The organism is Curtobacterium sp. MCBA15_008 (genome assembly GCF_001865065.1).
Classification (GTDB): Bacteria; Actinomycetota; Actinomycetes; order Actinomycetales; family Microbacteriaceae; genus Curtobacterium.
On sequence record NZ_MJGN01000056.1, the window covers coordinates 196,904 to 252,491 of the forward strand.

At 71.3% G+C, this 55,588-nt stretch carries 60 protein-coding genes, 1 tRNA gene and 1 pseudogene (2 of these 62 cut by a window edge); 42 read left to right on the forward strand and 20 right to left on the reverse strand.

What is annotated here, in order from left to right:
• From BIU96_RS17225 to BIU96_RS17295, 15 genes are all read left to right on the forward strand, one after another.
• Window positions 1-324, forward strand: partial view of a histidinol-phosphate transaminase gene (locus BIU96_RS17225; protein WP_071293817.1) — the final stretch only. The gene continues 801 nt to the left of window position 1, outside the view; 324 of the gene's 1,125 nt are visible here — the last part of the coding sequence; its start codon lies off the left edge, out of view; its stop codon occupies window positions 322-324.
• The gene (gene hisB / locus BIU96_RS17230; protein WP_071293818.1) at window positions 321-923 is read left to right on the forward strand and encodes an imidazoleglycerol-phosphate dehydratase HisB; all 603 of its coding nucleotides are present in this window, start codon (window positions 321-323) and stop codon (window positions 921-923) included. The genes BIU96_RS17225 and hisB overlap by 4 nt, the downstream gene beginning before the upstream one ends.
• Before the next feature lie 35 nt (window positions 924-958).
• Window positions 959-1,633 carry an imidazole glycerol phosphate synthase subunit HisH gene (hisH, locus tag BIU96_RS17235; RefSeq protein ID WP_071293912.1) on the forward strand — a complete coding sequence of 225 codons (675 nt, stop codon included), beginning with the start codon at window positions 959-961 and terminating at the stop codon, window positions 1,631-1,633.
• Between the two features lie 262 nt (window positions 1,634-1,895).
• Entirely contained in the window at window positions 1,896-2,642 is a 747-nt protein-coding gene (priA, locus tag BIU96_RS17240) for a bifunctional 1-(5-phosphoribosyl)-5-((5-phosphoribosylamino)methylideneamino)imidazole-4-carboxamide isomerase/phosphoribosylanthranilate isomerase PriA (RefSeq protein WP_071293819.1), read from the forward strand.
• 70 nt (window positions 2,643-2,712) lie between these two features.
• On the forward strand, window positions 2,713-3,519 hold the full coding sequence (locus tag BIU96_RS17245; protein WP_071293913.1) for an SseB family protein: 807 nt from the start codon (window positions 2,713-2,715) through the stop codon (window positions 3,517-3,519).
• A gap of 198 nt (window positions 3,520-3,717) precedes the next feature.
• Window positions 3,718-4,596 (forward strand): ParA family protein, encoded by an 879-nt coding sequence (locus BIU96_RS17250; protein WP_071293820.1) that lies wholly within the window; start codon window positions 3,718-3,720, stop codon window positions 4,594-4,596.
• Window positions 4,597-4,651: 55 nt separating this feature from the next.
• Window positions 4,652-5,440: a ScpA family protein gene (locus BIU96_RS17255; RefSeq protein WP_254786233.1), complete on the forward strand. Its 789-nt coding sequence runs from the start codon at window positions 4,652-4,654 to the stop codon at window positions 5,438-5,440.
• Entirely contained in the window at window positions 5,430-6,188 is a 759-nt protein-coding gene (gene scpB / locus BIU96_RS17260) for an SMC-Scp complex subunit ScpB (protein WP_302847737.1), read from the forward strand. The genes BIU96_RS17255 and scpB overlap by 11 nt, the downstream gene beginning before the upstream one ends.
• Window positions 6,189-7,536: 1,348 nt before the next feature.
• The gene (locus tag BIU96_RS20335; RefSeq protein WP_071293915.1) at window positions 7,537-8,292 is read left to right on the forward strand and encodes a pseudouridine synthase; all 756 of its coding nucleotides are present in this window, start codon (window positions 7,537-7,539) and stop codon (window positions 8,290-8,292) included.
• A gap of 20 nt (window positions 8,293-8,312) precedes the next feature.
• Window positions 8,313-9,437 carry a prephenate dehydrogenase gene (locus BIU96_RS17270; protein WP_139200109.1) on the forward strand — a complete coding sequence of 375 codons (1,125 nt, stop codon included), beginning with the start codon at window positions 8,313-8,315 and terminating at the stop codon, window positions 9,435-9,437.
• Window positions 9,438-9,628: 191 nt separating this feature from the next.
• Window positions 9,629-10,324, forward strand: a complete 696-nt coding sequence (gene cmk / locus BIU96_RS17275; RefSeq protein ID WP_071293917.1) for a (d)CMP kinase — start codon at window positions 9,629-9,631, stop codon at window positions 10,322-10,324.
• 72 nt (window positions 10,325-10,396) lie between these two features.
• Window positions 10,397-11,914: a ribosome biogenesis GTPase Der gene (gene der / locus BIU96_RS17280; protein WP_071293822.1), complete on the forward strand. Its 1,518-nt coding sequence runs from the start codon at window positions 10,397-10,399 to the stop codon at window positions 11,912-11,914.
• Window positions 11,915-11,935: 21 nt separating this feature from the next.
• Entirely contained in the window at window positions 11,936-12,589 is a 654-nt protein-coding gene (locus tag BIU96_RS17285) for a hypothetical protein (protein ID WP_071293823.1), read from the forward strand.
• A 328-nt stretch (window positions 12,590-12,917) separates the two neighbouring features.
• Window positions 12,918-13,439, forward strand: coding sequence for a hypothetical protein (locus BIU96_RS17290; RefSeq protein WP_083403037.1), 522 nt, complete (start codon window positions 12,918-12,920; stop codon window positions 13,437-13,439).
• Between the two features lie 323 nt (window positions 13,440-13,762).
• A complete protein-coding gene (locus BIU96_RS17295; RefSeq protein ID WP_071293825.1) occupies window positions 13,763-14,638 on the forward strand; it encodes an oxidoreductase in 876 nt (291 codons plus the stop codon).
• A gap of 33 nt (window positions 14,639-14,671) precedes the next feature.
• Here the strand turns inward: BIU96_RS17295 and BIU96_RS17300 are convergent, their stop codons facing one another.
• Complete coding sequence (locus BIU96_RS17300; RefSeq protein WP_071293826.1) at window positions 14,672-16,819, reverse strand: ATP-dependent DNA helicase RecQ; 2,148 nt, start codon at window positions 16,817-16,819, stop codon at window positions 14,672-14,674.
• 62 nt (window positions 16,820-16,881) lie between these two features.
• On the reverse strand, window positions 16,882-18,354 hold the full coding sequence (locus BIU96_RS17305; RefSeq protein ID WP_071293827.1) for a hypothetical protein: 1,473 nt from the start codon (window positions 18,352-18,354) through the stop codon (window positions 16,882-16,884).
• 70 nt (window positions 18,355-18,424) lie between these two features.
• Between BIU96_RS17305 and BIU96_RS17310 the strand changes: the two genes are divergently transcribed.
• The 3 genes from BIU96_RS17310 (at window position 18,425) to BIU96_RS17320 (ending at window position 20,041) form a co-directional block, all read left to right on the forward strand.
• Window positions 18,425-19,252: an endonuclease/exonuclease/phosphatase family protein gene (locus tag BIU96_RS17310; protein WP_071293828.1), complete on the forward strand. Its 828-nt coding sequence runs from the start codon at window positions 18,425-18,427 to the stop codon at window positions 19,250-19,252.
• A complete protein-coding gene (locus tag BIU96_RS17315; protein ID WP_071293918.1) occupies window positions 19,249-19,830 on the forward strand; it encodes a hypothetical protein in 582 nt (193 codons plus the stop codon). The genes BIU96_RS17310 and BIU96_RS17315 overlap by 4 nt, the downstream gene beginning before the upstream one ends.
• A gap of 137 nt (window positions 19,831-19,967) precedes the next feature.
• Window positions 19,968-20,041: transfer RNA gene (locus BIU96_RS17320), tRNA-Pro, on the forward strand.
• Window positions 20,042-20,307: 266 nt separating this feature from the next.
• On the opposite strand, the gene BIU96_RS17325 is transcribed toward BIU96_RS17320, so the two are convergent.
• The 6 genes from BIU96_RS17325 to BIU96_RS19980 all read right to left on the reverse strand — a co-directional run bounded on the left by BIU96_RS17325 (window position 20,308) and on the right by BIU96_RS19980 (window position 24,637).
• The gene (locus BIU96_RS17325) at window positions 20,308-21,219 is read right to left on the reverse strand and encodes a phosphotransferase family protein (protein WP_071293829.1); all 912 of its coding nucleotides are present in this window, start codon (window positions 21,217-21,219) and stop codon (window positions 20,308-20,310) included.
• A 92-nt stretch (window positions 21,220-21,311) separates the two neighbouring features.
• A complete protein-coding gene (locus BIU96_RS17330) occupies window positions 21,312-22,220 on the reverse strand; it encodes an LD-carboxypeptidase (RefSeq protein ID WP_071293830.1) in 909 nt (302 codons plus the stop codon).
• 174 nt (window positions 22,221-22,394) lie between these two features.
• Window positions 22,395-22,922: a hypothetical protein gene (locus BIU96_RS19595; protein WP_139200111.1), complete on the reverse strand. Its 528-nt coding sequence runs from the start codon at window positions 22,920-22,922 to the stop codon at window positions 22,395-22,397.
• A gap of 28 nt (window positions 22,923-22,950) precedes the next feature.
• A complete protein-coding gene (locus BIU96_RS19205; RefSeq protein WP_083403039.1) occupies window positions 22,951-23,418 on the reverse strand; it encodes an NUDIX domain-containing protein in 468 nt (155 codons plus the stop codon).
• Window positions 23,419-23,490: 72 nt separating this feature from the next.
• Window positions 23,491-24,234 (reverse strand): DUF4184 family protein, encoded by a 744-nt coding sequence (locus BIU96_RS17345; RefSeq protein ID WP_071293833.1) that lies wholly within the window; start codon window positions 24,232-24,234, stop codon window positions 23,491-23,493.
• Window positions 24,235-24,475: 241 nt separating this feature from the next.
• On the reverse strand, window positions 24,476-24,637 hold the full coding sequence (locus BIU96_RS19980) for a hypothetical protein (protein WP_175477596.1): 162 nt from the start codon (window positions 24,635-24,637) through the stop codon (window positions 24,476-24,478).
• Window positions 24,638-24,787: 150 nt separating this feature from the next.
• Between BIU96_RS19980 and BIU96_RS17350 the strand changes: the two genes are divergently transcribed.
• The gene (locus BIU96_RS17350) at window positions 24,788-24,979 is read left to right on the forward strand and encodes a hypothetical protein (protein ID WP_139200112.1); all 192 of its coding nucleotides are present in this window, start codon (window positions 24,788-24,790) and stop codon (window positions 24,977-24,979) included.
• Window positions 24,980-25,033: 54 nt separating this feature from the next.
• Here BIU96_RS17350 and BIU96_RS17355 read toward each other — a convergent pair whose 3' ends face one another.
• Window positions 25,034-25,957 (reverse strand): hypothetical protein, encoded by a 924-nt coding sequence (locus BIU96_RS17355; RefSeq protein ID WP_071293835.1) that lies wholly within the window; start codon window positions 25,955-25,957, stop codon window positions 25,034-25,036.
• 307 nt (window positions 25,958-26,264) lie between these two features.
• Here BIU96_RS17355 and BIU96_RS17360 point away from each other — a divergent pair, with 307 nt between their 5' ends.
• The 6 genes and pseudogenes from BIU96_RS17360 (at window position 26,265) to BIU96_RS17380 (ending at window position 29,384) form a co-directional block, all read left to right on the forward strand.
• Window positions 26,265-26,501 (forward strand): hypothetical protein, encoded by a 237-nt coding sequence (locus BIU96_RS17360; RefSeq protein ID WP_139200113.1) that lies wholly within the window; start codon window positions 26,265-26,267, stop codon window positions 26,499-26,501.
• A gap of 60 nt (window positions 26,502-26,561) precedes the next feature.
• On the forward strand, window positions 26,562-26,855 hold the full coding sequence (locus tag BIU96_RS17365; protein WP_071293837.1) for a hypothetical protein: 294 nt from the start codon (window positions 26,562-26,564) through the stop codon (window positions 26,853-26,855).
• A 199-nt stretch (window positions 26,856-27,054) separates the two neighbouring features.
• Window positions 27,055-27,504 (forward strand): hypothetical protein, encoded by a 450-nt coding sequence (locus tag BIU96_RS17370; RefSeq protein ID WP_139200114.1) that lies wholly within the window; start codon window positions 27,055-27,057, stop codon window positions 27,502-27,504.
• 186 nt (window positions 27,505-27,690) lie between these two features.
• Complete coding sequence (locus tag BIU96_RS17375) at window positions 27,691-28,680, forward strand: carboxypeptidase-like regulatory domain-containing protein (protein WP_139200115.1); 990 nt, start codon at window positions 27,691-27,693, stop codon at window positions 28,678-28,680.
• Window positions 28,681-28,695: 15 nt separating this feature from the next.
• Window positions 28,696-28,857, forward strand: a pseudogene (locus BIU96_RS19985) (TetR/AcrR family transcriptional regulator); the annotation flags it as partial.
• 107 nt (window positions 28,858-28,964) lie between these two features.
• Window positions 28,965-29,384, forward strand: coding sequence for a VOC family protein (locus BIU96_RS17380; protein WP_071293919.1), 420 nt, complete (start codon window positions 28,965-28,967; stop codon window positions 29,382-29,384).
• 77 nt (window positions 29,385-29,461) lie between these two features.
• On the opposite strand, the gene BIU96_RS17385 is transcribed toward BIU96_RS17380, so the two are convergent.
• From BIU96_RS17385 to BIU96_RS17395, 3 genes are all read right to left on the reverse strand, one after another.
• The gene (locus tag BIU96_RS17385) at window positions 29,462-30,037 is read right to left on the reverse strand and encodes a DUF2510 domain-containing protein (protein ID WP_071293840.1); all 576 of its coding nucleotides are present in this window, start codon (window positions 30,035-30,037) and stop codon (window positions 29,462-29,464) included.
• Window positions 30,038-30,151: 114 nt separating this feature from the next.
• Entirely contained in the window at window positions 30,152-30,376 is a 225-nt protein-coding gene (locus BIU96_RS17390) for a cold-shock protein (protein WP_071293841.1), read from the reverse strand.
• A gap of 28 nt (window positions 30,377-30,404) precedes the next feature.
• A complete protein-coding gene (locus tag BIU96_RS17395) occupies window positions 30,405-31,946 on the reverse strand; it encodes a CehA/McbA family metallohydrolase (RefSeq protein WP_071293842.1) in 1,542 nt (513 codons plus the stop codon).
• Between the two features lie 143 nt (window positions 31,947-32,089).
• On the opposite strand from BIU96_RS17395, the gene BIU96_RS17400 reads away from it, so the two are divergent.
• The 6 genes from BIU96_RS17400 (at window position 32,090) to BIU96_RS17425 (ending at window position 35,029) form a co-directional block, all read left to right on the forward strand.
• Window positions 32,090-32,305: a hypothetical protein gene (locus BIU96_RS17400; RefSeq protein ID WP_071293843.1), complete on the forward strand. Its 216-nt coding sequence runs from the start codon at window positions 32,090-32,092 to the stop codon at window positions 32,303-32,305.
• Between the two features lie 7 nt (window positions 32,306-32,312).
• On the forward strand, window positions 32,313-32,618 hold the full coding sequence (locus tag BIU96_RS17405; protein WP_071293844.1) for a hypothetical protein: 306 nt from the start codon (window positions 32,313-32,315) through the stop codon (window positions 32,616-32,618).
• Between the two features lie 74 nt (window positions 32,619-32,692).
• The gene (locus BIU96_RS17410; RefSeq protein ID WP_071293845.1) at window positions 32,693-33,253 is read left to right on the forward strand and encodes a DUF402 domain-containing protein; all 561 of its coding nucleotides are present in this window, start codon (window positions 32,693-32,695) and stop codon (window positions 33,251-33,253) included.
• A 159-nt stretch (window positions 33,254-33,412) separates the two neighbouring features.
• Entirely contained in the window at window positions 33,413-33,811 is a 399-nt protein-coding gene (locus BIU96_RS17415; protein WP_139200116.1) for a hypothetical protein, read from the forward strand.
• A gap of 3 nt (window positions 33,812-33,814) precedes the next feature.
• Entirely contained in the window at window positions 33,815-34,453 is a 639-nt protein-coding gene (locus BIU96_RS17420) for a TetR/AcrR family transcriptional regulator (protein WP_071293847.1), read from the forward strand.
• Window positions 34,454-34,462: 9 nt separating this feature from the next.
• Window positions 34,463-35,029, forward strand: a complete 567-nt coding sequence (locus BIU96_RS17425) for a GNAT family N-acetyltransferase (protein ID WP_083403040.1) — start codon at window positions 34,463-34,465, stop codon at window positions 35,027-35,029.
• Window positions 35,030-35,032: 3 nt separating this feature from the next.
• Here the strand turns inward: BIU96_RS17425 and BIU96_RS17430 are convergent, their stop codons facing one another.
• Both BIU96_RS17430 and BIU96_RS17435 read right to left on the reverse strand, forming a co-directional pair.
• Window positions 35,033-35,566 carry an AAA family ATPase gene (locus BIU96_RS17430; RefSeq protein ID WP_083403041.1) on the reverse strand — a complete coding sequence of 178 codons (534 nt, stop codon included), beginning with the start codon at window positions 35,564-35,566 and terminating at the stop codon, window positions 35,033-35,035.
• 37 nt (window positions 35,567-35,603) lie between these two features.
• Entirely contained in the window at window positions 35,604-36,629 is a 1,026-nt protein-coding gene (locus BIU96_RS17435; protein WP_071293922.1) for an LLM class flavin-dependent oxidoreductase, read from the reverse strand.
• 282 nt (window positions 36,630-36,911) lie between these two features.
• On the opposite strand from BIU96_RS17435, the gene BIU96_RS17440 reads away from it, so the two are divergent.
• From BIU96_RS17440 to BIU96_RS17450, 3 genes are all read left to right on the forward strand, one after another.
• On the forward strand, window positions 36,912-38,021 hold the full coding sequence (locus BIU96_RS17440; RefSeq protein ID WP_071293848.1) for an acyl-CoA desaturase: 1,110 nt from the start codon (window positions 36,912-36,914) through the stop codon (window positions 38,019-38,021).
• A 16-nt stretch (window positions 38,022-38,037) separates the two neighbouring features.
• Window positions 38,038-38,247: a cold-shock protein gene (locus tag BIU96_RS17445; protein WP_071293923.1), complete on the forward strand. Its 210-nt coding sequence runs from the start codon at window positions 38,038-38,040 to the stop codon at window positions 38,245-38,247.
• 188 nt (window positions 38,248-38,435) lie between these two features.
• Window positions 38,436-41,219: a non-ribosomal peptide synthetase gene (locus tag BIU96_RS17450; protein ID WP_071293849.1), complete on the forward strand. Its 2,784-nt coding sequence runs from the start codon at window positions 38,436-38,438 to the stop codon at window positions 41,217-41,219.
• A 113-nt stretch (window positions 41,220-41,332) separates the two neighbouring features.
• Here the strand turns inward: BIU96_RS17450 and BIU96_RS17455 are convergent, their stop codons facing one another.
• The 4 genes from BIU96_RS17455 to melA all read right to left on the reverse strand — a co-directional run bounded on the left by BIU96_RS17455 (window position 41,333) and on the right by melA (window position 45,984).
• The gene (locus BIU96_RS17455; protein ID WP_071293850.1) at window positions 41,333-42,193 is read right to left on the reverse strand and encodes a carbohydrate ABC transporter permease; all 861 of its coding nucleotides are present in this window, start codon (window positions 42,191-42,193) and stop codon (window positions 41,333-41,335) included.
• Entirely contained in the window at window positions 42,193-43,146 is a 954-nt protein-coding gene (locus BIU96_RS17460; RefSeq protein WP_083403042.1) for a carbohydrate ABC transporter permease, read from the reverse strand. The genes BIU96_RS17455 and BIU96_RS17460 overlap by 1 nt, the downstream gene beginning before the upstream one ends.
• Window positions 43,130-44,434, reverse strand: a complete 1,305-nt coding sequence (locus BIU96_RS17465; protein ID WP_254786229.1) for an ABC transporter substrate-binding protein — start codon at window positions 44,432-44,434, stop codon at window positions 43,130-43,132. Before BIU96_RS17465 ends, BIU96_RS17460 begins: the two co-directional genes overlap by 17 nt.
• Before the next feature lie 125 nt (window positions 44,435-44,559).
• Window positions 44,560-45,984 carry an alpha-galactosidase gene (gene melA, locus BIU96_RS17470; RefSeq protein WP_071293852.1) on the reverse strand — a complete coding sequence of 475 codons (1,425 nt, stop codon included), beginning with the start codon at window positions 45,982-45,984 and terminating at the stop codon, window positions 44,560-44,562.
• A 124-nt stretch (window positions 45,985-46,108) separates the two neighbouring features.
• Here melA and BIU96_RS17475 point away from each other — a divergent pair, with 124 nt between their 5' ends.
• Window positions 46,109-46,933, forward strand: coding sequence for a helix-turn-helix domain-containing protein (locus tag BIU96_RS17475; protein WP_071293853.1), 825 nt, complete (start codon window positions 46,109-46,111; stop codon window positions 46,931-46,933).
• Between the two features lie 138 nt (window positions 46,934-47,071).
• On the opposite strand, the gene arr is transcribed toward BIU96_RS17475, so the two are convergent.
• Window positions 47,072-47,482, reverse strand: a complete 411-nt coding sequence (arr, locus tag BIU96_RS17480; RefSeq protein WP_071293925.1) for an NAD(+)--rifampin ADP-ribosyltransferase — start codon at window positions 47,480-47,482, stop codon at window positions 47,072-47,074.
• A gap of 123 nt (window positions 47,483-47,605) precedes the next feature.
• On the opposite strand from arr, the gene BIU96_RS17485 reads away from it, so the two are divergent.
• Together BIU96_RS17485 and BIU96_RS17490 are read left to right on the forward strand one after the other, a co-directional pair.
• Window positions 47,606-48,526 carry an ABC transporter ATP-binding protein gene (locus tag BIU96_RS17485; protein WP_071293854.1) on the forward strand — a complete coding sequence of 307 codons (921 nt, stop codon included), beginning with the start codon at window positions 47,606-47,608 and terminating at the stop codon, window positions 48,524-48,526.
• The gene (locus tag BIU96_RS17490; RefSeq protein ID WP_071293855.1) at window positions 48,523-49,383 is read left to right on the forward strand and encodes an ABC transporter permease; all 861 of its coding nucleotides are present in this window, start codon (window positions 48,523-48,525) and stop codon (window positions 49,381-49,383) included. The genes BIU96_RS17485 and BIU96_RS17490 overlap by 4 nt, the downstream gene beginning before the upstream one ends.
• A gap of 57 nt (window positions 49,384-49,440) precedes the next feature.
• On the opposite strand, the gene BIU96_RS17495 is transcribed toward BIU96_RS17490, so the two are convergent.
• Window positions 49,441-50,040, reverse strand: a complete 600-nt coding sequence (locus BIU96_RS17495; protein WP_083403044.1) for a dihydrofolate reductase family protein — start codon at window positions 50,038-50,040, stop codon at window positions 49,441-49,443.
• Window positions 50,041-50,342: 302 nt separating this feature from the next.
• Between BIU96_RS17495 and BIU96_RS17500 the strand changes: the two genes are divergently transcribed.
• The 5 genes from BIU96_RS17500 to phnC form a co-directional block, all read left to right on the forward strand.
• A complete protein-coding gene (locus tag BIU96_RS17500) occupies window positions 50,343-51,539 on the forward strand; it encodes a ScyD/ScyE family protein (protein ID WP_071293856.1) in 1,197 nt (398 codons plus the stop codon).
• A gap of 36 nt (window positions 51,540-51,575) precedes the next feature.
• On the forward strand, window positions 51,576-53,006 hold the full coding sequence (locus BIU96_RS17505; RefSeq protein ID WP_071293927.1) for an aminotransferase class V-fold PLP-dependent enzyme: 1,431 nt from the start codon (window positions 51,576-51,578) through the stop codon (window positions 53,004-53,006).
• Window positions 53,007-53,261: 255 nt separating this feature from the next.
• Complete coding sequence (locus BIU96_RS17510) at window positions 53,262-54,146, forward strand: EamA family transporter (RefSeq protein ID WP_071293857.1); 885 nt, start codon at window positions 53,262-53,264, stop codon at window positions 54,144-54,146.
• A gap of 175 nt (window positions 54,147-54,321) precedes the next feature.
• A complete protein-coding gene (locus BIU96_RS17515) occupies window positions 54,322-55,251 on the forward strand; it encodes a phosphate/phosphite/phosphonate ABC transporter substrate-binding protein (RefSeq protein ID WP_071293858.1) in 930 nt (309 codons plus the stop codon).
• Window positions 55,252-55,318: 67 nt separating this feature from the next.
• A protein-coding gene (gene phnC, locus BIU96_RS17520) for a phosphonate ABC transporter ATP-binding protein (protein ID WP_071293859.1) crosses the window boundary here: on the forward strand, window positions 55,319-55,588 show its beginning. 579 nt of this gene lie beyond the right edge of the window; the window shows 270 of its 849 coding nt (coding positions 1-270); it begins with the start codon at window positions 55,319-55,321; its stop codon lies off the right edge, out of view.

Sequence of the window (55,588 nt, forward strand, 5' to 3'; positions counted from 1 at the left end):
GCAGCGGTCGCGGCGCTCCGGCACGCTCCCGAGATGCTCGCGATGGTCGACGACATCAAGCGCCAGCGCGACCGGATGGTCACCGAGCTGCAGGCGATTGGGTACCGGACGTACGAGACCTGGTCGAACTTCGTGCTGTTCGGCGGCGTCGCCGACCCGCACGCCGCGTTCGAGGCACTGCTCGAGCAGGACGTCATCGTCCGCGACCTCGGCATCCCGAACCACCTCCGGGTGAGTGCTGGGACAGCGGAGGAGACCACGGCCTTCCTCGACGCCATGCGCCGCGTGGCCGCCGAACAGCCGCCCGTTAGGGTTGGGGCATGACCGCCCGCACCGCCTCGATCAGCAGGAGCACGAGCGAGTCGAGCATCGAACTCGCGCTCGACCTCGACGGCACCGGCTCGTCCGACATCTCGACGAGCGTGCCGTTCTTCGACCACATGCTCACGGCGTTCAGCAAGCACTCGCTCATCGACCTCCGCGTGCGGTCCACGGGCGACACCGACATCGACGTGCACCACACCGTCGAGGACACCGGCATCGTGCTCGGCCAGGCGCTCAAGCAGGCGCTGGGAGACCGGGCCGGCATCGGCCGGTACGGTGACGCCCTCGTTCCGCTCGACGAAGCACTCGCGCTGGCCGTCGTCGACGTCTCCGGGCGTCCGTTCCTCGTGCACACCGGCGAACCCGCAGGGTTCGAGTTCCACCGCATCGGCGGGCACTTCACGGGCTCGCTCGTCCGCCACGTGTTCGAGGCGATCACGTTCAACGCCGGCATCACGGTGCACGTCCGCGTCCTCGAGGGCCGCGATCCGCACCACATCGCCGAGGCCGAGTTCAAGGCGTTCGCCCGTGCGATGCGCAAGGCGGTCGAGCTCGACCCGCGTGTCGACGGCATCCCGTCCACGAAGGGCAAGCTGTGACCGACGCGCAGACCAACGACGACGGCGCCCGCGACGTGCAGACCACGAACGACGGCGACCGCGACACGAACCCGACCGGTGCACGGCCGAACGTCGTCGTCCTCGACTACGGCTCCGGCAACGTGCACTCGGCGGCGAAGGCCCTCGAGCGCGCCGGCGCGGACGTGACACTGACCTCGGACAAGCAGGCCGCACTGAACGCCGACGGCCTGCTCGTCCCCGGCGTCGGCGCGTTCGCCGCGGTGATCGACCAGCTCGAGGGCGTGCAGGGCGGCGAGATCGTCGACCGGCGGTTGGCGGGCGGCCGACCGGTGCTCGGCATCTGCGTCGGGATGCAGGTCCTCTTCACGCGGGGCATCGAGCGCGGTGCCGACGTCGAGGGTCTCGGGCAGTGGCCCGGCACGGTCGAACAGATCCAGGCCGAGGTGCTGCCGCACATGGGCTGGAACACGGTCCAGGCGCCGGAGGACTCGGTGCTCTTCGACGGTCTGCACGACGAGCGCTTCTACTTCGTGCACTCCTACGGCGTGACCGACTTCCCGCTCGAGGCCTACGGGCCGTTTCGTGCACCCCGCCTGACGTGGGCGGAACACGGGCAGCGGTTCGTCGCCGCGGTGGAGAACGGCCCCCTCACCGCCACGCAGTTCCACCCGGAGAAGTCGGGGGAGCCGGGCATCCGGCTGCTCCGGAACTGGGTGAACTCCCTCTGACCCGGCCGCGACCGGCGACCCGGATGCGACCGTCGACCCGGACGCGACCACCGACCCGGACGCGACCACCGACCCGGACGCGACCACTGACCCAGCAGTGACCACCGACCCGGCCGCGACCATCGGTCGCCCGCCACCCCGTCACGACCCGGCCGACCGGTCGGGGCGAGAGGCGGGGCGGACCGGCACCGCGCCTCCAGGCCGCAACCGCACCGCGGACCACCGCACCCGACCCGCCCGCCACCGCAACGAAGACAGGACCATGACCGACCTCATCGCCACCCCGCCCCTCGTCCTGCTGCCCGCCGTGGACGTCGTCGACGGCCAGGCGGTCCGTCTCACCCAGGGCGAGGCGGGGAGCGAGACCTCCTACGGCGACCCGGTGTCCGCCGCCCGCACCTGGCGCGACCAGGGCGCCGAGTGGATCCACCTCGTCGACCTCGACGCGGCGTTCGGTCGCGGCGACAACCGCAAGGTGATCGCGCACGCCGTGCGCGAGGTCGAGGGCGTCAACGTCGAGCTGTCGGGCGGCATCCGCGACGACGCGTCCCTCGAGGCGGCGCTCGCCACCGGCGCCGCGCGGGTCAATCTCGGCACCGCCGCGCTCGAGAACCCGGAGTGGGCCGCGCGCGTGATCGGGACGTACGGCGAGCAGATCGCGGTGGGGCTCGACGTGCGTGGGACGACGCTCGCGAGCCGCGGCTGGACGGAGGACGCGGGGGACCTGTGGGAGGTGCTCGACCGCCTCGAGGAAGCCGGCTGCGCCCGCTACGTCGTGACCGACGTCACGAAGGACGGCACGCTGCAGGGGCCGAACGTGGACCTGCTGCGCGAGGTCTGCGACCGGACCGACCAGCCCGTCGTGGCGTCCGGCGGGATCTCGACGCTCGACGACCTCCGGGCGCTGCGGGAACTCGTGCCGCACGGGCTGGAGGGCGCCATCATCGGCAAGGCGCTCTACTCGGGGGCGTTCACGCTCCCGGCCGCCCTCGACATCGCTTCGGAGTAGCCGCGTGGCGGGCATCTCGAACGGCCGCGGCACCGGACCGGACGCGCCCGAGCACGCCGGGCAGCCAGCCGTGCCCGGGCAGCCCGACGCGACCGGCCACCCCGACGACGCGCACACGCCGGGCGGCGCAGCCGACTCGGCGGGCTTCGCCTGGGCCGGCCGCGCCTTCGACCAGCACGACACGACCTTCGACGACGACGACGGTCTGGCGGACCCGGCCCTCGTCGCCGCGATCACGGCGCTGCCGGAGGGCGGTTCGCAACGCGCGATCGTCGACGCGCTCCGCACGGCGCGCCTGCTCATCCCGCTCATCGCCGAAGCGGGTGACGTCGGCCACACCGACACCGGCAAGCTCGTCGACAAGACGCAGGAGCTCTCGATCGTCACGGTCGCCGGCCCCGACGGGCGCAGCGTGATGCCCGCGTTCACCTCCGTTGAGGCGATGCGCGCGTGGGACGCCGACGCCCGCCCGGTGCCCGCGGAGTCGCGTCGGGTGGCGATGGCCGCGGCGAGCGAGGAGACCCAGCTCGTGGTGCTCGACCCCACGGCGCCGACCGAGTTCGTGCTCCGTCGACCGGCCGTGTGGGCGCTCGGCCAGGACCTGCCGTGGACGCCCTGCTTCGAGGACCCGGAGGTCGCGCAGGCCTTCGCCGACTCCGTCGTCGGGGAACGGGCGGTGGCACGGGTCGAGCTCTCGCCCGGGGACCCGCTCGGGCGCTTCGCGGGGGCGGAGCTGACGGTCGGGCTCGCGCTCCACCCGGGGCTCGACCAGGGGCAGGTGCAGGAGCTCGTCGGTCGCCTGCAGCAGCGGTGGACGGCGAACGCCGTCATCGCGGAGCGCGTGGACAGCATGCGGGTGGCGTTGCGCCCGGCGTGACGGCCTGGAGGCGCGGCTCGCCTCCGCCCGTCGGCGCGCTTCGGTCGTCGGTCGCCACCACGGCGGCCGTCGGTAGGGCGGTGCGGCCCGGATGTCGCGTGCGGCCGTCGGCACGGCGGTGCGGCCCGGATGTCGCGTGCGGCCGTCGGTACGGCGGTGCGGCCCGGTCCGGGTGGCCGTCGCCGGTACGATGGCCGGGTGAGCACGAACCCGACGACCACCCCCGGAACCGGCGAGACCGCCTACGGTCCGACCGGACGGCCCGTCCGGCAGTTCGCGGTGCCCGAGGAACTCGACGGTCACGGCCCCGCTCGCATCATCGCGCTCTGCAACCAGAAGGGCGGCGTCGGCAAGACCACGACGTCGATCAACCTCGGTGCGGCGCTCGCGGAGTACGGCCGCAAGGTGCTCGCGGTGGACTTCGACCCGCAGGGCGCCCTGTCCGCGGGCCTCGGTGTCCGCACGCACGACATCCCCACGGTCTACGACCTGCTGATGGGCTCGATCAAGGACCCGAACCAGGTCATCCAGCCGACGAACACGCCGTACCTCGACGTCATCCCGGCGAACATCGACCTGTCCGCGGCCGAGGTGCACCTGGTGAACGAGGTCGCCCGCGAGCAGATCCTCGCGAGCGTGCTCCGCAAGGTCGCCAAGGACTACGACGTGATCCTCGTCGACTGCCAGCCCTCGCTCGGGCTGTTGACGGTGAACGCCCTCACGGCGGCGCACGGCGTGCTCATCCCGCTCGAGTGCGAGTTCTTCGCCCTCCGCGGCGTGGCGCTCCTCATCGAGACGATCGACAAGGTGCGCGACCGCCTGAACCCGGCGCTGCAGCTCGACGGCATCCTCGCGACCATGTACGACTCGCGCACGCTGCACTCGCGCGAGGTGATGGAGCGCGTCGTCGACACGTTCGACGACCGCGTGCTCGACACGGTGATCGGGCGCACGGTGAAGTTCCCGGACGCGACCGTCTCGGCCCGGCCGATCACGCAGACCGCTCCGGACCACGCCGCCGCGCACTCGTACCGGCAGCTCGCACGGGAGCTCGTCGAGCGTGGCGCCGTCGCCTGACGACGCCGCCGTCCCGCAGCCAGCCGACGCGCCCGCGCCCGCGGGCACCACGACCGTGCCCGGGTTCCGGGTGCGCCTGCGGAACTTCGACGGGCCGTTCGACCTGCTCCTCTCGCTCATCACGAAGCACGAGCTCGACATCACCGAGGTCTCGCTCGGCGCGGTGACGGGGGAGTTCATCCAGTACGTGCGCCTGGCGGAGTCCGAGGACGAACTCGACGAGGCGAGCGAGTTCCTCGTCGTCGCGGCGACGCTCCTCGACCTGAAGATCGCCGGGCTCCTGCCCCAGGGCGAGCTCGTCGACGCCGAGGACGTCGCCCTGCTCGAGGCGCGCGACCTGCTGTTCGCGCGGCTGCTGCAGTACCGCGCGTTCAAGCAGGCGGCCGACTGGTTCGGGTCACGCTGGCTGAGCGAGTCGCGTCGGCACGTGCGGCGCGTCCGCCTCGAGGAGCGCTTCCGCGCGCGGACCCCCGAGCTCGTCTGGACCCTGTCGGTGCAGGACTTCGCGGCGCTGGCGACGATGGCGTTCGCCCCGCGGGAGATCCCGACGGTCGGGCTCGACCACCTGCACGCGCCGCTCGTCAGCATCCGCGAGCAGGCGGCGATCGTCGTCTCGATCCTCCGGACCCGGGCCGACGAGGACGTCTCGTTCCGCGAACTGGTCGCCGGCGTCGCGGAGACGGGTATCGTGGTGGCTCGCTTCCTCGCGATCCTGGAGCTGTACCGGAACGCGTCCATCTCGTTCGAACAGCTCGAACCGCTCGGGGAGCTGACACTCCGCTGGACCGCCGCCGACTGGTCCGACGAGAGCCTCGCCAACCTGGGAGCCGACTATGACGGATGACGTCGCCGACGCACCGCACGAGCACGCGCACGCGCACTCGTCGAGCGCCGAACCCGGCGGGGCCGACGAGATGGCCGACGCCCGCGCGATCGAACGTGAGATCCACGAGCGCCGCGAGCACGAGCAAGCAGGCGAGCAAGCGGACGAGCGGACTGAGCACCACGTCCCGCACCCGGACATCCCGATCGACCGACAGCTCGAGGCGATCCTGATGATCGCCGACGAGCCGCAGTCGCTCGTCGCGCTCGGTGCCGCGGTCGACGCGCCCGTCCCCGCCGTCCGCCAGGCGATCGAGCGCCTCGTCGCGGACTTCGACGGCGTCGACGGGACCATCCGTCGCGGATTCGAGCTCCGCGAGGTCGGCGGCGGCTGGCGCTTCTACGTCCGACAGGACCTCGACGACGTCGTCGAGCAGTTCGTCGAGGCCGAGCGGCCCTCACGGTTGTCGCAGGCCGCCCTCGAGACCCTCGCGGTCGTCGCCTACAAGCAGCCGATCACCCGGTCGCAGATCGCCGCGATCCGCGCCGTGAACGTCGACGGGGTCGTCCGCACGCTGGTCGCGCGGGGGCTCATCGAGGAGTCGTTCACCGACGCCGAGACCGGCGCCATCAACTACGTCACGTCCGACCTGCTCCTGCAGCAGCTCGGCATCAACTCGCTCGACGAGCTGCCGCTCATCTCGCCCCTCCTGGACGACGGTGCCGGCGGCTTCGAGCAGAACGAAGGGATCCCCGATGGCCGCGTATGAGGAAGAACGACGAGGCGGCCCACGAGGCGGTTCGGGTCGCGACGGCGGCAGCCGGCCTGGAGGCCCGTCCCGCGACCGCACCGCCGGCTCCGGCCGTGCGGGTGGCCGGTCCGGTGACGACCGTGGCGGGTACCGCGGGCGCGATGAGCGTCCGTCGGGTGACCGTGGTGGGTACCAGGGTCGTGACGACCGCTCCGGCGCGACCGGCGGATACCGGGGTCGTGACGACCGTTCCGGTGGGACCGGCGGCGGTTACCGGGGGCGCGATGAGCGTCCGTCGGGTGACCGTGGTGGGTACCGGGGTCGTGACGACCGTTCCGGTGGGACCGGCGGCGGCTACCGGGGTCGCGATGAGCGTCCGTCGGGTGACCGTGGGGGCTACCAGGGTCGCGACGAGCGCTCCGGCGGCTACCGGGGTCGTGACGAGCGTCCGTCGGGTGACCGTGGGGGCTACCAGGGTCGCGACGACCGCTCCGGTGGCGGGTACCGCGGTCGTGACGAGCGTTCCGGCGGGACCGGTGGCGGCTACCGCGGTCGCGACGAGCGCCCCGCGTCCGGTGGCTACCGCGGCCGTGACGACCGTTCCGGTGGCACGAGCGGCGAGTACCAGAGTCGTGACGACCGTTCCGGCGGGACCGGTGGCGGCTACCGCGGGCGTGACGAGCGCCCCGCGTCCGGTGGCTACCGCGGCCGTGACGACCGTTCCGGTGGGACCGGCGGTGGGTACCGCGGCCGTGATGACCGTTCCGGTGGGACCGGTGGCGGGTACCGCGGCCGTGACGACCGCCGTGACGACCGCCGTGACGACCGCCGTGACGACCGTGGCGGTGACCGCGGACGCTTCGTGAGCCGTGACGACGACCGTCGCGGCGGCGACCGCGGCGGCTTCGTCCGTCGTGAGGACGACCGCGGTGGGTACCGGGGCCGTGACGACCGCCGTGACGCCCCGCGCCGTGACGACGACCGGGGCGGCTACCGGGGCCGTGACGACCGCCGAGACGCCCCGCGCCGCGATGCTCCGCGCCGCGACGACGACCGGCGCGACCCGGCCCGCGAGGACCGCCGCACCCCGGACGGCCGCCCGAGCAGCGTGTGGCACAACGGCCGACGCTACGTCGGCGGCACCACGACCGCGCGCAACAGCGACCGCAACCGGGGCTCCGGCAGCCGGTCCACCGGCCCTCGCACGCCCGACCACCGCACCACCCCGCAGCCCGAGGGCGCCCGCGACCAGTCCGGCGCTCCGCTGGAGGGCACGCCCGAACGACCGATCATCCCGGACTGGGACGCATCGGAGGGGAGCGCGCCTGCCGGGGCCGCACCGGGCCTCCAGGCAGAGGGCGAGCGCCTGCAGAAGGTGATCGCCGGTGCGGGCGTGGCATCCCGACGCGTCGCGGAGAACCTGATCGTCGAGGGCCGCGTGACGGTCAACGGCGAGGTCGTCGACGCGCTCGGTCGCCGGGTCGACCCGGAAACCGACGAGATCGCCGTGGACGGCGTGCCGGTGCAGATCGACAGCTCGCGTCGCTACGTGCTCCTCAACAAGCCGACCGGCATGGTGTCGAGCCTGCAGGACGAGCGCGGGCGCCGCGACCTGTCCGAGTACGTCGACCGGTACGAGGAGCGCCTGTTCAACGTCGGCCGCCTCGACACCGAGACGTCCGGGCTCCTGATCCTGACGAACGACGGGGACCTGGCCCACGTGCTCGCGCACCCGTCGTTCGGCGTGACGAAGACCTACATCGCCAAGGTGCGCGGCAACGTGAACCCGGCGACGGTGCAGCGACTGCTCGACGGTGTGGAGCTCGAGGACGGCCCGATCGCCGCGGACAAGGTGCGGCTGCTCGAGTCGTCCCGCGGGGAGTCGCTCGTCGAGATCACGCTGCACTCGGGCCGGAACCGCATCGTCCGCCGGATGCTCGACGAGGTCGACCACCCGGTGCTCGAACTCGTCCGTCGCTCGTTCGGCCCGCTGCAGCTCGGGTCGCTGCCGATCGGCAAGACGCGCGAGCTGTCGACCGTCGAGCTCGGCAGCCTCCTCCGGATCGCCCGTCAGGCGAAGGGCGCCCCGCGGGACGCCGACGGCGAGGAGTCGTCGGACTGACGCATCGGTAGGCTGGCCGGGTGACCGACCGCACGCTCCTCTCCGCCGAACCGGACATCGACCGGCGGCTCCGGGGACCCGTGCGCATCGTCGGCGCCGGCCTGCTCGGTGCGTCGATCGGCCTGGCGCTGCGTGAGAAGGGTGTCGACGTCGTCCTCGACGACGTCTCGCCCGCCGCCTTGGCGCTCGCCGTGGACTACGGCGCCGGTCGGCACCCCGCAGACGGTGACGCGCCGGAGCTCGTCGTGGTGGCGGTCCCACCGGACGTCGTGGCGACCGTCGTCGCACACGAGCTGACCGCCTACCCGCAGGCCGTCGTAACCGACGTCGCGAGCGTGAAGTCCGGACCGCTGGCGGCGCTCCGGGCCTCCGGCGCCGACGTCAGCCGCTACATCGGGTCGCACCCGATGGCCGGCCGCGAGCGCAGCGGTCCGACCGCCGCCCGCGCCGACCTGTTCGTCGGGCGGCCGTGGGTGGTCGCCGGGCACGACGGGATCAGCTACCAGCGGGCCGCCGTGGTCGAGGACCTCGCGCTCGACGTGGGGGCGACCGTGGTGCCGATGGACCCGGAGTCGCACGACCTCGCCGTGGCGTACGTCTCGCACGCGCCGCAGCTCGTGTCGACGCTGATGGCCTCGCGGCTGCGGGACGCTCCCGACGGGTCGCTCGACCTGGCCGGCGGCGGCGTCCGCGACGTCACGCGCATCGCGGCGAGCGACCCCGGCCTGTGGGTGCAGATCATCGGGGCGAACGCCGGGCACATCCGGCCGGTGCTCGCCGACCTCCGGGCCGACCTCGACCGCGTGCTCGAGGCACTCGACGACCCGGCGGCGACCGGCGCCCCCCGGGCACTCGCCGAGACGATCGCCGCAGGGAACCGCGGTGTCGAACGGCTGCCGGGCAAGCACGGCACCACCAAGCGCTTCGCCCAGGTCGTCGTCCTGGTGGACGACACCCCCGGGCAGATCGCCGCGCTCCTCACGTTCATCGGGGAGATCGGCATCAACCTCGAGGACATGCGCCTCGAGCACTCACCGGGTGCACCGATCGGCATCGTCGAGGTGTCGGTCGTCCCCGAGCATGAACAGCGACTCGTCGAGGAACTCGAGGGTCGCGGATGGAGGATCGCAGCAGCATGGGCCTGAACGAGAACACCGACCCCGCAACGACCGCAGCCGCGCAGGACTCCGGGGTGACCGGCGGCCCCGACGGACCCGACACCGGGCTCCCCACCCCGGGCGACGGCGCAGGCGGTGGCGCCGACGGCGGACCGCTCGGTGGTCCGGCCGGCGGCCTCGGCGAACCCGGCGGCGAGCCCGGTTCGACCAGCGCCCCGATGCCGTCCGGCCTGGCCGACGGCGCCTACGTCGCGAAGACCGTCATCGCGGTCGACGGGCCCGCGGGCAGCGGCAAGTCCAGCGTGTCCCGTGCCGCGGCCCGAGCACTCGGTTTCGGCTACCAGGACACCGGCGCCGCGTACCGCGCGCTCGCCTGGCACGCCCTGCAGCAGCACGTCGACCTCGACGACCCGGCGGCGGTGCTCGCCAGCTGGGACACCTTCGACTACACGATCGGCACCGACCCCGACGCCTACTTCGTGCGGGTGGGGGAGACCGACGTCACCGACGCCATCCGCACCCCCGAGGTGACCGGCGCCGTGGCCCACATCGCCAAGCTCCCCGAGGTCCGGCAGCGCCTCGTCCAGCTCTTCCGCACGGTCATGCGGAAGGCGGACGCCCCGGGCATCGTCACCGAGGGACGGGACATCACGACCGTGGTCGCCCCGGACGCCGAGGTGCGGATCCTGCTGACGGCCGACGAGTCGGTTAGGATGGCACGGCGTGCGGCCGAGGTCACGACCCAGTCCGCCGCCGAGACCTCCGCCGCACTCGCTCGTCGCGACGCGGCGGACGCGAAGGTCGTCGACTTCATGAACGCCGCCGACGGCGTCACGACGCTCGACTCCACCGACCTCGACTTCGACCAGACCGTGCAGGCGGTCGTCGAACTGGCCCGCGCGGCCACGCACTGACACCGACATCCCGGCCCCGCGCGGCCACGCACTGACAACACGCGGCCGCAGGGTCGCCGGCAAGGAACCCACATGGCGCAGCTCGACAACGACCACGACGACTTCCCCCAGTACGACGACGCGCTCGGCGAGCGTCTCGCCGGGCTCGACGAGGCCGAGGCCGAACAGCGCGCGACCGCGCTCCGCGCCGGGCTCGAGGACTACGAGCTCGACGAAGAAGACGTCGCACTGCTCGAGGCCGGCCAGCTCGGCACGGACGGCATCACCTACCTGCCGGCGTACCCGGTGCTCGCGATCGTCGGTCGCCCGAACGTCGGCAAGTCCGCGCTCGTGAACCGCATCCTCGGTCGCCGCGAAGCCGTCGTGCAGGACGTCCCCGGCGTCACGCGCGACCGCGTCTCGTACAAGGCCGACTGGAACGACAAGCGCTTCACGCTCGTCGACACCGGCGGTTGGGAGCCGGACGCGCAGGGCATCAACGCCTCCGTCGCGGCACAGGCCGAGGTCGCGATCGACCTCGCCGACGCCGTGCTCTTCGTCGTCGACGTGACGGTCGGCATCACCGCCACCGACGAGCACGTCGTGAAGATGCTCCGCGGCACCGACCGCCCGGTCATCGTCGTCGCGAACAAGTCCGACGACGACCGCCGCGACCTCGACGCGTACGAGCTGTGGAACCTCGGCCTCGGCGAGCCGCACCCGGTGTCGGCGCTGCACGGCCGTGGCGTCGCGGACCTGCTCGACCTCATCATCAAGACGCTCCCCGACACCTCGGCCGTCGCCAAGCAGGAGGTCGGCGGACCCCGCCGCGTGGCCATCCTCGGCCGTCCGAACGTCGGCAAGAGCTCGCTGCTGAACAAGGCCGCCGGTGAAGAGCGCGTCGTCGTGAACGACCTCGCCGGCACCACGCGCGACCCGGTGGACGAGCAGATCGAACTCGGCGGCAAGGTGTGGCGCTTCGTCGACACCGCCGGCATCCGGAAGCGCGTGCACCTGCAGCAGGGCGCCGACTTCTACGCGTCCCTCCGCACCACGGCCGCGCTCGAGAAGGCCGAGGTCGCCGTCGTCGTCCTCGACGTCACCGAGCCGATCTCCGTGCAGGACCTCCGCATCATCGACCTCGTGCTCGAGTCCGGTCGTGCCCTCGTGCTGGCCTACAACAAGTGGGACCTGCTCGACGACGATCGCCGCCGGTACCTCGAGCGGGAGATCGAGCAGGACCTCGCCCACGTGGCGTGGGCTCCTCGCGTGAACATGTCGGCCCGCACCGGCCGCCACCTCGAGAAGCTCGTGCCGGCGCTCGAGACCGCGCTCGAGTCGTGGGACACCCGCATCCCGACCGGCAAGGTCAACGCCTTCATCGCCGAACTCGTGCAGGAACACCCGCACCCCGTCCGTGGTGGCAAGCAGCCCCGCATCCTGTTCGGCACGCAGGCCTCCAGCCAGCCGCCGACGTTCGTGCTCTTCACGACCGGCTTCCTCGACCCGCAGTACCGACGGTTCATCACCCGTCGTCTCCGCGAGGTCTGGGGCTTCGCGGGTACGCCGATCAACGTCAACATGCGGGTGCGCGAGCGCCGCAAGCGCTGAGTCCGATCGGGGGAGCGGGACATGACCGCGGCGCGGCGACGGTGGCTGTACGCCACCGTCGCCGCGCTCTTCGTCGCCCTGGTCCTGTTCGCCTGGCACACCTTCCGGGCCGAGCGTGGCACCGACACCGCGCAGCCCGTCGCCACCGCGCAGCCCGTCGACACCGCGACCCCGCTCGCCGAGCAGGGCGTGCAGGGCGGCACGCGGGTGTCGCCCTCGAACACGCTCGGCGCTCCGGTCCCGGCGCCCGAGACCTCGTCCGACGCCGAGGACCACGCCGACGGGTCGCCGATCGACCCGTGGTGGCGACGTGTCCCGCCGGTCGCCGGTGACCTGGTGCCGATCGACCGGTTCGCCTCGGGACACGTCCGGATCACGCGCGCCGGGGAGCACCTGCTCGTCACGATCTCGGACCTCCGGGTGGCGTCGTACGACGCCGAGCTGCCCACCGTGCGGGTGCTGCTGTCCGAGGGCGCGGTGGTCGGTGAGCGCCGCGGGTACTGGACGCGGCAGGGTGCGGACGACGACCTCGGCACGATCCCGTCCGACGTCGGGACCATCACCTTCGACATCGAGGCACCCCGGGGCATCCCGGACCCGGTGCGCTCGCTCGTCCTGCTGGACCCCGACTCCGGCGAGGTCCTCGGCGGCGCGGCACTCATCCCGACCGACTGAGTCGGCGTCGCGCGGCCGCGCGACGCCCGGCGTGTTCGTGGGTCAGGTCGCACCCCGCTGCGGACGTTGCGCCCCGGGGTGCGGGGGTGCAACGTCCGCAGGCGGGTGCGGACCGCGCGCGGGCTCGGCGCGGGTCGCCACTCGGCCGGCGTCGCCCGGCGTCCGCCGTGCGCGCTCGTGGGTCACGTCGCACCCCGCTGTGAACGTCGCGCCCCGGGGTGCGGGGTGCAATGTCCGCAGGCGGGTGCGGAGCGCGCGCGGGATCGCGCGGGACGTCGCCTGGAGGCGCGGTGCCGGTTCCCCACGCTGGATGCGGCACCATGGGAGGGTGACGCAGCAGAACGACGGGCTCGGTGCCCTCGCCGACCGCGTGTGGTGTCGCCTCCGGCTCGACCGACTCGCCGGGGGCCGGCAGGGCGGGTACGTCATCCGCGAGGACATGCTGGAGCACCCCGACACCGTGCGGTCGTTCCGTCGGATCCGCTGGTTGCTCGTCGCCGAGACGGTCGTCGGGTTCGCCGCGATCGTCGTCGCGGTGCTGCTGACCCACGCGGGACAGACCGTGCCGTGGGCGGTGTGGTTCCGGGCGACGGTCGTGCTGCTCATCACCCTGACGCTCTACGTCTTCGCGTGGCGGGCGCAGCTCGGGTACTACTGGGCGTACCAGCGGCTCCGGTTGTTCAGTCGGATCTTCCCGGTCGTGACGCTCGTGGTGGCGGCGATCCCGGGCCTGTACCCGTTCTGGATGGTGATCGAGCAGATCGTGTTCTCACTGCTCATGATCGGCATCGGGGACGTGCTCACCACAGACCACATGCGGGCCGCGTTCCCGAAGCCCGTCCGGCGGTAGGGGAGCGGCGGCGCGGCGCCGGGGAGCGTCGACTCGGAACGACATCGTCGTACGACGACGACCGAGTCGCACCGTGCACGCGCGGGGTGTTGCACGCGCGCGGGGACGACTCCGTCGGTGTCGTACGACGTCGACCTCGTCGTTCCGAGTCGGCCTCCGCACGCCGGGCCCGCCGCCTCTGCACGCCCGGCCCGCCGCCTCCGCACGCCGGGCGCGCCAGCCTCCGCACGGCAGGCACGCCGGCCCGGCCCGATCCTGGTCCTCGTGGTCCCAGGGACCGACGGGGCCTGCCAGCGGCAGCCGGAGAGGCGCATCGTGGGGACATGACCGAAACGACCCTCCTCGGCGGCACCTACCGTGCTGCCGACGACCTCGAACTCACCCGCGTCGGCTACGGCGCCATGCAGCTTGCCGGACCGGGAGTCTTCGGGCCGCCGACCGACCGCGACGAGGCGATCCGGGTCCTCCGCACCGTCGTCGAGCTCGGCATCACCCACATCGACACGTCGGACTTCTACGGCCCCCACGTCACGAACGAGGTCATCCGCGAAGCGCTCCACCCCTACCCGGACGGCCTGCACATCGTCACGAAGGTCGGCGCCCGCCGTGACGCCGAGGGCGGATGGCCGCACGCCCGCGAGCCGCACGAGCTCGTCGAGCAGGTGCACGACAACCTGCGGAACCTCGGCCTCGAGCAGCTCGACGTGGTGAACCTCCGGATGGGCGGCTTCGACGCTCCCGAGCCGGGCAGCATCGCGCCGCAGTTCGAGGCGCTCGCCGAGCTCCAGCAGCAGGGCCTCATCAAGCACCTCGGCCTGTCGACCGTGAACCCCGAGCAGCTCGCCGAGGCGCAGACGATCGCGCCCGTCGTGACCGTGCAGAACCTCTACAACGTCGCCCGGCGCGAGGACGAAGCCATGCTCGAGCTCACCGCGGCCCAGGGCATCGCGTACGTGCCGTACTTCCCGCTCGGCGGCTTCTCGCCCATCCAGTCCGGCGCGCTCGACTCGGTCGCGGCACGACTTGGCGTCTCCCGCCTGACCGTCGCGTTGTCGTGGCTGCTGCAGCGCTCGCCGAACATGCTGCTGATCCCCGGGACCTCGTCGGTGGCGCACCTGCGCGACAACGTCGCCTCGGCCGGGTTCGCCCTGCCGGAGGACGCCGTCGCCGAACTCGACGCGATCGGCACCGCCGCGTAGCGCACCGCCGCGTAGCGCACCGCCGCGTAGGGGTCAGGCGACGGTGGTCAGGGCGAACGGGAGCACGGCCGACGCCCCAGCACGCCGGAGCTCCCGCCCCGCGACGGTCATCGTCCACCGGCTGTCCACCAGGTCGTCCACGAGCAGCACCGGTCCGTCGTGCCCCTGCAGGGCGGCGGAGAGTTCGGGACCGACCTCGAAGGTGTCCCACACGCCGGACAGCCGGTAGGCGCTGTTCGTCGCGCCGTCGCCGCGGGGCGTGCCCCCGGTCCGGCCGAGCGTGCCGAGGAACTGCAGCCGGCCGATCGAGGACAGCGCCTGCGCGAGCGACCCGACGAGTTCGGGCCGGGAACGCGACGACATCGCCACGACCCCGGTCGGCCGGGTCTCCCACGGCCAGTCCTTGAGCGCGCGGACGCAGCCGTCGACGAGCTCGCGGGTGATCGGGGCGTCCGGGGTGGCGGGCGCGAACAGCGCGCGGAGCGGGCCGCCCCACCCGAGGTCCGTCAGCCGGGCGACGGCACGCCCGGGCTGCACGAGCTCGTCCGGACCGATCTTGCCGCGGACGGCGACACCGAGGGCGGACATGCCGGAGGGCCACTGCGCACGTGGCGCGATCTCGACGCCGACCTTATCGAGCGCGGCGGCGGCGCCGGACGCGTCGGTGTCGGACACCGACGTTGGGAACCACGCGCCGGCGCAGTTGTCGCAGCGACCGCAGGGCTCGGCCGAGGGGTCGTCGAGGTCCTGCTGCAGGAGCTGCATGCGGCACTGCGACGTCGACTCGTAGTCGACCATCGACGCGGCTTCGGCGGCGCGGGCCGCGGCGACTCGTTCGTATCGAGGCGCGTCGTACTCCCAGGGCTGGCCGGTCGCGACCCAGCCCCCGGTCACCCGGCGGACGGCCCCGTCGACGTCGAGGACCTTGAGGAGCAGCTCGAGCGTCGACCGCTTGATGTCGACCAGCCCCTCAAGCGCGACGGTCGACATCGCGGTGTCGGTCGAGAGCGCCTGCAGCACCGCGGTCGCACGTTCCTGCGTGGGCATCGACGCGCTCGCGAAGTACTGCCAGATCTCGCGGTCCTCGCGGCCGGGCAGCAGCAGGACGTCGGCGTTGTCGGTGGCGCGACCCGCACGACCGATCTGCTGGTAGTAGGCGACGGGGGACGAGGGAGCGCCGACGTGCACGACGAACCCGAGGTCCGGCTTGTCGAACCCCATGCCGAGTGCACTCGTGGCGACGAGGGCCTTCAGTTCGTTGCCCTTCAGTTGCTGCTCGAGCTGCTCGCGTTCCTCGGTGTCGGTCCGCCCCGTGTAGGCGCGGACGGCGTACCCGTTCTCACGCAGGAGCCGCGCGATGTCCTCGGCCGCCGAGACCGTCAGTGTGTAGATGATGCCGCTGCCGGGCAGGTCGCCGAGGTGCGCGAGCAACCACCCGAGCCGCTGCCGTGCGTCGGGGAGCGTCAGCACCCCGAGCCGGAGCGACGCCCGCGCAAGGGACCCGCGGATCGTGAACACCGGGTCGGCGGGGCCGGCGGTGAGCTGCTCGGCGACGTCCTCGACCACGCGCTCGTTCGCCGTCGCCGTGGTCGCGAGGACCGGCACCCCGTGCGGGAGCGACCGGATCAGCTCGGCGAGCCGCCGGTAGTCCGGCCGGAAGTCGTGGCCCCAGTCGGAGATGCAGTGCGCCTCGTCGACGACGAGCATGCCCATCCGCGCGATGAGGGTCGGCATCTGCTCGTCGCGGAACTTCGGGTTGTTGAGCCGCTCGGGGGAGACGAGGAGCACGTCGACCTCGTCACGGGCGAGGGCCGCCTGCGTGTCCGCCCACTCGTGCGCGTTCGCCGAGTTGATCGACACGGCACGGACGCCGGCCCGGGCCGCGGCGGCGACCTGGTCGCGCATGAGCGCCAGCAGCGGCGACACGAGCACCGTCGGCCCGCCACCACGGCGCCGGAGCAGCAGGGTCGCCAGGAAGTACACCGCCGACTTGCCCCATCCGGTGCGCTGCACGACGAGGGCGCGCTGCCGGTGCTCGACGAGGGCCGAGATCGCCTCGAGCTGGCCGGGGTGGAAGACGGCGTCGGGCCGCCCCGTGAGCGCAGCGAGCGCCTGCTGCGCCTCGGCGGCGATGTCCGCAGACGGCGAGACGACAGGCGGGGCGGCAGCAGGGGTGTCCATGCCCCCATGCTGTCAGCACCGACCGAAGAAATGCAGGTCGCGCCTGCAGACTGTGGACAGCGCTACTGGTACGTGATCAGTGCCGGCGTCGGCGAGACGTCCGCCATGGTCTGCTGCGGCGTCAGCATCGGCGTGTCCTCGTCGTAGAAGTTCTTCCAGCCCCAGTGCACGCCCTCGGGCGCGTCGACGTGCAGCGCCTTCCACGTCGCCTGCTTGTCCGGCTGCGAGCCCTGCCCGTCCACGTGGATCAGCGTGTCCAGCTCGGGGTGCGACTCCAGCGAGGACCGGTCCTGGATCATCGACAGCCGGAACTGGTGCAGCACGAACGCCTTGGGCGGCAACCCTTTCGACCGGACGAGCGACGCCAGCCACGACGACACCTCGTTCACCTCGGACGCCGACACGCTGCCGATCTGCCGCAGCGGGACCTGGTCCCCGGTGAGCCGCCACTCCGGGTCGAGCGCCAGCCACACGCCGGGCTTCGACAGCAGCTCCTCGTACCGCTTCGCCTGCGACAGGAAGTCCGCCCGACCGGGCTGCAGGTCGAGGATCACGGGCATCCCGGCGTCGTGCGCGGCGTCGACGTAGGGCTCCAGCGTCGACACGGGGAGCTCCGTCGAGTAGTCGCCGTCCGCTCCCGCGTCCCCAGCGGCGACGGTCGCGATGACCTCCATCGCGGGCGTGATCGGCGAGCCCCCGAGCCCCCGGTACTCCGCCGCCACGGACCGCGCGCGCTCGACGGTCGCCTTCGGGTCCTGCTCGCCGAGGACCCCGAGTGCCGGCGCTCCCGGCGCGCCGTACAGCGCGACGTACCGGTGGCCGTCGAAGGGCCGCTGCCCGCCGTGCGGCAGCTGCCACCCGTTCTCGGCTGCCCGGACCGTCCAGTCCGGATCCTGCAGCGCCGCGAACGCCGACCCGACCAGGACGGTCGGGTGCGTCCGCTCCTCGTGCAGCGCACGCACCACGCCGGACGAGGCCGCCGGGTCCGTCACGCCCTCCGGCATGACGACGACCCGGGCACCGGCCGCCTTCGCCGTCGCCACGACCGCAGCGTCCGCGGTCGCGTCCGCCACGACCACGGTCGCCGTCCTGGAGGCGCGGCTCGCCTCCGGTGCGTCGGCACCGTCCGGCGCGTCCCGCTCGGTGACGTCGGTGTCGATCGAGACGTCGCCCTCGGCCTGGTACCAGTCGGCCCCGAGTCGGTGCAGCTCACGGGGCACGGCCGCGTCGTCCTTCCCCGCCAGCAGCACCGGGACGTGCGCCGACGACGCGGCGCTCGCCGCGGTCCGGATCGCCGCGGCGTCGTCCGCCGGGGCCACGACGGCGCCGGGGGCCGACGCGAAGAGCGCGCGACTCGCCCGGACCGCGCGGGTGGCGGCGTCGTCCTGCGCAGCGACGGTCACGGTGTCGGCGGACGCCTTCGCGAGCGTGGGACGGGCCTCCGACGACCCGCTCGAGGTGCACCCGGCGGCGCCGAACAGCAGGCCGGTGGCCGCGAGCGCGAGGAGGACACGGGAGGTGGGGCCGGAACGCATCGGGCCACCCTACGAGCCGTCCGGGGAGGACCCTGGGAATCCGACGGGTGTCGTCTCGTAGAAGGGAGGCATGCCCGACGACGCCGACCGCCCGCTCATCGGCGCGGTGCAGCCGCCCGCCGTGCACTGCATGACCCTCAACGTCCGGCGCCGCGTGCCGCGGCCCGCCGACCACCCCGACGCCTGGGAGCGCCGGCGGGACGCCGTGGTCGCGCTCGTCACCTCGGAAGCGCCCACCGTCCTCGCCGTCCAGGAGGCGCTGCCCACCCAGGTGGACGACCTCACCGCCGGCCTCGGGTCGCGTTTCGAACCGCTGCTGGTCGGGCGCGGAGCACGCGGAGGCGGTGAGCAGGTCGGGCTGTTCCTCGACCGCTCCCGCCTCGAGGTCGTCGAGCAGCGCACGTGGGCGCTGTCCCGCACCCCGAACCGTCCGGGATCCCGCTCGTGGGCGACATCCTTCCCCCGGCACGCCGTCGCGGCCGTGGTCGAGGCCCGCGCGACCGGCGTCCGGTTCACGGCGATTGCGACGCACCTCGACGTCGCCTCGCCGTGGGCCCGGCTGCGGTCCGCCGAGCTCCTGGGCAGGATCGTGCGGGAACGCGGCCTGCCCGCCGTGGTGATGGCCGACTGGAACAGCCCGGCCGGATCCGCACCGTGGCGAGCACTGGCGGAGGCGGGTGTCGTCGACAGCTGGGGTCGCGCCTCCAGGCAGGTGGGTGAGCCGTACGGGACGTACCCGCACTACGGGAGTCCGCGTGTCGGCGGCCGGCGGATCGACGGCGTCCTGACGACGACGGACGCGACCGTCGAGCGGGTGGCGGTCTCGAACCGACGGCCGGGTGGGGTGTGGCCGTCCGACCACGCGGCCGTGCACGCGGTCGTGCGGTGGGCGTCGTGATCCGGGCGCTCGGGCCGACGTTCCTGCGGCCGCGGTTCCTGGTGGCCGACGTGGTGCGTGCCCTGACGCTCGTGAGCCTGGTCGTGGCGAGCGTCGGGTGGGGCGGCACCGCGCTGCCGGTGATGGCGCTGGCGCTCCTCGGGGTCGTGGTGCCGCGGATGCTCGGGCTGCGGCCGGCGTTCGACCTGGCGGTGTGTTTGCTCGTGCTCCTCGCCGGGTGGTCGAGCGTGCTCGAGTGGTACACGACGGTGTTCCTGTGGGACAAGTTCATGCACGTCGTGCTGACCGGGCTGCTGGCCGCCGTGCTGTACGTCATCGGTGCCGACCTGCGCGCGGTGCCGGCGCCGCACGCCGAGCGGCGGGTGGTCGTCGCGGTCCTCGGGCTGTGTGCGGGGCTCGCGATCGGGGCGGCGTGGGAGATGGGGGAGTGGCTGGGGCACAACTTCGTCGACTCGGCGATCTTCGTCGGGTACGACGACACGATCGGGGACCTGGCGGCGGACGGGGCCGGGGGGTTGCTCGTCGGGCTCGGGTTGCCGTGGTTGGCGGGACGGCGCGAGGTGGTGCGGCCGGGGTGAGCGTGTCGTTCGGGTCGCGTCGCCCTGACTCGCCGTGGCGCGGAGGGGCTCTGACGTCCGCTATGCTGGACCGGTCGCTCGCGCTCCGGTCGGACGCGGGCGAGGGTCCTCCGGGATCCTGAGACCCTCGGGTCTCGCGGGCTGTGGCGCAGCTTGGTAGCGCACTTGACTGGGGGTCAAGGGGTCGCAGGTTCAAATCCTGTCAGCCCGACCGAAGGAGCGTCTTACGAGCCCAACAGTGAAGAGAGGCCCGCAGCCGGTTGGCTGCGGGCCCCTCTTCGTTTTTCGGGGTCGTGCGGCTCGGCCCGACTTCGTAGCTCCCCTCCGAGCTCGCGTCGATCGACTGGTGTTGATCGCGGCTGCCCTGGCTTCTTTCTGTCGCCGCTACTCGGCTCGCGTCTGACGTACCTCGAGGTCGGGCACACCGCCAGGACGGGTGCCGGTGTACTTGTTCGGGAGCCGATCGGCATTCGGACGTCATGCGCTCGTCAGCGTGTCGATCATGGCGGCTCGCTCGAGGAGCTGCGCTGTTTCCGCTGCCGTGTGCTCCGAGGTGGCGCCGTGCCGTCCCACTACGAAGCGGATGAGGTCGAGGAAGACCAGCGCAGCGCAAGCTCGCAGTGCTTGGCGGCCACCCGCGGAGATGCCCGCGGTGACAAGCAGCTCAACCGCACCCACATCGATTGGCCCGTAGCTGAGCAGCGTGGCGAAATCGAACGCTCGGGTGCCGCTCCCGATCGCCTCGACGTCAACGACTCCCGTGACGGCGGCGTTCACCAGCAGAACGTTCGCGGGGCGGAAATCACCGTGGACCATGTCGGAGCGCGGCCAGTCGCGAGCATCAAGATCGCCCGCGAGTCGCCAGCACACGTCCACCAGATGCTTGCCGCTCGGACCTGCGGTCGATGCCGCGGAACAGAGGCTGTCCATGTTCCGGGTCAGCTGGCCGACGACGAAGTCGTTCCAGTTACGCTCTGGGCCAGGATCGAGCCCCTCCTGCATGGCAAGCGTGGCGACCAGCGCCTTCGCGCTCCCTACGTCAACCGAGGCAAGCGCTGCGCCAGGAACTCGCTCCTGCAATAGGTAACCGGTGCCGTCAGCGGTTCGCCCACTCTTGATCCAAGCCGGTGTCGGGTACCCGGCTCGCCGGACCAGCGCGACGGCAGGCCCGGCGTGGAGCATCTGCGTCGCCCAGCTCGGACCGGAGATCTTGAGCACTGCGGTCCGGCCTCGCGAGGCTTCGACGTACCAGGCACCGCCCTGTTCACCGCCCTTCGGGTGGCCCGTGATGAACCAGGGCCACCGCTCGTCAGCGTTGATCGTCTTCAAGACCTGTTCGAGGCGTTCTTGCTCCGACCCGTTCGTCACGTCGCCTTGCTGACCGATCATTCCTCCAGCGTGGTCCCTGACGAGATACGGAGCAACCAGAGGCAACGGCTCGGGCCCGGTGAGCAGATAGCCACCGCTCTTCCGCTAGCCGATCAGCCTTCGGACGGCGAACTCACTGTCAGGCGTCCGTGGTCGACGTCGAGGACCGCGCGCGTTCCGAGGGGCACGGTGACGAGGTCCTCGATGTGACCGAGGGGAAGCCCACCGAGCACCGGCACACCGAGCGCATCGAAGTGGTCGCGCAAGGTGTCGACGATGGTCCAGCCGCGGTCCTCGTAGCCGGCGAACTGGTCGATGCTCCCGAGCGCGACGCCAGCGATACCGTCGAGCGTTCCGGAGTACCGAAGCTGCGTGAGTGCCCGGTCGACCATCCCCAGCCCGGCCGCTCGGTTGATCTCTAGAAGGAAGATCCCGCCGGACAGGTTGAAGTCCACGACCCCGACCGACCGAGCCAGCATCTCGAGGTTCCCGCCGAAGAGCGGTCCCTCTGCGCTCCCCGCCGTCGTGAGCTCAGCCGAGAGGGCGCCGGCATCGGCGTCGACGACCGTGTCAGCATCTTCCATGAGGAGTCGCCGGACGTGGTCGCCGTGGGCGCCGGCGATCGCGCCGTGCAGCACCGGAACGCCAGCGGTGTTCCACACCTGGTGTAAGGCGGTGATGTCGCTGTACCCGACGAGCACCTTCGGGTCGGCACGAAGTGCGTCGATGTCGATGTCCGGAACGATGCGGAAGCTGCCGCATCCACCGACGGAAGCGATCACAGCACGAATCTCCGGATCCCGGATCGCGTCATTGAGATCAGCCGCGCGATCGCCGTCACTGCCGGCGAGGTAGCCGCGGTGGTCAAGCGCGTGTGGCGCAATGACCACTTGCAGGCCCCATGCCTCGACTCGCTGAGCGATCCACCCCGGCACGGACTCCTCTGGCCACGATGCGGGCGAGACGATTGCGACGGTGTCGCCAGCGGTCAACATGCGAGGTCTGAGCGTCGTTGCTTCCATGTCTCGGGACCCTACCCAGCAACCCCGTCTCCGTCGGGACCGTGTCTCGATAGGCGATCGGTTACCGGACGGGCCACCGGCGAGAGTTGGAGGACGGTCGAGCCTGATTGCGGCAGTCATCCGACAGCCACGATTCGGGTCGGCGACTAGTCCTGGACCGCCGATTTCGGTGAGTCAACGTCGAAACGCGCCGCCGCCGTCGCTCTGCTCGCGGCCGCGCGTCACCCAGCCCTGCAGAAATGGAAGGCCCACCGCCACTGCCAGTCCGACGACGTACACGAAGATCGTGGAGCGGGCGTCGTGGTTCTGTGAGTAATTCGACCACCGAATCCCCAACACGACCTGGGCCAACGGGCCCAGCGCTGCGATGACTCCGCCCGGGAGCACGGTCAGCAGCCAGGTCTTACGCCATGTCCGTTCCTCCTCGGCCCAGTTCGCGATCGCGCCGGTCGTCGCGCCGATCGCAATTCCGCCCCAAAGCCATGACGCCCCCGACATTCGCCAACCGTCGTGCGTCCACCACGCTTCGATCAAGGCGGTCGTGCGTTCCCATGTATCGGACGGCACGTATCGTCCCGACGCCGCCGGCAACGGCCACCCGATGGTCGCAAGAACACCAGTGACAGCGGCCACCAGACCGAGCAGCCATCGGGACACGGTGCGATGGTCGACCGGTTCAACGTCGAAGGACTCGATGCTCACCGTCGCACAGACCCCGGAGTTCTGAAGCTCATGGCCGGAGCGTATCGGCCGCTCTGTCCCTGGGGCCGAGACGGCCACCTCGGTAGCTGGTCCCCTTCCGGCGCGCCTCGAGGACCAGTTGCACCGCTTGCCTCGCCGCTTCCGGCACCAACGGGATCTGAGCGAGCGAAGCCACTTCCACCCACCTCGGCTCGTACTGGTTCACTTCTGATGCTCGTTCGCGCTCTGGGCCACCGAGCACCAACGGCCCAGGACGCACTTGGGCAGCGAAGTAGGCCGCTGGAGCGTCGCTGTCGACTGGCACGTCGAGCAGATCGCCGATGCTCGCCTCCAGGCCAGTCTCTTCGCGCAGTTCTCGCCGACAAGCCTCACGGAGGCTCTCACCTTCCTCCACCCCACCACCAGGGAGCACCCAGTAGTTCCGACCGTCTTTCAATCGATCGACGACGAGCAGGCTCTCATCTTGGATGACGACGGCGGCTGATCTGACGCGCATCCGGCTAGCTCACCACGAAACGCCTGGCCGTGTCCCACAGCCCGGCGTCGCGGTGCCCCGATCGGCGATCGGCTACCGAGACGGCAAGGTCCTTGTGGTGATCAGCGAGATCGCGCCGACGGTCAGAACGGCGGCGATTGCGACGGGCAGGCGGTACGCGAGCACGACCACGATGTCAGCGGCACCTCCGCCGACTGCGAGCACGATCACCGCGTTCGCCACGAGCACCACCACGATCAGCGCCGTCGCCAGCGTGACCAGCGTGCGCTCGGGAAGACGCAGGGGTGCGACCTCCCGCCGGGGTGCGCGTCGCCACCACAGCACCGCGGCAGCGAGGAGCGCAAGGAGACCCAGCACACTCGACGCGTCCTGCACGATCGAGTAGACGGGGTGGCCGGCTATCACGTCGCGGAGGAACGGGAGCCGTCTGACGGCCCAGCCACGCTCGTGCGAGAACGCGTCCCACACCACATGGGTGACACTTCCAGCCACGCACCCTGCGACCACCGCCACGATCCGCCGCGCCGGAACCCGCTCCGGCCGTCCCCAGGCCTCCGGCACTCGGTTCCGCACGCCTGGCACGGCAGTGGCCCACGCCGGGCGGATGAGCCACCACCACGTCACGAGCACGACCAGTGACACCGCGAGGTCGATCGTGAACACGCCCCACCACGAGTGCGTCACCGCGTACTTCGGCAGGAACGGAACGAACAAGACGGCGTCAGGAGCCATCGCACCGACGGCGACCGCGGCGACGGGCAACCGCGTCTTCCGCGCGGCGAGGGCGACGACCGAGTGGCTGACGGTGAAGGGCATGATCAAGCGTGCCCTTCTGCGGGAGGTCGACGCATCGCTCCGGGGGATGAACCATCCCACGCGATCTCAACGCAGGTACACAGCACGATCGACCACCGGGCACTCCGTCAGGGAGCAGGACGAACGGCCCCGCACGAAGGGTGCGGGGCCGTTCGTCCTAGGGTATTGGGGAATGCCTGCCTCGCCATCCGATCGGCGGCCGGACGACGATGTCGGGCAGCGTGAGCCCCTGCGGCCTGGGTCAGGGGGACGGTGGTGACACGTGGGAAGCGCGATCAGCGGACTCGTCCTGGTCGGGCTCGCCGTCGCTGCTGCGCGGCGGGACCGGGCCGTCACGCTCCTCGGCGATCCCGTTGCACACCCAGTCGATCGCCTCGGCGTCGAGCCGCTCGTGTCGTCCCATCAGGATGATGGTTGCAGCCTCGGTCCGGGCGCCGGCACAGACTCGAGCTCCTTCGACCCCTCGCGATCACGTAGCCCCATCGGATGACCCGCGGTCATCTCCGGAGCGGACGTCCTCCGACGTTCCGTCACGTAAGTTGTCGGGATGCACATGACGTACAAGAAGCGTGCCGTCAACCTCGGTTTCGGCGTCGGGATCGCGCTCATCGTCGCGGGGTTGCTGATGATCTGGTTCGCGCCGGCGGTGTGGAGTGGTTGGGCGACGTTCTTCGTCGTCGCCGGAGTCCTCGCCGCTCTCGTCGGCTTCGTCTTCGCCCTCATCCCGGCCGAAGAGCAACGCTGAGCCGTCCCCGGCTGGTGCGGCGCAGCGGATGCGGCCCTCGACCGACCGCGCCCGTCAGTGCCCGCGGTGGGGGTTCGCCGTGACGACGAACTTCGTGGACGCCGTCTGCGTCGAGGACTGCCCGACGAGGGCGAGCCGGTACGTGCCCGGGCGCGGCACGAGGGACGACGACAGCCGGACGGTGCCGGACACCGACCCGCCGGTGCTCGCCGTCAGCGACGCCCCGGTCGACCGACCGTTCACCGTGACGAGCACGCGCTCGCACGGTGCGTACCCACCCCCGCGCACCACCACACCACGCGACGTCGCCGCGGACTGCGTCGTGGTCGCCGCGCTCGCGGTGGCCGTTGGCTTCGGGGTGAACAGGTCGGTCTCGTTGCCGAGCGTGATGCGGGTCAGCGTCGAGTTCCGCCCCGAGAACTTCTGGTCGCCGGGGACCGTCGACCAGCCGGTGATCGTCGCGTGCTCCCGCTGCAGGAGCGTGGTCAGCTGCGCGGAGGTGTACGTCGTGGTCGGGGACGCGCTGTCGGTCCACGTCGGGCTCGTCCCGGTCTGGGGGATCGTGGTGAACCCGCCGTCGGAGGTCGCGAGCGTGATGGAGTCGAGGTTCGTCACGACGAAGGAGGCATCCCGCACCGCGGTCCACAGCCCGGCACCGGACACCGGGTGCGCGAGCGTGTGGGTGAGCGCGAACAGCGAGCCGTCCAGTGTGGTCAGGCCGTTCGGCCCGAACGTCGCGTACCTGGTGATCGGCTGCACCGTCGAGCCCTCGCGGAACGGCGAGAAGACCCAGCTGCCGGCGGCCGGTGTCCCGGTGACGGAGAGGTCCTCGACCAAGTCGGCGGCGCCCACCCACCGGACGGTCGCAGCCGACGTGGTGCAGGTCGCCGCCTGCGCGGTCGCGGGGATCATGACGGCCGCGGTGGTCGCGATGCCGACGGCCGCGATGGCCGCAGCGAGACGAGTTGGAGTGCGCACGAGGAATCCGTTCGGGTCGGATCAGCCGGGGCGGCCAACCCGCCCGGCGAACGCGCCTCGAGGAGTGCGGATGCGCGATTCAGCCGGAGGCTAGCAGTGGGCCGGGGGTGCCGGAAGGGGCGTTCGGAGATCGGCGGGATCGGTGCGTTCCTCCGGGAGGGAACGGTGCGCTCGTGGGGGCGGAAGCTGCCAGGCGAGCGGTGCAGCTGGTCCTCGAGGCACGCCGGTGAAGGATCGGCGTGCGGTGGGGCATGCTCGAACACGGGTGTCCTGAGTCGGGTTCCCTGAGACGGAAACGGGCTTCACGATGTCTGGACAGCGAATCGGGATGGTCACCGCAGGATGCTTCGTCATCGTCGCCTGCGTCGGCGTGATGGTGACCTCGCGCGGACTCGCGCGCACCATCCACGAGGCATCCTGGGGCAGGTTCGGGGTGCCGTTCCGGCCGCGACTCGCGCGCATGGGCGTCATCGGAGCTGGCGCGCTCGGAGTGCTGGTCGGCTCGAGTGTGGTGGTCCTGGCGCTCACGGTCGCTACCTCCTGACGCGCGGCCCGGAGTGGATCGACCTCGGACACGGTTCGGCCACCGTGTCATCCTGTCGGTGTGCACTTCCGGCTGATGAACGACTACAGCCTGGAGTGGCCGTTCTGGGATGAGGACGGCCTCTGCGAGGAGGGCACGCCGTCCCTCTCGCCGAAGCTCGTGACCGAGGTGCTTGCCTGGGCTGACGACTTCAACGACCACTACGGCATCGACGCGGGCTGGCCGTCCGAAGCCGCCGCACGCTCTCACGAGCGTCAGGGGTACCGCCTCCTGCAACTCGTCGAACGCGAGTTGCAGGCTGAGGACGACGTGGTGCTCGGCTACTGGGAAACGAACACGCGGAAAGGCCTGTAGCCCAGGGACCCGCACCGCCCGGATGTGATCCACGGCGCCGTCGAGAACCCATGAGACGATTCCCGACGTGGGGGAACTGATCGATGACGACCGGCCTGAACGACCGCCGGTCGGCTCTGAGCACGTGCTCGAGCGGCGAAGGCATCCTGTCCGGCGAGCCGTCGCCGTGGCCGGCGTCGTCGTCGCCACGGTCGTCGCCGTGCCGATCGTCCTCGTTGCCGGCGTTCTCGTCTGGTGGAGTGCGAGTCACGCCTTCGCGCCGAACGCCGCCCGCGACGCCGTCGAACCGGTCACGGCCGTGCTCGAAGACCGCGGGGCGGAGAAGACCTCCACGGATTCCGACCCTGGCCTTGGTCCCGACAACATCACCCCGTGGTTCACCGTGGCCTACGACGTCACCGACGTCGCCACGGCACAGCAACTACTGGAACGTTCCGCAGCGGACCTCGGCCGTCCGCTCCTCCCACTGGAAGACGACTCGACCAGCACGCCAGCTCCCTGCACTGAGATCCTCCACTGGGCAGGGGCCGAGGGACCAGACGGGAACTCCACCCTCACCGCTGAGGTCACCCACGCCACCGACGCAGCCGGACAGTGCCTCGAGCACGGCGCCATCACCGTCAGCGGAACAGCTCCGACCCCCAACTGATGACCCGCCACCGAGCACGACGAGGTACTCCGATGACGCGAGCGTCCGCCGCGCGGTGCGGGAAGCGTCGAGGACCGCGCGTACGCCGGGCTCGGGCGCGAGGAAGGACCACAGGACGTGCATTCCCCGCCGTGCGCCGGACGCGTACAGTCCCACGCAACGCAGGACTGGCGGGCGGGGAACGCGATGCGATCGATCACAGGGACGTCACTGGTCGTGGCGCTGGCGGCAGCCGCGATGGTCGGCCTCGCTCCGCCGGCGATCGCGGCCGGGTCGGGAACGATCGCCGTGCAGCTCGCGACGCCGGACGGCACCGCGATCCGTCTGGCGAACGTCGAACTCGCGGCGATCGGGGTCGACGCCGTCGTCGGGAGCGCCATCACCGACGCCGACGGCACCGCGACGTTCACCGGCATCCCCGCTCCGGAGACCGTCACGGTGACGACGCGGCAGCTCCCGCCGCACGGAGCGGAGACGTACGCTCCCGGACTCCGCTCGGACATCGCCGTTCGAGGCGGTTCGACGGTCGCCGTCACCGTGCCGCTCGTGATCGGCGCCACGGTGCAGGGCGGGGTGGTCGGACCCGCGGGCCCCGCTGCCGGACGCCTGATGTACGCGTGGAACGACGACACCTCGCAGGTGTTCCGGACGACTTCGGACGGTGCGGGCCAGTACCAGTTCGTCGGGTTGAGCACCGGTCCCTACCGCATCGAGGCGTACGCCAGCGGTACGGCATCGCCTGCCGTGTGGAAGACCCGGGTGTACCAGCAGCGGGGGACCCTCCCGGCGTCGCAGGTGACGTTGTCACGGCACTACGCGCACAGTGACTACGACCTGTCCGTCTACGCAGCCACGGCGTCCCGCACACCGTCGGCGCAGCTCAGCGGCGCGAGCGTCGTGGTGACGGACGTCACCACCGGTGCGTCGTTCTCGACCCGGTTCTCGACGGTGCTGGACAGCGAACAGACAGCGCAGTTCCAGATCCCCTCCGGGCGGTACGTGGTCGAACTCCGGACGGCGGCGACGACCACCACGCCGGCGCGCGTGCTGTGGCTCGGGCGTCCCGGTGGCGTGTACGAGTACGTGGCCGACCGGGCGCAGGCCGTCCCGGTGCAGGTCGTGTTCGGCGGGTTCAACGGTTGGGGTGGGGCGGTGCCGGAGGCGGCATCGCGCTGAACCGTCAGCGACCTCCTCGACCAGGCAGTGGCAGACGGCGCCGTCAGGAACGACGTCACCGTCGGGGCGGTGATGATCGTCCTGCACGGAGTCGGTTCGACGAGTGAACGGCGCGACTGGCCCTCGGAGTCCCGCGGTGCGCTCGAACTCCTGATCGCCGGGCTCGCAGCCGTCTGACGGTCGTTCCCCGAGACGGAGTCGGTGCCAGCCCTTGCGGGAGCCGATCGGCAACCGAGGCACTGTGCTGCGGAGTGCTCGTCCCTCGTGCCGCGTACGCTTCCGGCATGACTGGACCGGTCCGTGGTGCTCGTGTCGCCGGCGTCTCGATCGACTGTGCGGACCACCGAGCGTTGGCGACGTTCTACGCTCGACTGCTCGGCGGTCACGTCGACTGGGTGACCGACAGCGCCGCGGGGGTGACGGCAGGGAGCTACACGCTGATCGCCCAACGGGTCGCGCCGTACCGGAAGCCGGTCTGGCCGGGATCCTCGGTCGTCCATCTCGATCTCACGTGCCGGCGGGATGACCTCGACGCGTTCGCAGAGCACGCGCAGGCGTGCGGGGCGGTGCTGGCGCCCGAGCAGTTCGATGATCGCTGGGTCGTGATGCTCGACCCAGCCGGCCATCCCTTCTGCCTGACTCCCATCGTGTCCGAGGACCCGCAGGCCGATCGGCATCGGGACAGTTCCTCGGAACGCTCCTGAACCGCTCGGCGGATGATCCGGCACCCCGGCACCCCGGCACCCCGGCGCCCCGGCACACCCCGCGTCACGGGCCGCTCCTACGGGAGCATCTGGTGGAACAGGGTGACCGACCGCGTGATGCCGATGACCGCGCCGATGACGACCACCGCGAGGGACACCCACAACGGCCACATCGCCCGCCCCGGGGCGACCTTGCGCACCACGACGTACCGGCCGATCACGTAGACGATCGACGACAGGAACGCCCACGGCCACGGGAACGGGCGGACGACACCGCGGCGCGTCAGCGCACGGTGGTCGAAGAACGCCAACAGCACGTTCGCGGCGTACAGGAGGAGACCCACGCCCTGCACGGCGAGGTACCCGGCGGTGTAGATCGACGTCGGGTCGACGGTCCGGACGTGTGACGGGCCGATGAACTCGTACCGGAAGTGCGGCTGGTAGGCGAGCAGCAGCGGTGTGGTGACCAGGGGGAGCAACGCCATGAGCCACACGAAGACCGTGTCGGTCCGCGTCGTGTCGGGAATCGGTGGACGGGGCGTCTGCGACGTCGGCGGTGCGAGGTGCTGCGTCCACTGCGCGCCGTCCCACCAGCGGGTCCCGTGGCTGCCGGACGGGTCCGGGTACCAGCCCGGCGGGGTGGCAGACGACATGGCAACTCCTCGAACGTGGACGGCGATCGGTTCAGCGTTCGACGCTAGACCGGCGTCGGTCGGGTCGGACCGTCCGGAAGATGACGAAGGATTCAGGTTCGGGGCCCGCCCAGTTCAGATCGGCGTCACGTCGTGGGCGCGGAAGAAGAAGCCGTCCTGCCCCGACGGGTACGGCTCGACGTCGAACCGAACGCGGTTCCCCGGCTGCAGCGTGTGGTACCCGTCCATGCTCAGGTTCGCGAAGTGCGCGAACACTTCCGACTCGACGTCGTCCGAACGGAGCGCACCCCAGCCGTCCTCATCGCTCCACCAGACGCACGTTCCCTCGACGTTCCGCATGGGCAGACGCTACCGCGCAGCGGCGCGGTCAGGACCGGCCGAGCCAGATCGGGTTGGAGAGTGCCGCCATCGCACCGAGCTGGACGTCGGGTCCCATCGCGGTTCCGTTGCCTGCGCTGCCGTCGCTCCTCGGATGGCGGACCTCCACGCGGACGTACGCCGCGAGCGACGGCGTCGTCGTCCAGGTGATCGTCCCCAGCCCACTGGGCGGAAGCGAGGTCTGTTGCATCTGCCCTTCGTCGGTCATGAACCGGACGACGCCCGAGGGCACGCCCCGGACCGTGACCGTGACCGTGACCCGCGCAGTGGTAGGTGCGGCGAGCCGCTCGCCGATGCCTGCCCGGTGTGCGCCTGCCGTCGCCAGGACGTCGAGGTCCACATCCGACGACTCCGCGATCCAGGAGTGCCCAACACGCAGTCCCGCAGTCAACGCGGTCGCTGCGAGCCGGTCTGCTCGGACGACGTTGTGGGGCAGGCCGACCACTTGCGGCTCACTGTGCGCGTCGCTGTTGCCCATCGCCGGGAGCCAGCCCTGTCCTGTGCGAGCGTGGGTGACGAGCATGCCGTCCCACATCTCCACCGCCATCTCGTCGTCGATGGTCCAGGGGCCGTTCCAGACTTCGAGGGCGTCCGCGTCGTCGTAGCCGAACTTCCATCGGCAACCGACGTACGGGCAGAACGGGTGTGCGGGCACGACGATCCCGCCTGCTCGTCGGATCTGCCGGGCGGCGCGGGGGAGTGCGTCGTCTCGGGAGCGGTACCGCCAGTCGATCCAAGTGGAGGGAGCGATGCCGAGCGCGAGGTAGTGGCCGTTGCGGGTGGTGACCTCCTCGCCGGTGACGATGAGGAGGTCGTCTCCGGCGAGCGGACCCCACACGGCGTGCGCGGACGACGTGTTGTGGTCGGTACTGACGATGAAGTCGAGTCCGGCGGTGCGCGCCGCCGCCGCGAGCTCCTCGGGTGTGCGCTTCCCGTCGGAGTGGACGGTGTGCACATGCGCGTCACCTCGGTACCAACCCGCGCCCGTGCCCGCAACGGACTGCGGCGGGTACGCCGGACGGAACGGGGCGTCCGGCGTCCCGAAGTCGAGCGTCACCTGCACCTCGTAGTCCAGGCCCTGCGGAGCGATCTGGTACGGCCCGAGTGCGACGTGCCAGGTGCCCTTCCCGACCGGACCGGGAAGGTAGCCCGGCGTGGCGTCCGACGCGCTGATGGTGAACTCGGTGCGGGCGCCTCCTGACCAGCCTCGGAACCCCGGACTGCTGACGTCGATGCCGCGCTGGTCGAAGGCGCCGATGTCGCACGAGTTGCCGGGCACACCGTCGGCGACCGGAGGTCGGTCGTAGGAGTAGCGCACGGTGATCCGCCGCGCCCCGGACGGCACCACGACGGGCAGGTAGACCCAGTCCGCCGCTCCGTTCGCGAGGTGGCCGGTGATCGTCTTCGTCTGCACGGCGGGTGTTCGTGTCGTCGCGACGGCCGGGTCGAAGGACATCGCATCGAGCACGACGGCGGTTCCGGCCACGGCGCCGGCGGTGAGGACGGTGCGTCGAGTGAGCGAGTGAGCCATGTGCCCGATGGTTCACAGGTGGAATGAACCCGGTCTGAATGGTGACTTGCGGCGACGTGAAGAGCGGACGCCCCCGAAGCGTGAAGCCGCATGACTTCTGCTGCAGCTGCCCGGCCGGCCGGGTCCGGACCTACGCTCGTGCCGTGAGCGAGATCGGTGAGCCTGAGCCCGCGCCGCCGGGGACGTGGACGACGAGGTACCGGATTCCGGTCGCTGTCGGAAGCGGCTTCCTGACCCTGCTGTGCTGCTGGCTGCTGTTCACCGGCGGGACGACGGAGAAGTGGGTCGGCGGGGTCGGGCTGGTCGCTCTCGTGCTCTGGGTGTTCGTGTTCCGGATGCTCCACCGCCGCGGCTACTGAGCTCGTCGTGGCTGCGACGGGTCTCCTCACGACGAGCGTCGCGATCCTGGTCGGGACGGTCGCGCTCTTCGTGTGGCGTGCGCGGAACCCGGTCTGGGTCCGTGACGCGCAGCTCACCCAGAACGCCAGCCCCGTGACCAGCGTGCTCCTGCTCGCGCTCGGCGTCCTCGTCGCCGCGGTCGTCCTCGCCTTCGGGATCATCTTGATCAGGACCGGCCACAGCGTCGTCGGGTGGGCGATGGTCTGTCTCGCTGCGGCCAGGCTGGTGCACGCATCGGTCGCCGTCTGGATCCGACGACGCCCGCTGTCGTGATGGCGTCCGCGACCGAAGGTTCGGGGCAGATCGGCTTCCGGCACGCTCGTTCCCGTACCTCGTAGGGTGGCTCGGTGGCCGCACCTGCCGAGGAACCCGCCGTCGTGACGATCGTGAAACGGAAGCGTCCCGAGGGCACGCGGTCGTGGCGAGGGTACGTCGTCGCCGTCGACGAGCGCGGGACGTGGGTCTTCACCCCCGCAGGGAGTACCCACACCGGCACCGATCGTTCCGGTCTGACCTCGACCTGCGAGGTCGCGCAGGACGACCAGGGACGGGGGCGGCATTCGATCGTCCTGCTTCCCCACGCTGCTTGGTTCGTCGCGCACTGGGTGCTCGACTCGGAGTACGTCGTGCACGTCGACATCGCAACGCCGCCAGCGCGGTCCGGTGCGGTCTGGTCGTTCGACGACCTCGAGCTCGATCCGCTGCTCCTGCAGGACGGCTCCTTCGTGGTTGATGACGAAGACGAGTTCGCCGCCGCCTGCGCGGACGGCCGCATCTCCGGGACCGAGCGCGAGGCCGCGTTGCTCGCTGTCGAAGCACTGCGGATCGAGTTCGTCAGTGGGGCGCTGGTGACCGACGGTCGTGATCACCTCCGTGCAAGCGCCGCGCGCCCGCTCGCACGGCTGTGATCGCCAGCCAGCCAGCCAGCCAGCCAGCCAGCCAGCCAGCCACCCAGCCAGCCACCCAGCCAGCCACCCAGGCAGCCAGCCACCAGCCCGCCAGCCGGCCAGCCCTGACTCTGGCACCGGTTGTTGACCGTGCAGTCAGTTCGGGCGTACCTTGACTGTATGGTCAAGAGCGAGGCACACAGCGGACCTGCTCCCTTGCGGGTCGCCGGGGCCTTCGTGTGGTCGTACGTCGCCCTCGTCGCCCTGACCCTGGTGGCGCTGCTCGTGCTCAGCGTCGCTGGTCCGCCGGATGCGAGCGCGAACGCCTGGGGGCACGCCGTGGTCGTCGCGGTGTTCGCCGTCGTCCTTCCGCTTCGACTTCGTGGCGCTCGCGCGGGGAAGCGGAGCGCGGTGCGCGCTCTGGGGCTCATCGCAGCCGCGTTGTTCGTGGTGAACGTGGTCGAGGCGCTCATCCCGTCGTTCGTCCCCGGATGGATGCGACTCGAGATGCTCGTGATCGCCGTGCTGATGGTCGGCATCGTGCTCGACGTCACTCGGTGGGCCGTCCGGAGGCGCTGACCGATGCAGGAGGCAGTCATCGACGGAGCAGGTGGCCGGAAGCGCCGGAGTCCCGACGAGCGGCGGCAGGAGATCATCAGTGCCACGACCGCCCTGGTTGCCGAGTCCGGGTACGCCAACGCGACCCTGACCGAGATCACCCAGCGAGCCGGGGTGTCGAAGGGGCTCCTCTGGCACTACTTCCGCGACCGCGACGACCTCATGCACCGAGCGGTCGCGTTCCTCGCGGGGGAGTTGCGGGCTGGACTCGTCGCGGATGTGGACGTCACGGCTCCAGCGGTCGACGTGATCCGCGCGGTCTTCACACGGACAGCGATGTTCACCCGAACGCATCAGCAGGAGATCGAGGCACTCGACCAGATCGTCCACAACCTCCGCACTTCTGACGGTCGACGTCGCATCACGACGCTCGACTACGAGGACATCTACGACGAACACGCGGCCCTCCTCGCCCGCGGCCAGTCCGAAGGCTCGATCCGGGCGGGGGACGTGCGCCTGTTCGCCGTCACCTACCAGTCGCTGATCGACGGGATGATCGGTCATCTGCAGGCGCACCCGGAGGTCGACCCGATCGGCTACTCCGACCAGGTCGCCACCGTGTTCCTCCTCGGCACAGCGCACCACGACCCGACCCGACGGTGAGGCGACGGCATGACCGGAACACACGGAGCTCGGATACGTCCGGCCACCCGCAGCGACGTCGGCCCGATCGACGCGGTCGAGACGGCGGCGTTCGGACACGAGGCCGACCACGTGAGACCACTCGTACACGCTCTCCGCAAGACCGAAGCGTCGGTGCTGGAACTCGTCGCCGAAGACGACGACGGAGAACTCATCGGGCACGTGATGCTGTCACGAGGATGGTTGGACGCGCCGGCGTCGCTGGTGACCGTTCGCGTGCTGAGTCCGCTCGCGGTCGCGCCCGATCGGCAACGCCAGGGCATCGGCCGTCGACTGATCGAACACGCGGTCGAGGACAGCGAGGAAGCGTTCAGCCCCGCCGTGTTCCTCGAGGGCGACCCGCGCTACTACGCTGCATCGGGCTTCGCGCCAGCGAGCTCACGCGGGTTCCGGTCGCCGTCGACACGGATCCCGGAACCTGCGTTCCAGGTCCGCACCCTCACCGCGTACGAGCCGTGGATGACCGGAACGCTGGTCTACCCGGAGGCCTTCTGGGCGACGGACACCGTCGGACTCCGACGACGACCGCTTCCCTGAGGACTACCGACCCCGCACCTCGAGGAACCCGAGCGCCAGGCGAACCGTCTCCTCGAGCCGCTGCGTGCTGTCGACGACGAGTCGGTCATCGGTGCGGGGCTCGTACTCATCGGCGGTGCGCTGCACCTCGTCCCACGTCGGCAGCGTGAACCCGGGGATGTCGTTCGCGCGCTCCTCCACGCGGCGACGGTGTTCGTCGACGTCCGGACACGTCACCTCGATCAGGCGGAGCGGGACCCCGGCGGCGTCCGCCGTCGCCACCCAGCCGGCCCGAGCGGCCTCGACGCCGCTCACCGCGTCGGCGATGACCATCCGGCCGCGCCGCAGGTTCGGCACCGCGATCGCGTGCATGACCGAGTACGCGGCGATCCCGGACTGGTCGCGCGGGATCCCGTACTTCCACATCGCGCCCTCGATCGCATCGACGCGCAACGTCAGCGCGGGCACACGCTCCGCGATCGCAGCGGACAACGTCGACTTCCCCGCACCGGGGAGACCACAGACCTGGACCAGCATCGACAACCCCTTCGTCAGCATGCGTCGCCTGTCTACCGTCCGACGGTCCGTCGCGTTGTCAAACCGAGGGCATCGGCGCCCACCCGAGTTCCGGCCCGAGACGCTCCGCGATGTCCGTGATGATCTGGGCGTAGTCGTCGGGCTCGAACGAGAACGGCAGCGCGAAGGCGACCTCGGTGACCGCCTGGTACCCGGCGTCGGCGCGCAGGCGGTCGGCGATCTCGACGGAGGGACCGACGAGGTCGGCGGCGAAGAGCATCCCCGCCGGCCCCTGCGGCACGCCGACGCGTCCCGAGCGCCCGTCGACGTACGCGCGGTAGCGGGCCTCCTGCTCGGACGTCGCGGTGTCGGTCGGGATGACCACCAGGCCCTGCGAGACCCGCGCGGCGCCGGGGTCGGGGTGGACGTCGAGGTAGGCGTCGATCTGCGCCCGCTGGTTCGTGGCGAAGTCCGTGCCGACCTCGCTGCGCGTCACGCTCGAGGTCAGCAGGTGGAAGCCGTTCTCGCCGGCCCACACCGCCGACTTGGTGCTGCCGGTTCCGTACCAGATGCGGTCGGCCAGGCCGGCGCTGTGCGGCTGGACGGTCTGCGCGAACTCCTCGATGCCGCGCCGCTCGACGGTGTCGGTGACCGGGTCGCCGCGCACGAGGTCGCGGAACCGCAGCAGACGGTCGTTCCCGAGGTCCTCCTGGTCGGCGGTGTCGGGGTACAGCGCCTCGCGGTACAGGTCGTAGTGCATCGGGGTGCCGACCGAGGAGCCCGGGTTCAGTCGACCGCCCAGCAGGACGTCGACGGTGCCCAGGTCCTCGGCGAGCCGGAAGGGGTTCTCCGCGCCGATCGGCGTGACGGCGGTGCCGAGGTCGATCCGCGACGTCCGCTGCGAGGCCGCTGCCATCACCGCGACCGGGGAGGAGATGCCGTGCTGCAGGTGCCGGTGCCGCAGCCAGGCGCTGTCGAAGCCGAGTGCCTCGGCGCGCTCGACGACCCGGAGTGTGTCCTCGTGGCCCTCGGAGGGTCGGGCGGGGTCGAACGACCCGATGGTCAGGAAGCCGAGCCGTGCCAGGGGAGTTCCGTCGAGGGGCATGCTCCGATCGTGCCAGACCACGGGGAACAGCAGGAGGGCGTGCGCGGTGACGGCCTGGAGGCGCGGGGCGGGCCCGCACCGCGCCTCCAGGCCGTCAGCCGGTTGGGTCCAGGGCACGCGGCGGCGCGCGCGGGCCGCATCGCGGTCCCTCGAAGAGGGGACCGACGTTTACCGGACTGCCAGGTGAACGCGCATCTTCGGCCCCTAGGGTCGCGCCAAGCGCAAACGCGTGAACTCACTCGCATTGGTTGAAGGACCGATCCGTACCGGAAGGCGGTCCTGATGACCACCACTCCGCTCGCACCGGGTTACACCCGCACCACCCCTGGGACGGGGAGCCGCAAGGGCACCTCGACCTACTCTGCGCTCCTGGCGCAGGTGAAGGAGAACGGCCTGCTGCAACGTCGCACCGGGTTCTACTGGGCACTGTTCGGCTCCCTGGCCGGCACCCTCGCCCTCACCTGGGTCGCGTTCGCGTTCCTCGGCGACTCCTGGTTCCAGCTCATCGTGGCGGGCGCGCTCGGCGTGCTCTTCACGCAGTTCGCGTTCCTCTCGCACGAGGCCGCACACCGACAGGTCTTCGCGTCGCAGCGGTGGAACGACCACGCCGGTCGCTACATCGGCACGTTCCTCGTCGGCCTCAGCTACTCGTGGTGGATGAACAAGCACACGCGCCACCACGGCAACCCGAACACCGTCGGCAAGGACCCCGACATCATGCCGGACGGCGTCCGGTTCCTGCCGGAGGACGCCGCCGCCGTGCGCGGACCCCTGATGAAGACGTTCATGCGGTTCCAGGGCTGGCTGTTCTTCCCCCTGCTGACGCTCGAGGGCATCAACCTGCACCGGTACGCCGTGATGTCGGTCGTCACCGGCAACGGCACCAAGGCCGACGTCAAGCACCGCATCATCGAGGGCGCGCTGCTCGTGGCCCGCTTCGCCATCTACCTGACCGTCGTGTTCTGGTTCCTGCCGTTCGGCATGGCGTGCGCGTTCCTCGGGGTGCAGCTCGCCGTCTTCGGCGTGATGATGGGCGCCTCGTTCGCCCCGAACCACAAGGGCATGCCGACCATCGCGCACGACGCCAAGGTCGACTTCTTCTCCCGCCAGGTGCGCACCTCGCGCAACATTCGCGGCGGCTGGTGGGTCTCGTTCCTCATGGGCGGCCTGAACTACCAGGTCGAGCACCACCTGTTCCCGTCGATGCCGCGACCGGCGCTGAAGCAGGCCCGCCTGCTCGTCCGCGACCACTGCGACACGCTCGACGTGCCCTACACCGAGACCACGCTGTTGCGCTCGTACGGCATCGTCGTCCGGTACCTGAACCGGGTCGGGCTCGCCGCCCGTGACCCGTTCGCCTGCCCGATGGTCGCGCAGCTGCGCATCCACTGACGCCGTGCTGACGACCATGCCCACCGGCACCGTGAAGTGGTTCGACCACAACAAGGGCTTCGGCTTCATCACGCCGGACGACGGCTCGGAAGAGCTCTTCGCCCACTTCTCGAGCATCGTCGTGACGACGGGCTACCGCTCGCTCGAGGAGCACGACCGGGTCCGGTTCGACGTCGGACCCGGCAAGAAGGGCCCGGAAGCGGCCAACATCTCGATCATCCGCTGAACAGTCAGCAGCACCACCACAGCCGGGGTCCCCGCTGAGCCGAAAGGCGCAGCGCGGGCCCCGGCTGCGGTGTCTCGCCGGGATCGGCGGCTTCCCGCACCGGCCTCCGGAGCGGGCGCGGTGTCCGCGGAGCGCGGGTTACCGTCGGAGCAACCATCGTCCACCCCGCAGCATGGTGAGGGGACCACGTGCTCAGCTCCACCGATTCCCAGCCCTCCACGGCGTCGACGACGTCCACACCTTCCCGGACCGAGGGCGTCATCCCGGACACCTCGCTCCTCGACGCGCTGGCCGCGGTCGCCGAACGAGCTCCCGACTCCCTCGCGGTCGTCGACGAGCACGCCTCGATGTCGTACCGCGAGCTGCACCGGGTCGCCATGGCCATCGGCGCGGTCCTCGACGCACGACTCACGCCGGACGACCACAGCGGTCGCGGCGTCGGGGTCGAACCCGGCGGCGCGTCCGTCCCGGTCGGGGTGATGGTCTCGCACAACGCGGAGTCCGTCGTCGCGATCCTCGGGATCGTCCACGCCGGCCGCACCGTGGTCGCGCTCGACCCGTTCCTCCCCGAGGCCCGGCTCCACCACGTCGTGACCCTCGCCGGCATCGTCGACGTCCTCGTCGACGATGAGCACGCCGAGCAGGCCGCGGCGCTCGTCGCCGACCCGAGCTCGATCGTCCCGCTCGCCGAGGTCCTCGGCGAGGCCCGAGCGATGGCCGACGGCGACGCCGACATCCCGACCGTGCCCGCCGCCGCGACCCGCGGTGGCCAGGACGCCCTCGACATCATCTTCACGTCCGGCTCGACCGGGGCGCCGAAGGGCGTCGTCGTGACGCACCGGCAGACCCTCGTCGACACGATCGCGCAGCGTTCGTCGTTCCGCCTGGAGCCCGCGGACCGGATCGCCTCGGTCCTGCCGCACGGCTTCGCCGCCGGGATCACGCTCGTGTTCTCCGCCCTGCTCGCCGGCGCGTCCGTGCACGTCGCCGACCCTCGGCGCACCGGCATCGACCGCCTGGCGACCTGGGTCCAGCGATCGGCGCTGACCACGCTGCACACGACCCCGCACCTGGTGCGCTCCCTCGTCGGCGGTCTCGACCGCACCGACGACCGGCTGCGCGGTCTGCGGCTCGTCGCGACCGTGGGCGAGGCCGTGACCGGCACGGACGTCTCCGCCCTCCGCCCGCTGCTCGGCGCGACCACGTCGTTCTGCAACTGGACCGGTTCCAGTGAGACCTGCGTGTACGCCGTCAACGAGATCGCCGCCGGGGACCCGATCCCCGAGCGGAGCATCCCCTCCGGCCACATCGTCGTCGGCAAGCGCATCGAGGTCCGTCGTCCGGACGGGTCCCTCGCCGACATCGGCGAACCCGGCGAGGTCGTCTGCGTCTCCGACGCCATGACGAGCGGCTACTGGGGCGCTCCGGAGCAGACCGCGAAGCGCGCCGGCACCGCTCCGGACGGCACCCCGACCTGGGCGATCGGCGACCTCGGACGCTTCGACGAGGACGGGAAGCTGACGCTGCTCGGCCGTGCCGACGACGCCGTGAAGGTCCGCGGCTACCTGGTCGAGCCGAGCGAGGTCGAGGCCGCGCTCCGCACCGTCGACGCCGTGCACGAGGCCGTGGTTGTCGCCGTGAAGGCACCGCCCGCCCCGACCCGACTCGTCGCCTACGTCGTCACCAGCCAGGGTCGGCGTTCACCGTCACCCGCGGCGCTCCGGAAGGCGCTCCGCGACCTGCTGCCGGACTACATGGTGCCGACGAGCATCGTGCCGATGCCCGCCCTGCCCCGCAACGAGCGCGGCAAGGTCGACCGCGCCGCCCTGCCCGAGGCGCCGGCACTCGGCACCACCATCGGCGAGGACGGCCAGGCGCTCGCCGAGGACACCTACGACCAGTGGGAGCTCGCCGTCGGCCAGATCTGGGCCGAGGTGCTCGGGCTGCCGACCGTCGGCCCGCTCCGGCTTCCGGCCGTCGGGCTCGACAACGACTTCTCCGCGCTCGGCGGCGACTCGCTCACCGCCGAGGAACTCCTCGCAGCCGTGAGCGACCGCCTCGGGGTGGACCTGCCGTCGTCCGAGCTCCTCGAGCACCCGACGCTCCGGACCTTCACGGCCCGCATCCGTCAGGGATCCGTGGCCAGCCCGAGGCACCCGGACATCGTGACGCTCGCGCAGCGGTCCGAGGGCACCGGTGCGCCGGTGTTCTGCGTCGCCGGCGCGGGGGCACTCGCCCTGACGTACGTCCCGCTCACCCGGCGCCTCGGCGACCGGCCGGTGTACGCGTTCCAGCAGCACGGGCTCGAGCGCCGCTCGGTGCCGGACTGGAGCATCCGCGCCATGGCCCGCCGCTACATCGAGCTCATGCGCATCGCACAGCCGAGCGGCCCTTACACGATCGTCGGGCACTCGTTCGGTGGACTCGTCGCGGTCGAGATGGCCGCCCTGCTGACCGCCGCCGGCCAGCAGGTCAGCCGGGTCGTCCTCCTCGACACCTACCTGCCCGAGCAGGCCGCCGACCAGGCCGACGTCGTCGAGTTCGGCGAGCTCGACCTCGGGCGCGCCCGTTCCGGTCGCGGTCTGGGCCTGGCACGGGCCGTCGTCGACCGCACGAGCGCGTTCCGCAAGCGCGTCGTCGCTCCCTTCGGCGAGGTCGGTCGGCACGCCCGCGCGTACGGCGCCGGCGTCGTCCGGTGGCAGGGGCAGCGCCAGTTCCGGGCGTTCTTCGACCACGCGCTCGTCGTCTCCCGCGGGTACCGCCCGCCGGCGTTCGACGGTCCGGTCACCCTCGTGATCGCCGACGGCAACGAGACCGGCAGTGCACGGTGGGCGCCGTTCCTCCGTGGCGAGGTGGACGAGGTGCGCATGCACTGCGAACACAGCTCGGTCCTGCGCGAGCCGCACGTCGAGGAGCTCGCGGCAGCGCTCGCCGAGCGCTTCGAGGCGGACGCCGCGGCGCTCGCGGGCTGAGCAGCGGTGCCCGTTCCTTCCCATCACGCGTGCAGTAGGAAGCGGAATCGGGCGTAGGGAGTCGGAACTTCCGACCTCCTACGCCCGAATCGACCGACCACGCCCGGAACGGCCTACTTGATGCCGGTGGACGCGATGCCCTGCACGAACTGCCGCTGGAACGCCAGGAACACCACGAGCAGGGGCAGCACCGTCACGGTCGCGATCGCCATGACCGCGCCCCACGGCGAACTGAACGCCGGGTTGTTCGTCAGCGTGGACAGGGCCACCGGCACGGTGAGGTTCTCGTTCCCCTGCAGCACGACCAGCGGCCACAGGAAGTCGTTCCACCGGGTCATGAACCCGAGGATCACGAGCACCCCGACGAGCGGTCCGCAAGTGGGGAGCACGACGCGGAAGAACGTCTGGAACTCCCCGGCTCCGTCCAGGCGCGCCGCTTCCATGAGTGCGTCCGGTACGCCGAGCATGAACTGCCGGGCGATGAAGATCCCGACGACGTCGAACACCGTCGGCAGGATGACCGCCCAGGGGGAGTCGACGAGCCCGAGCTTCGCGACGACGAGGAAGCTCGGCACGATCGTCACCTGGATCGGGATCATGATCGTCACGAGGAACGCCGCGTACAGCAAGCCGCGGCCGCGGAACCGGAACTTCGCCAGCGCGTAGCCCGCCATCAGCGACACGACGACGCTCAGGGCGGTACCGACCGAGGTGATGAGCGCCGAGTTGCCGAGCCACCGCCACACCGGCTGCGTGGCGAACACCTGCGCGTAGTTGTCGAAGGTCGGGTCCGCGGGGAAGAGCGTGAACGTGCTGCTCTGCGACTGGCCGCCCGGCGCCAGCGCCGAGACGATCATCCAGTAGAGCGGGAACACCATGACGATCGCCAGGGCGGAGAGCCCGGCGACGAGCAGCCACCGGCCGGGGCGGCGCCGGGAGCCAGGACGGAGTGCACGGGTTTCGAGGACGGCCATCAGAGCATCTCCTCCGCCTTGCGGTTGGCTCGCTGCCGGAGCAGCGTGAACACGAGCAGGATGGCGACGAGCACCAGTCCGAGCGCCGCGGCGTAGCCCATCCGGGCGTCGATGAACGCCGTGCGGAACACGTACTGGATGAGCACCGTCGTGGAGAACCCGGGGCCGCCGCCGGTCATCACGTAGATCACGTCGAACGACTGCAGCGAGAACACGACGTTGAGGATGAGCAGGATCGACGTCGTCGGGCGGAGGAGCGGCCAGGTGATCGTCCGGAACCGGACCCAGCGGGATGCCCCGTCGATCGCGGCGGCCTCCTTCAGCTCGGCGGGGACGGACTGCAGCGCGCCGAGGTAGATGACCATGCAGAAGCCGATCCGCGTCCACACGACGACGAGAACCAGGGTCGCCATCGCCCATCCGGGTGCGGTCAGCCACGGCACCCGACCGAGACCGAGGGCCTCGAGCAGGTTGTTCGCGACGCCGTAGTCACCGTTGAAGATCCACGACATGATCACGCCGACGACGACACCCGCGGCCACCATCGGCACGAAGAACAGCGCGCGGAAGACCCCGCGGCCGGGGAGCGGCCGGTTGAGTGCCACCGCGAGCGCCAGGCCGATCGCCATCGAGGTCGGCACGGTGCCGATCGTGAACACGAGTGTGTTCTTCAGCGCGGTCGCGATGAGCGGGTCGGACCCCATCGCCGCGAAGTTGCCGGCGCCGACCCAGTCCCCGTCGCTGACGGACGTGCTGCTGTCGCGGAGGCTCAGCAGGATCGCCACGATGATCGGTACGAGCGAGAATCCGAGGAACAACAGGCCGGCGGGCCCGATGAAGACGTACGGGACGAAACGGCCGCCTCGCTTCCGCGTCCGGTCGGCGGCAGGGACGCCACCCGTCGGCGTTCTCGGCGTGGTGCGCACGGGCGCGGTCTCAGTTCGCAGTGACACTGCGCATCGCCTCCATCATCTGGCTCGAAGCCTCCTTCGGGCGGAGCTGCCCGAGGAGACACAGGTCGAGGTAGTCGGCGAAGACGGCGTTGAGGGACGAGAAGTACTGCCCGCTCTCCGCCTTCACCATGGAGAGCGGGATCGTGGCGCCCTGGTCGATGAACTGCTGCATGGTGTCGCTGTGCGCTTCGTAGCCGATGTCGGCTGCGTCGAGTGACTTCCGGGCGGGGAGCCAGTTGCCGTTGTGGCAGAACTCCTCGATCTTCGCCCGGCTGGTGATCATCACGACGAGCTCGGCGGCGAGCTCCGGGTACTTGCTCGACTTCGTCACCGCGAGAGCGTTCCCCCCGAGGTCGCTGGCCTCGCCGGTGTTCCGCACCATCGGCGCGGTGCCCCAGTTGTCCGGGAGTTCCTGGTCGAGCTGCGTCATCGGTTCCGGATTGTTGAGCATCATGCCGATCTGTCCGGTCATGAAGAGGTCCCGGGCGACGTCCCCACCGCCGGTCTTGCTGAGGTTCCCGGTGGTGGCGAGCCCCTCGGCGTACCACTTCCGGCCGAACTCGAGCGCGCCGATCGCCTCCGGGGTGTCCATCGACGGGGTGGCGCCGTCGTCCCCGAGGAAGGCGCCGCTGTTCTGGTAGACGAACGGCAACCAGCGGTACGCGGTCTCCGGGCCGCTCCAGCCGTAGCCGAAGGCGTACCTGCCGGTGACCTTCTTGACCTCGCGCGCGATCTCGAGGAACTCGTCCCAGCTCCACGCGTCGGCGATCGCCGTCGGCGGGGTCACCCCGACCTGCTGCATGACGTCGCGGTTGTAGTAGGTGATGAAGTTGTCGGTGTGCTGGAACACTCCGAAGACACCGTCGTTCCGCGCACCGATCGCCCAGAACGGCTTCGTGTAGTCGGACTGGTAGTCGGCGGGGATGTGCCCGCTGATGTCCACCAGGCTGCCGTTCGCGGCGTACCGGCCGATCTGCTGCGGGGTGATCCGGATGATGTCAGGAGCGAGGTCGGCCGCCAGACGCGTGATGAACCACTGGTGGAACTGACCGGTCGTGACCTCGACGGAGACGCTCGTTCCGGGGTGCTTCGCGACGAACTCGTCGGCGATCGACTGGTAGCTGGTGATGTCGGTCGGGATGTTCCAGGTCGACAGGCGGATGTGCTTCGTTCCGCCGTGGCCGGCGGTTCCCTGGCCGGCGCACGCTGCGAGCGCGCCGACCATCGAGATCCCGGCGAGGGCGAGGAACCCCCGTCTGGCGAGCTGCGGGGATGGTCGGGTCGGCATGGTCCTCTCCTTTGAGGTCGTGGTGCCGTGTCGTTCGGACGGGAGGCGCGGGGTGCGCGTACGGGGCGCCGCGCGTCCGACGTGGGGTCGCGTCCTGGACCCGACCCCACGTCGGGCGCGACGGTTCAGACGAGCGCGGGGCGGGCCTCCCGGTCGGCCACCGGTGGAGCGGTGACCGCGTCCGCCGGACGCAGCGACTCGGGGAGCAGTGCCGCGTGGGCATGCAGGAGCTCGTCGGTCATCTCCGCGATCCGGTCCAGGGTGAGGTGCGCCGCCGTCAGCGGGTCGAGCGCGACGGCGTGGTGCACGTGCTCGACGTTCCCGGTGAGCGCTGCACGAACCGCCAGGGTCTGCACGTTCGTGTTCGTGCGGTTGATCGCGGCGAGCTGCGGCGGGAGTTCGCCGAACGACGTCGGCTGCACGCCCTTGCCGTCGACCAGGCACGCGACCTCGACGCAGGCGTCGGACGGCAGGTTCTGGATGACGCCCGTGGCGTTCGGCACGTTGCCGTAGACCACCGCCGGCACACCGGTGACGATCGCGTTCACGATGCTCGCGCCGTACTCGACGCTCGGCGTCAGGTCGGCCTTGAGCTTCTCGAGTTGCGTGTCCACGTCACCCTGCTCGTCGTGCGCGAGGCAGATCTCGTAGTAGTCCCAGCGCTCCGGGATGTACTCCAGCACCGTCTCCGGGTCCTTGCGGAAGTACGGCACGTACTCGCTGGCGTGGTGGCTCGACTCGGTCTCGAAGTACCCGAACGAGCGCATCAGTTGGGCGCGGACCTGCTCGTTGCCGCCCTCGTAGTTGCTCGCCGCCGCGGCTGCCTCGCTGTGGTCGCCGTCGTCGTCGTGCAGGTCGGACGCCGCGATGCCCCGCTGGTGCTTCGCCGTCATCACCTCGCGCAGACGCGGGTACAGGTCTTCGCCGTTCCGCCGCGTGAACTCGAGGATCCATGCCTGGTGGTTGATGCCGGCACTGACGAACTCGACCTCCTCGTAGGGCACGCCGAGGGTGCGGGCGAGCATCCGGGTGGTCCCCTGCACGCTGTGGCAGAGGCCGACCGTGCGGAGGCCCTTCGCGTTGAGGAACGCCGTGGCCATCGCCATCGGGTTCGCGTAGTTGATGAACTGCGCGTCCGGGCAGAGCTCGAGGGCGTCGCGGGCGATGTCCTCGTACGCGCGCACCGACCGCAGGAACCGGAAGACGCCACCCGGGCCGACGGTGTCGCCGACGGCCTGGTCGATGCCGTACTTGCGCGGGATCTCGACGTCCCACTTGTACGACTCGACCCCGCCGACCTGGAAGGTGATGATGACGACGTCCGCGTCGGCGAGGGCTTCGCGGCGATCGGTGGTCTCGAGGACCTCGACCCCGAGGCCGTGGTGCGCGACGAGCTCCCGTGCGGCCCTCGCGGTACGGGCGACCCTGCCCGCGTCGAGGTCCATGAGGTGCAGCGTCGCGTCCTGCAGCGCCGGGAAGCTGACGAGGTCGCCGATGAGCCGGAACGGGAAGACGAAGCCGCCGGCGCCGATGATGGTGATCTTGGTCATGTCGTCACGCTACGAACGGCCCGGGGGCGCGGTCCTCCGGCTTCCGACGACGGGGTTCCAGGATCCTCCGACGGGTCCGGACGGCACAGGCGACCGCCGGACTGCCTGTCGTAGGCTCGGGCCCGTGCTCGACGTGGAGACGGTGGAAGCGGCGTACTGGAGCCATCGCGGCCCGGCCCCGCTCATGCCGTCATCGCACCGCCACGACGACCTCGAGATCAACCTGGTGCTCGACGGTCGGCTCGACTACCGCTTCGGCGGTGCACCCGTCAGCGTGCACGCCGGGGAGATCGCGCTCTTCTGGGGCTGGACCCCGCACCAGCTCGTCGGCGACGGCACCGGCCGGGGCGAGTTCCGGTGGGTGCACATCCCGCTTGCCGAGGTGCTCGCGTGGGGGCTGCCCGACCACGACCTCGGAGCGATGCTCCTGAACCGGCCGGTCGTCGTGCCGACCCACGCCGCCGGCCGGGACGTCGAGTCGATGCTCGGGTCGTGGCAGCGGGACTTCGCGGACGACGGAACCGAGATCATCGCGAACCTCGAGGCACAGGCGCTCGTCCGGCGGCTCCTCCGCCACCACCGGGACGCCGTCGACCTGCGCACCGGTGGCGGGCACGGCACCGCGGACGCCATGCACCGCGTCATCGACATGGTACGGTTCGTCGTCGACCGCTTCCGTGAGCCGATCGAGGTCGCGGACGTCGCCGAGGCCGCGCATCTCCACCCGCACTACGCGATGACGGTGTTCCGGCAGGACGTCGGCACCACGATCCTGGAGTACCTCACCCGGTGTCGCGTGGCCGAGGCCCAGCGGCTGCTCGCCACGACCTCGATGACCACCTCGGAGATCGCGCACGCCGCGGGCTTCGGTTCGCAGTCGAGCTTCTACGCGCACTTCACGAGGGCCTGCGGCGGGCCGCCCGGCGTGTACCGGGCACGGCTGCGCTGAGCGCGGTGGACCCGCGACGTTCCTTCCCATCACGCGTGCAGTAGGAAGCGGAATCGGGCGTAGGGAGTCGGAACTTCCGACCTCCTACGCCCGAATCGACCGACCACGCCCGCAACGGCCTAACCGCAACCAGCGCGGTCAGTTGATGATCTCGCCGCGCTCGTCGGCGCGGAGCACGGCCAGCCGGTCGCGCCATGCCTGCAGGGCCTCGGGCGTCAGCCGGGGCCAGTCGGTGACCTCGCGGACGACGCGGATCGGCTCGGCGCTGCGGTAGGAGCGGGTCGGGTTGCCGGGGAACTTCTTGTCGGTGACGTTGGGGTCGTCCTCGAAGGCACCGGTCGGCTCCACCTCGTACACGTGGGGGAGCCCGTCGCCCGCGGCGAGTTCGGCGGCCAACCCGGCACCGTCCGGCAGCGCGGTGAAGTAGACGTGGTTCATGACCACCTCGGGGCGGTAGTTCGAGCGGAACCCCGCGGTCAGCAGGGCACCGACGGCCAGGTCCGCCTTGGTGCCGTGGAAGAACGGGCCGTCGTCGAGTGCGTCGCTCACGGCGACAGGGTAGCGCCGCGCTCGCACACCCGCCCGGCATCCGCCAGGTCCCCCCGACGGTGCAGGCCGTCTCCACCCTTCGGAGGACGCGGCCGACCGTGCCCCGCCAGTAGCGTTGCCGCCGTGATCGAAGTCGAGCACCTCACCAAACAGTACGGTCCCAAGACCGCCGTCGACGACGTCTCGTTCGTCGTCCGGCCGGGCAGTGTGACCGGCTTCCTCGGGCCGAACGGCGCCGGGAAGTCCACCACGATGCGCATGATCATGGGGCTCGACCGCCCCACCGCGGGACGGGCGACGGTGAACGGCCAGCCGTACCGCAGCTTCCGTGACCCGCTGCGGCAGGTCGGCGCCCTGCTCGAGGCGAAGGCGGTGCACTCCGGCCGGAGCGCGTACAACCACCTCCTCTCCCTCGCGGCGACGCACGGCATCCCGAAGTCCCGCGTGCACGAGGTCATCGACATGACCGGCCTGGACTCGGTCGCGAAGAAGCGCGTCGGCGGGTTCTCCCTCGGCATGGGCCAGCGGCTCGGCATCGCGGCGGCGCTCCTCGGCGACCCGAAGACCCTCATCCTCGACGAGCCGGTGAACGGCCTCGACCCCGACGGCGTGGTGTGGGTGCGACAGCTCGCCCGCCGGATGGCCGCCGACGGTCGGACCGTCTTCCTGTCGAGCCACCTCATGAGCGAGATGGCACAGACGGCGGACCGCGTCGTCGTCCTCGGCCGCGGCAAGGTGCTGGCGGACGCCCCGATCGCCGAGTTCGTCGCCGGCGGCAGCGGCGGCGGCGGGGCCTCGCGCGTCGTCCTCCGGACGCCCGCCCCCGACCAGCTGTTCCAGGCGATCGGGTCGAACGCCACGGTGACCCCGCGCGAGGACGGCTCCTTCCTGGTGGTCGGGCCGGACGCCGTGACGGTGGGCAACATCGCCGCGCAGGTCGGCGTCCCGCTGCACGAACTCACCCCGACGGGCGCGAGCCTCGAGGAGGCCTACATGGCCCTCACCCGCGACGACGTCGAGTACCGATCGGAGGGCGACCGATGACCGCCACGAACGCGCCGAGCCGGAACCGGTCGGCCACGGTGCCGGACTCCGTCCGGCTCGGCTTCGGCCGCCTGGTCCGCAGCGAGTGGATCAAGCTCCGGAGCATCCGCTCCACCTGGTGGTGCTACGCCATCCTCGTGGCCGTGACCATCGGGATGGCGCTGCTCGTCGGGAGCGCGCTCGACCCGGGCGGCCCGCTCACGCAGGACCAGGCGAACGGCACCCTCGTCACGATCAACACCGCGAGCGTCTCCCTGACGGCCCTCGTCGTCGCGGTGCTCGGCGTGCTCATCATCACGGGCGAGTACGGCACCGGACAGATCCGGTCCACGTTCACCGCCGACCCCGGCCGGATCGGTGTGGTCGTCGCCAAGGCGGCCGTCCTCGCGGTCACGACCTTCGTGGTCAGCGCGGTCGCGCTCTGGATCGGCGTCGCGATCTCGGCTGCGCTGCAGGCCGGCAAGGGCGTGCACGCGGACCTCGCCGACCCGTCCGTCTTCATGCCGCTCCTCGGCGCGTCGGTGTACGTGACGCTCCTCGCGTTGCTCGCCTACGGCTTCGGCCTGCTCGTGCGGTCGAGTGCCGGCGGGATCGCGATCACCCTCGGCCTCCTGCTCGTCCTGCCCGGCGTGCTCTCGCTGGCGGCGGGCGTGATCAACGCGCAGTGGCTCTCGGACGTCGTCACGTTCCTGCCGGCTCAGGCCGGTGGGCAGCTGTTCGCCTTCTCGACCGGGGCGGACGCCCCGCAGCAGGCCGGCGTCGTCCTCGACGGGTGGGGTGGGTTCGCCGTCCTCCTGGCCGAGGTCGTCGTGGTGGGCGCCTTCGCGCTGACGGTCGTGCGCCGACGCGACGTCTGACGCGACCAGTCGACGGCCTGGAGGCGCGGTGCCAGCTGGCACCGCGCCTCCAGTCCGTCATCGCCGCAGGATCTCGTACCGGCGCATCGTGACGCCGCTGTCGAACGTCCGTTCCTCGAGCAGGTCCAGCAGCAGCGGCTGCTGGACCGCGTCGGCGGGGGAGTCGAAGAGCGGCCGCCCTGCGCCGAGCATCGCGGGGTGCGTGAAGAGCATCAGCTCGTCGAGCAGTCCCGCCGCGAGCAGCTGCGTCGCCAGGTGCGCGCCGCCCACGCCGATGTCGCCCTCGGACTCCTCGCGGAGCGCCCCGAGCCGGGCGATGGCGTCGTCGCCGATGATCGTCGTGTTGTGGTCGGCCGCCGTGCGGGAGCGTGACACGAGCACCTTCGGCATGGCCGTCCAGATCTCGCCGTACTCGCGCAGGTAGCCCGGGAGCGACTCGTCGGAGCGCGCCTCCGGCCAGAACGGGTCCATCATGTCGTGGATGATCCGGCCCTCGACGGCCATCGTCATCGCTGCCGCCCGCTCATTGAAGAACCGGTGCAGCTGCTCGTCGATGCGGAGCCACTCCGGGTCGCCGTCGTTGCCCTCGGTGCCCGGGCGCCCCTCGATGAAGCCGTCGAGCGACACGTTCATCCAGTACACGAATCGTGCGGGCACGTCGGACTCCTTCGTCTCGCGCTGAGGGTACGCCCGCTCCGCACCCGGTGCGAGGGTCGTTCGACACCGGAACCAAGCGTGACATCGTCACAGGGAAGTCATAGGGTGCCCCGTGTCGGCCCTGAACCCGCCGACGTCCACGGAACCCGCGAGCGGCCACGACGTCGTGCCCGCCCACCCGTGGTGCCCGACGCGACGGCACGCAGCGCTCTTCCAGCCGCGGCCGCCTCCAGACTCCCCGACTGCCTCTTCCGCGCAGCCGCACGTCTTCGTACCCGGATCCTCCATCCAAGGAGCGCACCATGCACCGAACACTGCTCGTCGGCGCCGTCGCCGCGATCGCACTCGCGACCGTGGCCGTCGGCGCACCCGCCCAGGCCCACGGCCCCGACCACCGGGTCCCCGGTCTCCGCGTCGGCCCGGCCACCACCCTCGCGTCCGGGCTCGTCTCGCCGCTCAGCCTCGAGGTCGACCGGCGTGGCCGGGTCGACGTCACGCAGAACTTCGCGGGCCAGCTGAACCGGGTCGGCCCGGGGGCGACGACCACGACCCTCGCGACCGCTCCCGCCGGACAGGAGATCGGGGCGGTGTCCTCGCGCGGCGACTCGGTCTACTACGCCCAGAACGACCAGCCGAACGGCGTCGCACGCCTGATGGTGCTGCCGCCCCGCGGTGCCGCACGACAGCTCGCCGACCTCGGCGCGTACGAGGCCCGGGTGAACCCGGACCGCGTCAACGGCTACGGCTTCCGCGGTTTGCCGTCGGCGTGCGCGGCGCAGGTGGACCCGACGGGTGAGGCCGGTCCGGCACGCTACCGCGGCATCGTCGACACCCACCCGTACGCCTCGCTGGCGCAGCGCGAGGGCGTGTACGTCGCCGACGCCGGCGGCAACGACATCGTGCGTGTCGGGTACGACGGCCGGGTGTCGACCGTCGCCGTCCTGCCCCCGCAGCCGCCGGTCCGTGTCGACGCGGCGACGGCCGCGGCGTTCGGGTTCCCCGCGTGCGTGGTCGGCTACGGGTACGCCTTCGAACCCGTCCCCACCGACGTCGAGCGCGGTCCCGACGGCTGGCTCTACGTGTCGACCCTGCCGGGTGGACCGGAGACCGCCGACCTCGGAGCCCGCGGCAGCGTCTACAAGGTCAACCCGTGGAACGGCACCGTGCAGCGCGTCGCGACCGGGTTCGTCGGGGCGACGAACCTCGCCGTCGACCAGCGCACCGGCGTGGTGCTCGTCAGCGAGCTGTTCGGCGGGGCGGCCGGTACCGGGCAGGTCTCGGTCGTGTCGCCGTGGTCGGGCCGCACCGTCCAGACGCTCCCGGTCTCGTCGCCCGCGGCCGTCGAGCTCCGGAACGGGGCGCTCTACGCCACGACCGACGCGTTCGTGCCGGACGCCGAGGGCAACCCGCAGCCGATCGGCAAGGTCGTCCGGTGGAGCATCACCAACCGGCACGACCACTCCCGCTGGGGTGACGACGGGGCGCGCGGCTGGCAGTGACGGCCTGTGCTGCGTGGCGACGAGGGGACTGACGCCGTGGACATCGACCCGGACGAGTACCGCCGCACGTTGCACCGCGCCGCGCAGCACGCGCTCGACTGGATCGCCAGTCTGCCCGACCGGACCGTCCGACCCGAGCAGGACGTCGAGGGCGTGCTCGCCGCCCTCGACCGTCCGCTCCCGGACGGTCCGGCGGACCCGGCCGGGGTGGTCGACGACCTGGCCGCCCTCGCCGGGCCGGGACTCATGGCGATGCCGTCCGGTCGGTTCTTCGGCTGGGTGATCGGCGGCACGCTGCCCGCGGCGATGGGAGCCGACTGGCTGGTCAGCGCCTGGGACCAGAACGCGGCGATGCGGTACCCGACGCCCGCCACCGCCGCGCTCGAACAGGTGGCGGGGACGTGGCTGCTCGACGTGCTCGGGCTGCCGCCGGAGTCCGACGTCGGCTTCACGACCGGCGCGACGATGGCGAACTGGACCGGGCTCGCCGCCGCCCGCGCCTGGGTGCTGGACCGCGTCGGCTGGGACGTCAACACCGCCGGACTGGCCGGGGCGCCGACCGTCACCGTGCTCGCCGGCGCCGAACGGCACACCTCGCTCGACCTCGCCCTCCGGTACCTCGGGTTCGGGGCACCGACCCTGGTCGCCGCGGACGAACAGGGTCGGATCACGGTCGACGACCTCCGTGCCCACCTCGACCGCGTCGACGGCCCGGTGATCGTCTGCCTGCAGGCCGGCAACCTGCACTCCGGCGCGTTCGACCCGATGCGCGCCGCGATCGCACTCGCCCACGAGCACGGCGCCTGGGTGCACGTGGACGGGGCGTTCGGGCTGTGGGCGGCGGCGAGCCCGTCGCTCCGGTCGGCCCTCGGCGCCGGGCTGGACGGCATCGAGACCGCGGACTCGTGGGCGACGGACGCGCACAAGACGCTCAACGTGCCGTACGACTGCGGGGTGGCGATCGTCTCGCGGCCGTCGGTGACCCGCGCGGCGCTGGGGACGCAGACCGCCTACCTCATCCGCGACCCGGCGGACGTCTCGGAGCCGTTCGACCTGGTCCCCGAGATGTCCCGGCGTGCCCGCGGTGTGCCGGTGTGGGCGGCGCTCCGGCAGCTCGGCCGGTCCGGCGTCGTCGCGCTCGTCGACCGACTCGTGGCGAACGCCCGGGCCCTGGCCGACGGACTCCGGGCGCTGCCCGACGTGCAGGTCGTCAACGACGTCGTGTTCACGCAGGTGTGCCTGACCTTCGGCTCCGACGAACGCACCCGAGCGGTGACCGCCCGGCTCATCGCGGACGGTGACGTGTGGATGTCCGGCTCCCGGTGGGGAGGGCGGGACGTGCTCCGCATCTCGGTGAGCAACTGGTCGACCGACGCGGACGACGTGCGGTTCTCGGTCGAGGCGGTTCGGCGGGCGATTGCGGCGACCGCGGCGACCGCGGCGACCGCCGCGACGCCCCAGGCGTGAGTCGCGGTCCGCCCGCAGCCACGCGGACGGATGACGAACGCCCGGTGAACCGGAGCGCCGTCCTGTCCGGACAGGTTCGAGCTGCACGCGGGCGACGTGTTAGCGTCCTCGCGACAGCGCCTAGGGTTCCGGGACTCACCGTCCGCCTGGTCCGAGCGGCGCCACGCCCCGCCACCGAGCGCGGAGCGTCATCTGAACGGACAAAAGCCTGGAGGACCTCCCCGTCGCGCCGCGCGTCGGGTGGAAGGTCCTGCCGTGTCTCCGTTCGCCGTCCTCCTCGTCCTCTCCGCCGCCGTGGCGCACGCATCGTGGAACGTGCTCGCGCACGGGGTCAGTCGCATCGGCCTGCCCTTCCTCTGGCTCGGCGCGGTCTCGAGCGTCGTCGTCTGGGTCGGCGTCGTCCCGTTCACCGGGGGACTCGGTTCCGGGAGCGTCGGGGCGTTCCTGCTCGGCATCGTCGTCTCGGGCCTGCTGCACGTGGCGTACATGCTCGTGCTGCAGCGGGGGTACCGGGTCGGCCGGCTGTCGACCGTGTACGCGACCGCGCGGGGGACCGGCCCGACGATCAGCGTCGTGCTCGCGGTGACCCTGCTCGGCGAACGGCCGTCGTGGTGGTCGCTCGCCGGTGGCCTGCTCGTGCTGGTCGGCGTCGTCGCGGTGGGGCTGGCGGATCGCGGCGACGGCGCCCCCGTCGGACGCGTCCTCTCGCCCGGACGGCGCCGGGTCGACCCCGGGCTCGTCGCCGGTCTGCTGACCGGGGTGGCGATCGCGGCGTACACGATCTGGGACGCCCACATCGTCCGGGGCGGTGCCTCGCCCGTGGCCTTCATGGTCGGGTGCACCGCGGTCGAGGTCGTCCTGTTCGGGGCGGCCCTCGGTCCGCGCCGACGGGAGGTGCTGCCCGTGCTCCGTGCGCACTGGGCCCGGGTGCTGGCCTTCGGAGTGCTCTCACCGTTGTCGTACATCCTCGTGCTCCTCGCGATCACCATCGCGCCGGTCGCCCTCGTCGCCCCGATGCGCGAGGTCAGCGTCGTGCTGGTGAGCGTCTTCGGGGTCGTGGTCCTCCACGAGGGCCGAGCAGGTACGCGGATCGCGTCGTCGGTCGTGGTGCTCGCCGGCATCGCGCTGCTCGCCGTCTGAGCGGAGACGGGCGGCGCCGGGGCACGACCCCGACTCCGCCTGTCCGGACAGGTGCATGCCGTGTTCACCTCCCGGACAGGTCGGGTGCACCGTCCGGGCACGGCCCTTCACCTGTCGGCTGTCACAGTTGCGGCGTCCTGAGCGGACACCCCACCCCACCGCCCGAAAGGTCACCATGCCCATCCCCGCCCTCAAGCCCCTGGTCGCAATCGCCGGCGCCCTGGTGCTCGCCGCCACGCTCAGCTCCTGCTCCGCCGGGTCGACGGCGGCGGCCGGCAGCGACGAGACCGCGTCCACGAAGTACGCCGCCGACGCCGACACGATCGTCTTCGGCGTCGTGCCCGACTCGGTCGACACCGAGACCAACTACCAGCCGCTGATGGACTACCTCGCGAAGGAGACCGGCAAGAAGGTCGAGTACCACGAGTCGACCGACTACGCCGCCCTCATCGAGGCCTCGGTCGCCGGCAAGATCGACGTCGCCTCGTTCTCCGGCTTCACCTACGTGACGGCGAAGAACAACGGCGCGAAGATCACGCCGATCTCGTCGATCATCACCGCCGAGGGGCAGAAGCCCGGCTACTACAGCGAGGCGATCGTCCCGAAGGACAGCGACATCACCTCGCTGAAGGGCTTCGAGGGCAAGAAGGTCTGCTTCGTCGACCCGTCCTCGACGTCCGGCTACCTCTTCCCGAGCTACAACCTGCTGAAGGCCGGCATCGACCCGACGAAGGACGTCACGCCGGTCTTCGCCGGCAAGCACGACGTCAGCGTGCAGAAGGTCGCCGCAGGCACCGAGTGCGACGCCGGCTTCGCCGAGGACAGCGAGGTCGAGAAGAGCAAGGACGTGAAGGTGGTCGCGAAGACGATGGTGCCCGGCGCGCCGATCGTCGTGTCCGACACCCTGCCGCAGGCCGAGAAGGACACCGTCACGAAGGCGCTGTCCGACGTCACCATCGACGACATCATCGCCGCGGGTGTCACGAGCGCGGACAGCGACGGCTTCCGCAGCGTCTTCTACGGCACGAAGCCGGTCGACGACGGGTACTACGACCTGATCCGCGACATCTGCAAGACGACCAAGTCGAGCACCTGCCAGGCATGACGACCAAGTCGAGCACCTGCCAGGCATGACGTCCGACCGCCGGAACCCGACAGTCCGAGGAAGCACCATGACGTACCACGACCACCAGCACGACCAGGCGCCGGCAGTGGCGATCACCGCCCTGACGAAGCGCTTCGGTGACACGACCGCCCTCCGTGACGTGTCGCTCACCGTCCAGCCGGGCGAGGTCGTCGTCCTCCTCGGACTGTCCGGGTCCGGCAAGTCCACGCTGCTCCGGCACGTGGACGCCCTCGAGGTCCCGACCTCCGGCTCCGTCCGGGTCGGCGGGACCGCCGTGCACGACCTGTCCGGACGGCGGCTCCGCGACCTGCGTCGG

Excerpts from the sequence above, each read along its gene's own strand:
- hisB (WP_071293818.1), top strand. The coding sequence starts at position 321 with ATGACCGCCCGCACCGCCTCGATCAGCAGGAGCACGAGCGAGTCGAGC.
- priA (WP_071293819.1), top strand. The coding sequence starts at position 1,896 with ATGACCGACCTCATCGCCACCCCGCCCCTCGTCCTGCTGCCCGCCGTG.
- scpB (WP_302847737.1), top strand. The coding sequence starts at position 5,430 with ATGACGGATGACGTCGCCGACGCACCGCACGAGCACGCGCACGCGCAC.
- cmk (WP_071293917.1), top strand. The coding sequence starts at position 9,629 with ATGCCGTCCGGCCTGGCCGACGGCGCCTACGTCGCGAAGACCGTCATC.
- der (WP_071293822.1), top strand. The coding sequence starts at position 10,397 with ATGGCGCAGCTCGACAACGACCACGACGACTTCCCCCAGTACGACGAC.
- BIU96_RS17285 (WP_071293823.1), top strand. The coding sequence starts at position 11,936 with ATGACCGCGGCGCGGCGACGGTGGCTGTACGCCACCGTCGCCGCGCTC.
- BIU96_RS17295 (WP_071293825.1), top strand. The coding sequence starts at position 13,763 with ATGACCGAAACGACCCTCCTCGGCGGCACCTACCGTGCTGCCGACGAC.
- BIU96_RS17300 (WP_071293826.1), bottom strand. The coding sequence starts at position 16,819 with ATGGACACCCCTGCTGCCGCCCCGCCTGTCGTCTCGCCGTCTGCGGAC.
- BIU96_RS17305 (WP_071293827.1), bottom strand. The coding sequence starts at position 18,354 with ATGCGTTCCGGCCCCACCTCCCGTGTCCTCCTCGCGCTCGCGGCCACC.
- BIU96_RS17310 (WP_071293828.1), top strand. The coding sequence starts at position 18,425 with ATGCCCGACGACGCCGACCGCCCGCTCATCGGCGCGGTGCAGCCGCCC.
- BIU96_RS17325 (WP_071293829.1), bottom strand. The coding sequence starts at position 21,219 with ATGATCGGTCAGCAAGGCGACGTGACGAACGGGTCGGAGCAAGAACGC.
- BIU96_RS17330 (WP_071293830.1), bottom strand. The coding sequence starts at position 22,220 with ATGGAAGCAACGACGCTCAGACCTCGCATGTTGACCGCTGGCGACACC.
- BIU96_RS19205 (WP_083403039.1), bottom strand. The coding sequence starts at position 23,418 with ATGCGCGTCAGATCAGCCGCCGTCGTCATCCAAGATGAGAGCCTGCTC.
- BIU96_RS17345 (WP_071293833.1), bottom strand. The coding sequence starts at position 24,234 with ATGCCCTTCACCGTCAGCCACTCGGTCGTCGCCCTCGCCGCGCGGAAG.
- BIU96_RS19980 (WP_175477596.1), bottom strand. The coding sequence starts at position 24,637 with ATGGGACGACACGAGCGGCTCGACGCCGAGGCGATCGACTGGGTGTGC.
- BIU96_RS17350 (WP_139200112.1), top strand. The coding sequence starts at position 24,788 with ATGACGTACAAGAAGCGTGCCGTCAACCTCGGTTTCGGCGTCGGGATC.
- BIU96_RS17360 (WP_139200113.1), top strand. The coding sequence starts at position 26,265 with ATGTCTGGACAGCGAATCGGGATGGTCACCGCAGGATGCTTCGTCATC.
- BIU96_RS17375 (WP_139200115.1), top strand. The coding sequence starts at position 27,691 with ATGCGATCGATCACAGGGACGTCACTGGTCGTGGCGCTGGCGGCAGCC.
- BIU96_RS17380 (WP_071293919.1), top strand. The coding sequence starts at position 28,965 with ATGACTGGACCGGTCCGTGGTGCTCGTGTCGCCGGCGTCTCGATCGAC.
- BIU96_RS17385 (WP_071293840.1), bottom strand. The coding sequence starts at position 30,037 with ATGTCGTCTGCCACCCCGCCGGGCTGGTACCCGGACCCGTCCGGCAGC.
- BIU96_RS17390 (WP_071293841.1), bottom strand. The coding sequence starts at position 30,376 with ATGCGGAACGTCGAGGGAACGTGCGTCTGGTGGAGCGATGAGGACGGC.
- BIU96_RS17395 (WP_071293842.1), bottom strand. The coding sequence starts at position 31,946 with ATGGCTCACTCGCTCACTCGACGCACCGTCCTCACCGCCGGCGCCGTG.
- BIU96_RS17415 (WP_139200116.1), top strand. The coding sequence starts at position 33,413 with ATGGTCAAGAGCGAGGCACACAGCGGACCTGCTCCCTTGCGGGTCGCC.
- BIU96_RS17420 (WP_071293847.1), top strand. The coding sequence starts at position 33,815 with ATGCAGGAGGCAGTCATCGACGGAGCAGGTGGCCGGAAGCGCCGGAGT.
- BIU96_RS17425 (WP_083403040.1), top strand. The coding sequence starts at position 34,463 with ATGACCGGAACACACGGAGCTCGGATACGTCCGGCCACCCGCAGCGAC.
- BIU96_RS17430 (WP_083403041.1), bottom strand. The coding sequence starts at position 35,566 with ATGCTGACGAAGGGGTTGTCGATGCTGGTCCAGGTCTGTGGTCTCCCC.
- BIU96_RS17435 (WP_071293922.1), bottom strand. The coding sequence starts at position 36,629 with ATGCCCCTCGACGGAACTCCCCTGGCACGGCTCGGCTTCCTGACCATC.
- BIU96_RS17440 (WP_071293848.1), top strand. The coding sequence starts at position 36,912 with ATGACCACCACTCCGCTCGCACCGGGTTACACCCGCACCACCCCTGGG.
- BIU96_RS17445 (WP_071293923.1), top strand. The coding sequence starts at position 38,038 with ATGCCCACCGGCACCGTGAAGTGGTTCGACCACAACAAGGGCTTCGGC.
- BIU96_RS17455 (WP_071293850.1), bottom strand. The coding sequence starts at position 42,193 with ATGGCCGTCCTCGAAACCCGTGCACTCCGTCCTGGCTCCCGGCGCCGC.
- BIU96_RS17465 (WP_254786229.1), bottom strand. The coding sequence starts at position 44,434 with ATGCCGACCCGACCATCCCCGCAGCTCGCCAGACGGGGGTTCCTCGCC.
- melA (WP_071293852.1), bottom strand. The coding sequence starts at position 45,984 with ATGACCAAGATCACCATCATCGGCGCCGGCGGCTTCGTCTTCCCGTTC.
- BIU96_RS17490 (WP_071293855.1), top strand. The coding sequence starts at position 48,523 with ATGACCGCCACGAACGCGCCGAGCCGGAACCGGTCGGCCACGGTGCCG.
- BIU96_RS17500 (WP_071293856.1), top strand. The coding sequence starts at position 50,343 with ATGCACCGAACACTGCTCGTCGGCGCCGTCGCCGCGATCGCACTCGCG.
- BIU96_RS17515 (WP_071293858.1), top strand. The coding sequence starts at position 54,322 with ATGCCCATCCCCGCCCTCAAGCCCCTGGTCGCAATCGCCGGCGCCCTG.